Below are 56,982 nucleotides of genomic sequence, written 5' to 3'. Positions count from 1 at the left end.
CGACGAGCGCACTCACTTCGTCACGCATTCTATGGGTGGAATCCTTCTGCGAGCATGGCTTGAGGATAATCGTCCAAAGAACATGGGACGCGCGGTGATGCTCGGACCGCCCAATCATGGTTCAGAACTGGTGGATGTTTTTGGCGATCTTGGTCCATTTCGATGGCTGAACGGGCCTGCTGGATTAGCGCTTGGAACAGATAGCAACAGCGCGCCGAACCGACTGGGATTACCACGTTTCGAAGTCGGCGTGATTGCGGGCAATCAGTCCTTGAATCCAGTCTATTCTTACCTAATTGAAGGCCCCGATGATGGAAAAGTGTCCGTTGAGTCCACACATCTAAGTAGTTTGGCGGATCACATTGTGCTTCCGGTGACACATACATTCATGATGAATGATCCGTTGGTAATTCGACAGACGCTGGAATTTTTAGAGACAGGCGCCTTTGATCCGTCAATTAGGATTATCGATCTGTTTCAGGAGATAATTCAATAATCTGTCTGACTTCAGCTTTGGTGTGAAGTTGCATATCTGAAAACTACGAAAGCGAAAGAACTTTGCATAATCCATTACTACCCAAGAGACTTGCGGAAATATTCGTCGACGGAGCGGACCCTCAGACGGCTCGGTTTCCGCAAACAGAAATTTTCAACGAAGGCTGGATGCTGCGACTGGTACTCGATGCATTCAGGCAACTTGAAATAAGTGACGGGCCATTTGGCTTTTTGCCCAACGCAGACTGGCACTCAGAAGCCCGACTAGCTTCACCCTTCAAGCCGAGGCGAAAATCGGACTCATTGGGTGAGGGCTTCACACATGCCGACGGAGTAGTTGGTGTCTGAAGTCAGCGCCTATGGGTCCAATTAGGTTAATTTGATAAGAGAGAGTTGTTGGCTCATCGTAACCACTGAGGAGTGGGACATGAGACAGACAACTGGAACTCGCAGGAGCCCCGGCGAGAAGATCGTCAAAGAGATCAAACGGGCGACGCGCAAACAGTATTCGTCAGAAGAGAAGATCCGGATCGTGCTGGATGGCTTGCGTGGCGAAGACAGCATTGCTGAGTTGTGCCGTCGTGAGGGAATATCTCAAGGTATCTACTACAAATGGTCCAAGGACTTCATGGAAGCTGGCAAACGGCGGCTTGCTGGAGATACGGCGCGTGCGGCTACGACCGACGAAGTCAAGGACCTGCGCCGCGAAGCCCGAGACCTGAAGGAGGTCGTTGCCGAGCAAACACTGGAACTGCGTCTTCTCAAAAAAAGCATGACCGGCGGTGGGGGCGACCAAGAATGAGGTATGCTGCATCTGAGAAGTTGGAGATCATCCGGCTTGTTGAGGGGTCGCATTTGTCTGCTCGTCGAACATTGGCAAAGCTGGGCATCCCCCGCACCACATTTTACCGTTGGTATGATCGGTATCGGCAGCGCGGCGACGCTGGCCTTGTGGATCAAGCGCCTAAGCCCAGACATGTCTGGAACCGCATCCCCGACGAAGTCCGGCGCAAGGTCGTCAAGCTGGCGCTGCAGGAGACGGAGCTGTCGCCGCGCGAACTGGCAGTGACGTTCACGGATCGGGAGCGCTACTTCGTCTCGGAATCTTCAGTCTATCGGGCCCTGAAGGCCCACGATCTGATCACCAGCCCGGCCTTTATCGTGCTCAAGGCGGCAAACGAGTTCAAAGACAAGACCACTGCGATCAACCAGCTTTGGCAAACCGACTTCACCTATCTCAAAGTGCTTGGCTGGGGCTGGTTCTATCTCAGCACAATCCTGGACGACTACAGCCGCTACATCATCTCGTGGAAACTCTGCACGAACATGCGGGCAGAGGACGTGACGGACACCCTGGATTTGGCGCTACAAGCATCAGGGTGCGATCAGGTTCACGTCATCCACAAACCCCGCCTCCTCAGCGACAACGGGTCCAGTTACGTCTCTGGCGATCTGGCTGAATGGCTGCAGGACAAAGGCATGAAGCATTCTCGGGGCGCACCATATCATCCCCAGACACAGGGCAAGATCGAGAGGTGGCATCAAACCCTGAAGAACCGCATCCTATTGGAGAACTACTTCCTTCCGGGAGACCTCGAAACCCAGATCGAAGCCTTCGTCGATCACTACAATCACAAGCGCTACCACGAGAGCCTGAACAACGTCACACCCGCCGACGTCTACTTCGGGCGTGACAAAGCCATTCTAAGACAACGGGAAAGGATCAAACGAAAGACGCTCGAAGCGCGGCGCTTGCATCACAGACAGCGCGCCGCATAATAACATCAACCAGACGAGCCAAACTCTTTACTTGTTTAAGCAACTCTTGGTTCCCAAAACCCTGACGACGGACCACGATGAGCCAACAACTCTCTCTTATCAAATTAACCTAATTGGACCCATAGGCGCTGACTTCAGACAGGGGCAGCGGTGTGGGAAATGTCGGGATGAAACCATCATAGTCAAACTTGGGCGTTCCGCCGACGGCATTTAAAATATTGGCTGCCAGAGCCATGTGCAGCATCTCTTCCAGAAATACGCTTTTGATAACTTCGGCGGATTCAACGTTTGTGCCATCCTTGATGGAATACAAGGCCGTCAGATATGGTGCCAAAGTGGCATGCTCCAACTCGATCGCCCACTGTAAATGCGATCGCAAGCTGTCCAATGAAGTTATGGCCATGTTCATCCCCCGAATTAATGTTCGCCTTGCTATTCATGAATTTCGGGCGAATTTGATTTTCGACACTAGTGCATCGAAAATGTTAGGTCCAGTTGCGCAAATGTCCGATTTCACTGCGTGCGCGGTGCGGACAGTTGCAACACTACGCCCACTATGTTGCGGGATGACTTTCCGGCGAATTCGTTAGACTTCTATATTGTCGCGCCATCGGCATTCGGTTCACGGATTTACTCCCGAAGGTCAATGGAAATTTCGGAAAGGCGACAACCGCCTGTCGAGCAAACCTAGTTCGGCTTTTGGAACTGACGACACTATGTCGAAGTAAACGCACTCGTATTACTGTGTGCCGTTGCGCTTTAATTTGGCACCGAAATCTGCACCAACTATTTGAACGCAACGCCCCTGACTGACAATCGAATAGAATCCCATTTCCGCGAAAACAATCCTGATGCAAATGCGCCCATCGTCTGCTCAAAGCGAACCCAGGCCTGGTCACAATTCCATAGTCGCGGCCACACCCAATCGATTTTCATCGATTGCCGTGATACGTTCTGAAACAGAGAAGTGTGACTGATTACTCCTCGCGTTGACAAGATTTTGGTGCGGTCGAGAAGACTCGAACTTCCACGGGTGTTACCCCACAGCGACCTCAACGCTGCGCGTCTACCAATTCCGCCACGACCGCACGTCTAGGCTTGGTGCCGCGTCTCTTAGCCGGGGTCGCGCGTCTTGTGAAGAGGCAAATGTGCCGATGTTAACTTTGACGACCGCTTCGCCAACTACTAACCGCTCTTAACCCAAGGGCGGCCAGTCCAATCGCGATCACAAATAAACCTACGACTTCCCGCTCTCCAAACAGCATCCCGTTGATCCGTCGCCCGGGCAAAAGGGTCAATAATCCGGCAACTCCGAACGCCCACCAGTATATGGCGCGCATGGTCGCAGAATGGGCATGAATGCGCCCTGCCCGGATGTGGCTAACGCCCTGCCACATCCCCCACAAAGCCCAAAGCGACAAAATGTGAATGGGCGAAAAAGGCCCAATAATGCCAATGCCCGAAATCAGAAACGAACTCAGCGCCGTCACCGCTACCGCGCCAACCCAAATATAGCCCAAGACCTTATGGGCAATATCACGAGAGCGCCGATAAAGATTAATCGGCCCCAAAGTCAGCGCAATGATTGCAGCGATCAGATGAACCTGCACCTGCACAGGCGCAACAATAAGAGGTTCAAGAAACATATGGGCCTCGGCCAAGTCATCGTTTAACACGTCTCAAGCCTTGCCCGCCAACGATCGGGCCCTGCAACGTGAACTTCGTAAGTGATGGTGTGCCAGTCGTGAACGATATCCCGATCAAATTCGCGCTTCGTGAAATGACGGCTCTGATGCGTTCTAAAAAGGTCTGGGCAGGTCTTGGGGCAGCCACGGTGATCCTCGGGTTGTCCGGCCCTTTCGACACTATCGACGTCATGCCTTTACTTGAGCGCCTCACCTATTGGGGTTTGATCGTCGTCACGACGTTCTTTTCCGGTGGAATGGTTGCGGATCTTGTTCTGTCAACACGCGCCATGAAGAGGGTCAACAAACCAATCCGCATCGCGATTGCGGGCCTCGTCATTGGCATCGCCGTTACATTGATTGTCCTGGCGCTCAACTGGATATCCATGGGACTTTCCCCGTTTGTCGCGCATTATGCATTTTATCTCATGCTCAATTGCATCGTCATCGCAACCGTCATCGCCGCTGCAATGACCTGGGCACAAGCGCCGTCAGACCCCGCAGGCCCGGCACCTATTCTGCAACGTCTCGATCTGGAAAAACGCGGTCCGCTGCTTTCCCTGACCCAACGCGATCACTATGTCGAAGTAACAACTACTGCTGGTGAAAGTCTGATTTTGATGCGCCTCTCTGACGCCATTGCCGAAACAACCGGAACTGACGGGATGCAAATTCACCGATCCCATTGGATCGCCACCCATGCCGTGACCGTAGCCCGCCGCGATGGCGCACGCGCGGTCGTTACACTGCAAGATGGTCGCGAACTGCCGGTCAGCCGCACTTATCTGAAAGACCTCACCGCAGCAGGGCTATTGCCGAAAAAGGGCAGCCAGAATGGTTGAGTGGAAGATCTCTGACAGTCTCATCGACTATCAGGAGGCCCTGACGTTGATGGAAACGCGCGCTGCGGAAATCCGTGCCGGTACCGCTCCCGAGCTTATCTGGCTTCTGGAACATCCCCCGCTCTATACCGCTGGCACCAGTTCCAATCCCGCAGACCTGACAGATCCGGACCGCTTTCCCGTCTATGAAGCCCGCCGGGGCGGCCAATACACTTATCACGGCCCCGGTCAGCGTGTGGCCTACGTTATGCTAGATGTCGCAGCCCGCGGTCAGGACGTGCGCAAATTCGTCGCCCAGCTGGAAGACTGGATCATCGCCACCCTGTCCGAGTTCAACGTGACAGGCGAACGTCGCAAAGGCCGCGTCGGCGTCTGGGTCACCCGCCCGGAAAGGCCCGCCATGCCAGACGGAACACCCCCGGAAGACAAAATCGCCGCCCTCGGCATCCGCCTTCGCAAATGGGTCAGCTTCCACGGCATCTCAATCAACGTTGAACCCGATCTCGACCACTTCACCGGCATTGTCCCATGCGGCATCAGCGATCACGGCGTGACGTCGTTGGTTGATCTAGGGTTGCCAGTGACGCTGCAAGATGTGGATGTGGCATTGGAAAAGACGTTCAGTGAGGTTTTCGGGGCGGGGGAATAATGTGGCGAATGACGGCTTTGAGCCCAAAGTGCAAATGTTTGCATTCGTAGATATTTGTCCAATTGGACGGCCTGCCGACAGCGACATCGTTCACTGAAAAGAGCGTCGCGAAACATTCGCGACGCTCTTTTCTGTCAGGGGTCAAGTTTGCGCGTCCGATGCGCGATAGCCGTCAGCCGCCAATCACCTCCAGCCCAGCCATCGCACAATTTTCATCAAGGTGCGCACCAGGTGCGCCGGCAACTCCAATGCCTCCCACATGAGCATCGCCAATGACAATTGGTAGACCACCGCCGAGAATTACCATTCTCGAGTCCGTGTCGCGAAGACCCGCAAGAGTTGCATCATTCATAATCATCTCGGCAAAGAAGGTAGTTGGTGCCCCGATACTTGCCGAGGTGAACGCTTTACCGATGCTTCCGCCAATAATATGAGGTCCAGTTCCGTCTGCCTTGATCATGAGCTTTAGGTTGCCGCCTCGATCAACAATTGCGACGGCAACTTGGAAGCCGTCCGCAGCGCATTGCGCCAATGCAGCATCGGCTGCCTCTTGAGCCATTGATAGTGGCAGGTAGGGGGCGGTGGGTAGGCTTTGGGCAATGGCAGGCGAATACGGCAATGTCGCTACCGCGCTTGCAACTGCAAAAACCTTGGCTGTTTTTAACATATCATTTTCCAATCTTAGTTATTTGTCTTCACGGATGAAGATTGTTGTGTTTCAGATGCTTTGCTGCGTTGGCACCTGATGTTTGTAAGACATCCCTGATTTCGGTGCCGTTCGATCTAGCTTGCCGCCGAAACCCAAAACGATACCCTCAAACCGAACCGAATCCGGTCTGTGAGTAGCTCTGCTATAAAACAAAACTGTATCGCTATGCAACAAAACTGTACTATACAGGTAATGAGATGACTTTAAGAGAAGACCCACGACTTGCCGCGACGCGCACGCGCGCGCTTGAAGCAGCCCTTGACGAGCTTCAAGAGCAAGGCGTAATCGCTGTCACTCATGCATCTGTCGGCGCACGTTCAGGCATCTCCAGAAGCACGCTTTATCGCCACTGGCCGACGCTCGACGAACTTCTGGACAGCACATTCCGACATGCCATCACAGCACAGGTTATTCCTCCGCAGACAAATGGTCCCCTTCGCACAGATCTCTATTGGTTGCTCGGTCCATTGCGCACTGCGTTGACAGAAACCCGCTGGGGCAAGATCGCGCCACAGGTCGTTGCGGCTGCGTCTTCGGACGACCGGGCAAAACGGTTGATCAACACGTTCGTCATTGCGCGATACAAAGTTGTCCGAGGCGTCTTCGAAGCTGCCAGATCACGCGGCGAGGTTTCCGAGGCCGCCAACATAGAATCGCTTATCGAACTTACAATCGCCGCCCCATACTTCCGAATGCTTATCGCCGGACAGCCTCTTGACGATGAATGGCTTGAAAGTCACGTCGAACAGATTCTTCGCTTGGCAACAGCTGAATAGATGTTTTGGCCTGACGGCCTGAACAAGACTGAGGCAAGAGATTGCTCACGCTTCTCAATCAAGCCTGCAAGCCATCGACACGCCGACAGGCTCTGAAACTGTCGCACCAAAAATCCGTAACGTTTGGCAAAAACTATGAAGAGCTTTGAAATGGACAGCGAAATCGCAAGGTATGATCGCGATAGAGGGCACTTGATATTACCGAAGGTCAGCAATGCGGGTTTCGACCAAGCAACGCCAAAAGCCGACTGACGGCAGCTCTGGACTGTGAGCCACTCTTGACACTGCAACGGTTAATGGCTGGTCTGTCCGCAGAACAGTCATTCCCCATTAGGCACCCAAAACCTCTCAGCCCCGTCAAAACTCCCGCGGAAACTGCGACATCATCGCCTGCATTCCGAACTCGCCTTCCACCGCACCTGCATTCTCACACATCATCCGGTTCAAAAACTCGCGCCGTTGGTGAATGCAATCCGCGTCCATGCCGTTTGACGTTCCTGAGTGCCCTCGCCCGGGCAAGCGCAGCTTGCTCAGATCAGGCCACTCGATCAGGCTTAGAAAGTTGAAAGTCAGTGTCATGTCGTAATCCCTGTTGTCGTTGACCTGACCCTAGGCGGCACACAATGCTTCTGGTATCCGCTCCGGCGTTGTGCTGTTCTACAAAAATGAAGAGCCAATTTCGTAACTGGTCCGACATCCGCGTCTTTCTGGCCGTTTACCGCGCCGGGTCAACGCTTGCCGCGTCGAAGGAACTTGGCATCGCCCAACCCACGGTCGCCCGCCGGATCGAGGCGCTGGAACATGAACTAAAGCTCACATTGTTCGAACGCGACACGCGCGGCTTTCGCCCCACTACCGAAGGCAATGACCTGTTCGTCACCGCCACAGAAGTCGAAACCGCAGTCAATGCGTTTTCAAGCAAAGCCATCGGGTTAAAAAACCTAGAAGCCAAGGTCATTCGCATCACCAGTGTCCCAGAGGTCTTCTCGGAAAACTTCGCCGCCATCATTGCCGAGTTTTCCGACGCCCACCCGGATGTCAGTTTCGAATTTCTCGCAACCCCCGCCAACATTGACCTTTCGAAAGGCGAGGCCGATGTCGCCATCCGTTACGCAAATGAGATCGAGGACAAGACGCTCATTTGCCGAAAAGTCTCCGAGGCAGAAGGCACTCTTTATGCCTCCAAGTCTTACGCCGCGAAACACGGATTACCGGCCTCGGAAGATGACCTGGCCGGTCACAAGTTTCTGGCGTTGAACACGACTGTTATGGCGCGCTTCACAGAATGGCAGAACAAACACTTAACGCCCGATCAGATTGTTATGGAATGCAGTGACTTCAACGGCTTGATGGCCGCGATCCATAGTGGATTTGGGATCGGGCCGATGGGTGTCGGAATTGGCGATTCCAATCCTTCGCTTGTGCGGTGCTTTCCGCCACTCAAAGAGTTCACAGTTCCGACCTGGCTTCTAACATCGGCAGCAGCGCACCGTAGGCCAGAAGTGCGCGCGTTCACCAAATTCTTCGCACCGCAATATTCGAAAATGCTGGCAATCCAACGTCAAGAACGCGAAGCAGAGCTCGCCCGGAACGCATCCGCTACTTAAGCCGATACCGAAGCCCGCTGCACTGCCGCCGCTTCATCGACCAAACTCACCCGCACACCGGCCTTCACCACATCAGGATCATATGCCTTGCGCGCAAACACCTCCCGCACCATCGGCGCGAAGAAATTCAGCGGCAGATTATCATACTCGGGATCAAAACTGGATTGATCCCAACGCTCGCAAAACACCGAGCAATCCTCAAAATACGGATGCCCTTTATAGGCTTCACGCTTCTTCGGGTCCGCACCAATATGCTCGCCATAATACACCATCTGAAAATCACCGTGCTTCTCAACAACCCAGGTGCATTGTTCGCGCACAAAGGGCCTGAGGATCGCGGCAGCGTATTCGTCGTGATTATAGGGAGGAAAGATGTCACCGATGTCATGCAAAACGGTCGACACCACCCAATCCACATCCGCCCCATCCCGCCAGGCCCGCGTCGCCGACTGCAACGAATGCTCTAACCGCGTGACCTGGTACCCCGACAGGCTTTCATCCAACGCCTCTAACGCGTGCAGCAACCGATCCGCCGTGCCTTTTGCGTATTCGGTCTCATGCTCGGTCAGAAAGTCATAATCTTCCTTGTCACCGTCCTTCATAGCTGTGAATTTGACCTGGTCCATTACGCATAAATCTCCGTCGACTTGCTCGCGCCGCGCATCATCACTTTTGCCTGCGCAGTTCTGATTTCTTCATACAATGCAAGTGCTTCCGATGAAAAGTTCGCCTTTGGTACCGGCACATGCACAAAGTTGTTGAACCTGTCCTCACCCCGCGCCACCATTGCGAAATCCCGCTCGCCCACTTCCTGCTTCATATCCGGACGAATGTAGCGCACCACTAACCCGATCCGACGATCATCCGACGTGTTCGGCCCCGAGCCATGGATTGTCAGCCCGTGGTGCAGGCTCATCTGACCGGGCGCCAGCTCGATGGCGGTTTTATCTGCCTCTGCGATATCGACTTTCACCTCTTGTCCCCGACTTAATAGGTTATCTTCGGCAAAAGTATCTTCATGAGGCAGTATCGGGTTCTTGTGGCTACCGGTGACAAAATCCATGCATCCGGAAGCGACGCTTGCCTCGGACAATGCAATCCACGCCGTCACAAGTCCGTCAATGGCTCCCAATCCCCAATATGTCAGATCCTGATGCATCGAAACTGTCGCGCGCGTTTTCGGCTCTTTCACGAACAGTTCCACCGAAAAGACCAGTATATCCGGGCCTATCAAACCCTCGACTACGTCAAGAACCCCAGCGTCTAGAGCTATGTCACATACAAATGGCATCACCACATGGGCGTTCACCCGTTTGTAGCTGTTCAATGGCAGCGGCAATCCCGCATCCAACCACTCACGTTCAATGGCTTCGAGTTCGGCCCGCGCGTGCAACGCTCCGGTGTTGGACATAACTTGAACTGGAAAAAGAAAACCATCCCGCCAATAGTCTTCGACCGCTTTCTCGGGCAGTCGCCCTTCGCTCAGTGACACACCATTCCCCATCGCACGACCCTCCCTTTCAACCAGCCTGATCGATAATTTACGCCCTGCTATTATTTTTTCGACGCACCACGTCGCAAATGAACCAACCCCTGAGACAATTTATCCGCGTGCAACAGCAACTTCGCCCATTGCCCCCTGCCCGCCAGCCCTTTAGAACTTGCCCAAAGGCATCGGGAAGAATCCCGGCGCAATAATTTGGGACTCTAGGAGGCACTCTATGGTCGACGCCGCCGCTCATGGGCACGACGAACGCGGATTCTTTACCCGCTGGTTCATGTCCACGAACCACAAAGACATCGGTATTCTATACCTGTTTACTTCAGGTTTCGTCGGCTTCATCGCCGTCGCATTTACCATCTACATGCGGCTGGAACTAAAAGACCCGGGCGTCCAATACATGTGTATGGAAGGCCCGCGCTTCATCGCTGACAGCGCTGCAACCTGCACACCGAACGGTCACCTCTGGAACGTTCTGATCACTGGCCACGGCATCCTGATGATGTTCTTTGTGGTGATCCCGGCGCTCTTCGGCGGATTTGGCAACTATTTCATGCCCTTGCACATCGGTGCACCGGACATGGCCTTCCCGCGGATGAACAACCTCAGCTACTGGCTCTACGTTGCAGGCACCTCGCTGGCAGTCGCTTCTGTCATTAGCCCCGGTGGTAACGGCCAACTTGGTTCGGGCGTTGGCTGGGTTCTCTACCCGCCGCTGTCCACCTCCGAAGGTGGCTGGTCTATGGACCTCGCTATCTTTGCCGTTCACCTTTCAGGTGCCTCGTCGATCCTTGGCGCGATCAATATGATCACCACGTTCCTGAATATGCGCGCACCAGGCATGACCCTGTTCAAAGTGCCTCTGTTTGCATGGTCAATCTTCGTCACAGCATGGCTGATCCTTCTGGCCCTGCCGGTGCTCGCAGGTGCAATCACCATGCTCCTGACCGACCGAAACTTCGGAACAACCTTCTTTGATCCGGCTGGCGGCGGGGATCCGATCCTTTATCAGCACATCCTTTGGTTCTTCGGACACCCTGAAGTTTACATCATCGTGCTGCCAGGTTTCGGCATCATCAGCCACATCATCGCAACCTTCAGCCGCAAGCCCGTCTTCGGTTACATGCCCATGGTCTGGGCCCTGATCGCTATCGGAGCACTGGGCTTCGTTGTCTGGGCACACCACATGTATACCGTCGGCATGTCCCTGACCCAGCAGACCTACTTCATGCTGGCCACCATGGTCATCGCGGTGCCGACCGGCGTCAAAATCTTCTCGTGGATTGCCACGATGTGGGGCGGCTCGATCGAGTTCAAAACACCGATGCTCTACGCCTTCGGCTTCCTGTTCCTCTTCACACTGGGCGGCGTCACCGGCATCGTTTTGTCGCAGGCTGGCGTCGACCGCGCCTATCACGACACTTACTACGTGGTCGCACACTTCCACTACGTGATGAGTTTGGGGGCGGTGTTCTGTATCTTTGCGGGCACCTACTACTGGATCGGCAAAATGTCGGGACGGCAGTATAACGAACGCCTTGGCCAAATTCAGTTCTGGATGATGTTCATCGGTGCCAACATTACCTTCTTCCCCCAACACTTCCTGGGTCGCCAAGGTATGCCACGTCGCTACATCGACTATCCGGAAGCCTTCGCTACCTGGAACGAAGTCTCGACCTGGGGCGCATTCCTGGCCTTCGCATCCTTCATCCTGTTCATCTTCATTGTTTTCCAGACGATCATCTCCGGTCGCCGCATCGAAGAAAACAACTACTGGAACGAACATGCCGACACGCTGGAATGGACCCTTCCATCGCCACCGCCTGAGCATACCTTTGAAATCCTGCCAAAACAGGAAGATTGGGACAAAGGCGACGCCCATTAGCGCGGCACGCTGAATTCAAGATAAAAAGGGCCTCGGATCATCCGGGGCCCTTTTTCATTGGCAGTCTATCCCTCAGCACCACGCGCCCTTAAGATTGCCGCATGAACCCGCAATCCAGCTTTCACGATACCTACTATGTCGTTTCCAACATTAACTGGATCGCTATGCTGGTGCTGGCTTCACTTGTGGTATCCTTCACAGCTGCCGCCGCGCTACGCCTGAACACGTCGGATGTAACCCGTCGCTTGCGGCGTTATGCGTTGGGATTCTGGGCAACCGGGCTCATAAGCACCTTCGCCGCTATGCTGGCCGCCCGTGGCCTGGCACCAGACGCCTTCATTCAGTCTCCGGCGATCCTGACGGCCATCAATGGCGCCGCCGCCGCCGGTGGGTTCTTGATGCTCACGGCGCTTTGCCTGACCCTGGTCTTAATCCTAACCGCCCTCTGGCGCAGGGTCTATCGCCACCCCTAATACTCGGTCTCACCTTCGCCGCAATATCGTGCATTTATTCGTTCATTGTAAAATACCATGTTAAAAATACGCGATAAAATATACGACCTTCTGGACACCTTACTGGGCTGGCTCCTGGTCAGTCTCTTGGCGGCTTTCATCGCGCTGGGGACACTGCTGATATTCCCGTTCGCGATGCTCCACTCGATGTTCAAAAGAGCCGATCCTATCCAACAGGAGATCGTTGATCATTTCTACGAAATCTATGGGGCCATGACCGACGGGAACTTGGATGCCCTCAAAGCCGAAAAAGCCCGCGATCCCGACTTTCCCGTCACGAGCGACAACTTCATCGGTCGATCCTGGGTTATTAACGCCGTGGATTGCGGCAACCAGGCAACCCTCGCCTGGGTTCTGGAGCATGACCTCGACCTCAACCACCATGACGATGACGGCCGCTCGCCTCTCCACGCGGCCATCGAGGAAGATAACGCCGAAGCGACCAGGATGCTCATAGACAAGGGCGCAGATGTAAACGCCAAAGGAACCCTGGATGTCACGCCCCTCCACGTGGCAGCCTCCCTTGCCGGCCCGGCAGTTATCTCGCATTTGCTGCTCTGTGGCGCCGACCCCACAGCGCTTGATACGGACTATGTCCCTGAGACGCCGCTGGATCGCGCGCACCTGCGCAACGAGCCCGAGATTATCGCTCTCCTCACGGCAAACCTGCCTGTATCAAAACCGAAGCCTGACCCGCTTCAGACTTGAGACATCACAGCTAAAAGCTATTCTAACACCATGCCCTACCGTTGGTCCGATACCACTGCCGCAACCTCAGTCACGCTCTGGCCGCACCAATCCATGACCGGGCGCGGATTTGCCTGGTTTATCGGCGGCACCGCAGTGATGCTTTCTCTGCCCTTGCTGGCCGTTCTGGGCTCGCCAGTGGCCTGGGTCCTATTGATCTTCTTTGTCGCCGCACTCGCCGGTATCTGGCGTGCCATCATGACAAATCGTCAACAGCGGTCGCTCCGCGAAGAATTGACTCTGGACTCCAGCAATCTCCACCTCACCCATTGTCCTCCAAAGGGCCAACGCATCGAGTGGCAGGCAAACCCGCATTGGGTCACCGTAAACCTGCGCAAGGATGGGCCGGTCGAAAATTACCTAACCCTCAGTGCTTCAGGCCGCGAGATCGAACTCGGTCGCTTCCTCAGCCCTGACGAGCGCCAATCATTGTATCATGAATTGAACGAAGCCCTCAGCCGCTGAAACAACGTTCAGGCCGCCGCCCACAGGCGACGAAAGCTGCCCCCATTATCGGCCCAAATATATCCTCGCCGAAGGCACGCGGGCGCCCGCCCGCGCAACGGATTTCGCGTCGAAATCCGTTATCCAGTCGTTAACAAAACCCAAACCCACCGTTCGGGTCCACCGACGTAATACCGACGTGATACCGACAGGCAGTTTTTTGGCGATGACGGGCCTAACCCAGCTTGGACTTCACCAAGGGCCCAACGCGGCTGAAATCCATCTGGCCCATGTATTTGCCCTTCAGAACACCCATCACCTTGCCCATGTCCCGGATTGATCCGGCTTTGGTTGCCGCGATGGCCTTTTCAATCGCCAAGGCGGTCTCATCTTCGCTCATCTGTTTAGGCAAAAACGTTTCAATTACAGTGATTTCGGCCAGTTCTTTCTCGGCCAGTTCTAGGCGTCCACCCTCTTCATAGGCGCGTGCACTTTCCTGGCGCTGCTTTACCATTTTGCCAAGGATAGTCAGGATATCAGCCTCGCCAACTCCCTCATCATCCGCGCCCGCTTCCGAGCGATGCGCAATATCTCGATCCTTGATGGCAGCGTTAATCAATCGAAGGGTCGACAACCGGTCGACATCCTTCTCTTTCATCGCTTCCTTCAACCCAGTATTGATCCGGCTGCGTAAATCCATCTCTGCCTCATCCCCATGTTTCAGAGAACTTCGACCTTACCCAAACCCGCGCCTATCATCAACAGCCGACAAAATCTGCAACCGATTGATTTTATTGCAAAAGAGAAATTGGTCCTTCCCTTGACCGCCGCTCACATCCGACGTAAACCCCAGACCGTTTACGGAAAAGCGAGGACAGCCCGATGCCGGATGCCACCCAAAGACCGACTGCGTGTCTTGCCTTGGCCGATGGCACAATTTTCTACGGAAAAGGCTTCGGCGCCACGGGCCAAAAAGTCGCCGAACTGTGCTTCAATACTGCCATGACTGGCTATCAAGAGATCATGACTGATCCCTCTTACGCCGGTCAGATCGTGACCTTCACCTTCCCGCACATCGGCAATACCGGCGTCAATCCCGAAGACGATGAAACCGCCGATCCCGTCGCCGAAGGCCTTGTTGTTAAATGGGATCCAACGGAACCATCAAACTGGCGCTCTGCTGAAGAATTGTCCACCTGGCTTGCCCGACGTGGCCGTATCGGCATTGGAAACCTCGACACTCGGCGCCTGACCCGCGCGATCCGCCAGCAGGGCGCGCCGCATGTGGCCTTGGCCCACGATCCCGACGGAAACTTCGATATCGAAGCATTGGTCGCAGCAGCCCGCGCGTTCTCTGGTCTCGTCGGCCTCGATCTGGCCAAAGACGTCACCTGCGCCCAGTCCTATCGATGGGATGAAATGCGGTGGGCTTGGCCCGAAGGTTACAAACCTCAAAACGCTCCAAAACATCGTGTCGTAGCAATTGATTACGGCGCCAAACGCAATATTCTCAGATGCCTGGCAAGCGCCGGTTGCGAAGTTACTGTTCTGCCAGCAACGGCCACGACCGAAGACGTTTTGGCCCTTAATCCCGACGGGGTTTTCCTGTCCAACGGTCCCGGCGACCCGGCGGCAACCGGCGAATATGCTGTGCCAATGATCAAAGGCGTTCTTGATCAAACAGAAATCCCGGTCTTTGGTATTTGCCTTGGCCACCAGATGCTTGCTCTGGCCTTGGGTGCAACGACGGTTAAGATGAACCACGGCCACCACGGGGCAAATCACCCGGTTAAGGACCTGGAAACCGGCAAAGTTGAAATCACCTCGATGAACCACGGCTTCACTGTTGACAGCCAAACCCTGCCCGACGGCGTGAAAGAAACCCATGTTTCGCTGTTCGATGGCTCCAACTGCGGCATCAGGATGACGGAACGCCCGGTATTCTCAGTGCAATACCACCCCGAAGCCAGTCCGGGACCGATGGACAGCTATTATCTGTTCGAACGTTTCACGGCGGCCATGGACGAACGCGCCAAAGAGCAAACGCACGCTTAACCGGCAATTAACTCTGTTTGGGCTACCACTGGCGACATGACGTCGACGGCCCTTTACCGATGAAACATTCAAGATTGCACTTCGCGTCCACTGCCGAGTCCAAATGCAGCCCACTAATCCTAAATCCCCAGCACTGCGACGCCCGCTTATTGGATGACATTTCTACCGAATATGCGCTGCGCAACGGCATCGTTCCGTTGGGACGCAAAGGCTCGATTACTTTGGTCGGCGCAGAATCATTTGAAAATTTTCAACAGGCACATCCAAAACTGGAAGCAACATTTGGATCTGTCGCATTCGTTGAGATGAACAGAGAACAAGTGCGCAGTTTGATTGAGGACCCACGCAGCATGTCGATGGCGCACAGGGCCACCCTCCGCACTTCAGCGCGTGAAAGTTGCCGCAGCTTAAACTCGATCTCGCTGGCAAGCTGGGGGGCTTTGGTGATCACCGTCTTGGCACTGATCGTACTGGCTGATCCTGGCCTGGCGCTTTTGGTGGTTGTTTTTTGGGCGACAATCACATTGACCGCAGTCACGGCCCTACGGACGCTCGGTGCCATCGTGCAATTACGTACTGCCCGACGTCTCGGTCTGACCTGGTTCAGTCGCCGCAATTTTGGACCCGGCTCCGTTCGCCTTCCGACCATTTCCCTGCTCGTGCCCTTATACGAAGAACAGAATATCGCCGCGCATCTGGTCGAACGGCTTTGTAAACTCGACTATCCAAAAGCCAAAGTTGACTGCCTGCTGATCTTGGAACAGTCCGATTCCGTCACGGAAAGGGCATTGGCAGCCATCATTTTACCGAACTGGATCTCCATCATCCGCGTGCCGACAGGCACTTTGAAAACAAAGCCCCGCGCGATGAACTACGCCTTGGACTACGCGCGCGGCCAGATCGTTGGCATTTTTGATGCCGAAGATGCCCCTGCTCCGGATCAACTGCGCAGGGTGGCCGACGCCTTTGAACGCGCGCCGGAAAACGTTGCCTGTCTTCAAGGCGTCCTGGATTTCTATAATTCCCGACAAAGTTGGCTGACGCGGTGCTTTACGATCGACTACGCGTCCTGGTTTCGTCTGGTGTTGCCCGGTCTGGTCCGTCTTGGCTTTTCCATACCTTTAGGCGGCACAACGGTGTTCTTTCGCCGTGACATACTCGAGCGTATTGGCCGCTGGGACGCCCACAACGTCACTGAAGACGCAGATTTGGGTATAAGGCTCGCCCGACGCGGGTATCGAACTGAATTCATTCCGTCCGTCACACTGGAAGAGGCAACAGCAACCGTGCCGACCTGGGTTAGACAACGCTCGCGCTGGATCAAAGGCTACGCCATCACTTGGGCGGTGCATATGCGCCAACCCGTCCGATTGTGGCGCGAACTCGGGCCCTGGCGTTTCTTTGGCTTTCACGCCCTCTTTCTGGGAACCCTATCTCAGTTCGTCCTTGCCCCGGTGCTATGGTCCTTCTGGCTAATTCCACTGGGTCTGCCACACCCAATTACCGATGTTGCACCATGGGGCATCATCGTCACCCTCGCGATTCTGTTCTTCATTTCCGAGGTGGCAACCTTATTGGTAGCAGCACTGGCCGTCTCAACACCAAAACATCGCGGTCTCATTTGGTGGGTTCCGCTCATGCATCTTTACTTCCCGCTCAGTGCTATCGCTTGCTGGAAGGGTTTGGCAGAGTTGATTTTTAAACCGTTTTACTGGGACAAAACCACCCATGGCCTTACGGCAAATCAGCCGATCTTGCATCAGCGTCCTGCTTGAGTCTTGCCTCATAAGCTCTTGAAATGTGGCCTTTAAGTTGCCTGTAAGCGGCATCTCCGTCGTTTTGGGAAATGGCATCAACAATGTCCTGATGTTCTTGCAATGCTGCTGCGCTCCGTCCCTTTGCCGCCAGTGATGTCGTGGTCATCAACGCCATGGAACGATAGACCAAATCCAATTGCTGAACCAAATAGCGATTGTGCGACGCCAGATGGACCTGACGGTGAAACCTGCGGTTCGTCCTACTCAATGCGGATGGGTCATCAACACGCTCCATATCCTCCGAGACAAGCGTGTTAAGCAGGCGCACTTCTTCTTCCGTTGCATGGCGCGCCGCAAGTCGGGCAGCAAGCCCTTCCAACTCTGAGCGCACCACATAAAGTTCGGCCATTTGATTGTGATCCAGCGATGCAACGATCAGCGAACGCCCATCGCGTGACAACAAGGATTGAGTCTCAAGCCGTTGTAATGCTTCCCGAATTGGCGTTCTTGAAACACCAAATTGCTCCGCCAACTCGCTTTCAACCAATCGATCTCCGGGTCGAAATTTCCCGTGGTCTATCGCTCGCAAAATCAGCTGGTATGCATCCTTCTGGCCGCTTCGTGGATCTGCCATGATATCGTCCTGCTCGTAAGATATTCCAACGAGGTTATGGTGGTCGCGGGGGCAGAATCAAGCGCAACCCCGTTGAATCGCCCAGTTCATCCAGCTAAGCCGCTGTCATGCCATTTGATAATTTCTCTCACGTAACTTCCTGGGTGTTCGATCTGGACAATACCCTTTATCCGCCGGAAGCGCGTTTATTCGATCAGATCGAAGTGCGCATGACCGATTGGGTGGCGCGAGTTGCTGGCGTTGACCGCACCGTAGCCGACCGGCTGCGCAAACACTATTGGGAATCATACGGCACAACATTGGCAGGTCTCATGGCCGAGCACGACGCTGATCCGGAACCCTATCTCATTGATGTGCATGAGATATCTATGGATCATCTTGAAAAAGATGCCGACCTTGCTACTCGGATCACCGACTTGCCAGGCCGACGAATAGTCTACACCAATGGCTCAGCACCCTATGCGCAGCGCGTTCTGGATGCGCGGGAGTTAGGAAATGTTTTCGATGCCGTGTACGGTGTGGAACACGCAGATTTTCGCCCAAAACCCCAGCGCGCTGCATTCGAAATCATACTACAACGTGACGGGATCCAGGCGAGTTCAGCGGCTATGTTCGAAGACGATGCCCGCAATCTGCTCGCTCCGTTTCAGATGGGAATGCAGACAGTTCACGTCACACCCATCACAGAGCACCACGAATTCATTCATCATTCCACTCAAGATCTAACGGGCTTCCTGTCTCAGATTGCACAAGATGCCTTTGCTCACCCCTCACCTGCCCCTGGTGTTGGTTGAATGGAGCGAACGCAAGCTGATATTTTCATTTCAGGCGGCGGAATTGCCGGACTGATTGCGGCGGCCGCCTTTGCGAACCAAGGTCTGAAAGTCGTTCTTGCAGAGCCTTCACCGCCACCAAACGACGCGTCCAGTACAAGTTCTGATTTGCGCTCCACAGCCTTCTTAGAACCCGCGCGCGGATTACTGGAAGACATCGGTCTATGGTCAAAACTAGCAGACCACGCAACCCCGCTGGAAACACTTCGCGTTGTGGACTGTATCGGCCACCCTCCTCAAATTCGCACCGAAAGAGCATTTAAATCCAGCGACTTAGATGCGGCTGCCTTCGGCTGGAACCTGCCAAATTGGCTTACAAGAAAGCTTCTGACCGACATCCTATTGGACAGCAAGCAGGTGGATGTGCGTTTAGGCACTGGGTTCAAATCCATCCTAACCAGACAGTCCGAGGCCTTTGTCACACTCACCGACAATACTCAGCTCCGGACGCGCCTTGCCGTAGCTGCAGACGGACGTTCAAGCCCCCTTCGGGAAGCCTGTGGCATCGATTACTCGACAACCAGATATGGTCAAAAGGCTCTGGCCTTCGTTGTTTCCCACGACCTACCCCACGAGAATGTCTCGACAGAGCTGTATCTGAGCGGCGGTGCATTCACTCAAGTCCCATTACCTGACGCCAACGGGCGGCACCATTCCGCGATTGTATGGATGAATGACGGGAACGAGGCCGCAAGGCTGATGTCTTTAAGCTCAGAAGAGTTCGCGCAGGCTGCGACCGTAAGAAGTTGCCAGCTGCTGGGCAACATGGCGCTATCTTCTCAAAGGCGTGCGTTCCCAGTGGTCACACAGACGGCCAACACTTTGACTAGCGAGCGTGTCGCTCTGATTGCCGAAGCCGCACACGTCTTGCCGCCAATTGGAGCACAGGGCCTGAACACATCTCTGCACGATGTAGCGACGTTGATCGAACTTGCTCGAAATAATCCAGATGACTTGGGTTCTGCCGCGTTCTTAGAGGCTTACGATGCGGCCCGCGCGACTGACATTCAACTGCGAAGCAAGACAATCGATATGTACAATCGACTTTGCCGCTCGGACGATCCCCCACTTCAAGCGCTGCGAAGTCTCGGCCTTAAGGCCGTATTCGACATCGCGCCACTAAGGCGCAGGATCATGCGCGCCGGTCTTGGTGGCTAATCCAGCTCCCAAAGGTCCAGGGCGACGTTCTTCACTTAACAACACGTTCGACTCAATCTCTCCAACGCCCGGCAATGTCATAATCCTACGTCGCAACACACGTTCAAAATCTGCCAGATCACGCGCGACAACCCGTAAGCGATAGTCATAAAGACCCAACACGTGATGCGCAGACTGGACTTCCGGAATTGCGGATATTGACCGCTCGAAATCTTCTATACTCGTGCGACCCTTGATGGCCAGTTTCACCCCAAGAAACACAGTCACATTAAAGCCAACCTTTTCTAAATCCAGAGAAATGTATTGCCCGGCCAATATGCCCGCTTCTGTTAGGCGGTTGATCCGTCGCCAGGCGGCAGGCTGGCTCAAACTTATGCGTCGACCAACTTCGCCGGCGGACAGGGTCACGTCAGCCTGCAATTCAGCCAATATAGCCCTGTCGGATTGATCTAGCTCAATCATAACGGCAGACCCACATCAGTTTTGACAGTGGCCACTGTCATTAACGCCTCAATATCAGCGATATGTGGAAGCGGCAGTATGCGCTGCCGGTAGATGATCTGATAGTGAGGCATATCTCGCGCCAGAATCGCTAGCCGCACATCCACACGTCCCAGAAATGTCTGAAGCTCATGAATCTCTGGTACTTCGCGGGCTGCCGCCATGAATTCATCGAAAGCCCGCGGGTTACTTTTTTCGAGCGTGACCCGAAGACTGACCTCGACCTCATAGCCAAGCGCTTTCCAATCGATTACAGCGTGGCGACCCTGAATAACGCCGCTTGCAGTCAACTTTTCAAGCCGCCGCCAACAAGACGTCGTCGTCAGCCCCGCACGGTCGGCAAGGTCCGCAGTCGCCAAGTCAGGCTCGACTAGAAGATGACGCAGCAATCGGCTATCTATTTCGTCAAGCATGATTTTTCCGATAATAATAAATATAGCGAATTAATCTTACCGTAAAATCGGCATATTACGCAATATTGAAACGACTTTCGGAACGAGCCGTGTAAGTTCAAAAGCAGAAAATTCAAACTCTGCGAGGACACTATGCGCGTTTACTACGACCGCGATTGCGACATCAATCTCATCAAAGACAAGAAAGTGGCCATCCTGGGCTACGGTAGCCAGGGCCACGCCCATGCGCTGAACCTGCGCGACAGCGGTGCCAAGAACCTGGCAGTCGCCCTGCGCGAAGGCAGTGCCAGCGCCCAGAAGGCTGAGGCCGAGGGCCTTCAGGTCATGGGTATCGCCGAAGCAGCCGCTTGGTGTGACGTCATCATGTTCACCATGCCCGACGAACTTCAGGCCGAGACTTATAAGAAATACGTTCACGACAACCTAAAAGAGGGTTCGGCGATCGCATTCGCACACGGTCTGAATGTTCACTTCGGTCTGATCGAGCCAAAGCCAGGTGTTGACGTCATCATGATGGCACCCAAAGGCCCAGGCCACACCGTGCGCGGCGAATACGCAAAAGGCGGCGGTGTACCGTGCTTGGTTGCGGTAAACAACGACGCTTCAGGTAAGGCGCTGGAAATTGGTCTTTCTTATTGCTCGGCAATCGGTGGCGGCCGCTCAGGCATCATCGAAACCAACTTCCGCGAAGAATGTGAAACGGACCTCTTCGGCGAACAGGCCGTTCTCTGCGGCGGTCTGGTCGAGTTGATCCGCATGGGCTTTGAAACGCTGACAGAAGCTGGCTACGCACCCGAGATGGCCTATTTCGAATGTCTGCACGAAGTGAAGCTGATCGTTGATCTTATCTACGAAGGCGGTATCGCGAACATGAACTATTCGATTTCGAATACAGCCGAATATGGTGAATACGTCTCTGGTCCACGCATCCTGCCATACGACGAAACCAAAGCCCGTATGAAGGGCGTCCTGGACGACATTCAGTCTGGTAAATTCGTGCGTGACTTTATGCTCGAAAACGCCGTCGGACAGCCAAGCTTCAAGTCGACGCGCCGCAACAACGACGCGCATCAGATTGAAGAAGTTGGAGAAAAGCTACGTGGCATGATGCCATGGATCTCTGCTGGGAAGCTTGTGGACCAAGCGAAGAACTAAGCTGATATCCAGTAAGAAACGTCAAGCCCCGGCAGTCGCGCCGGGGCTTGTTGTTTACTAGGGCAAAGCCATGCAACCAGACATCACTCTCAAAAGCTGGCTTTCAGTTGCCACTCTTGGATTTGTATGGGGCGCATCCTTCCTGTTCATAGAACTGGGACTTGCCGCTGAAATGACGCCATTCTGGCTGGCGGCGCATCGGATCCTGCTCGCAGCGATTCTGACAACAGCATTTTGGCAAATGCGCGGCGGAAAATTGTATCTGACTGATCAACGCGCGAGCCATAACACGCTTTTCTGGATTGCCACGATGAGCACCGCTCTACCGTTCATGGCAATCACATGGGGTCAACTCACAGTGACAGCTGGTTTCGCTGGCGTCTCGATGGCGGCAGTGGCTTTGATCGTCCTTCCCCTTGCTCATGTCTTAATACCCGGCGAAGAAATGAACCGGCGAAAGTTACTAGGCTTCGTGATTGGATTTGCGGGCGTCGTTGTTCTCATCGGCCCTGACGCGTTTGCATCTACTGGATTGGACGGCGAGTTGATTGGACGTTTGGCTTGTCTTTTTGGCGCGTCTTGCTATGCGATTTCGTCGATCACCTTAAGGCGATTGCCGCCAATTGATCCTATCGGGTTATCGGCAATGACCCTCATCATCGGCGGGGCATTTAGCATTTTGTTGGCGTTGTTCTTCGAAGGATTGCCAGGCTGGCCGTCCAGACAAGCTCTTGTTGTCATAGTCATCTTGGGACTTGTTCAAACTGCGATGGCGAACCTTTTACGAATTGTGGTTGTCCGAAGTGCTGGCCCTACGTTCATGTCGCTCACAAACTACCAGGTGCCCGTTTGGTCAGTAATCCTTGGCATCTTAATCCTAGGCGAAGAGTTGAATCCGTCGTTGTTCATTGCAATGACGCTGATCCTGATTGGCGTCGCCTTAAGCCAGTGGAATGCGCTTCGTCGAATATTCAATTCCTAAACTGCGGCAGCGACTTCATCAGCAATACTAGCTACGACTTCCCTGAGTTCGACCTCATCTTCGCATTCGGCCATTACGCGGATCAATGGTTCGGTTCCCGACTTTCGGATCAGCAACCGTCCACGACCGTTCAGTCGCGCTTCGGCTGTTTTGATGGCGTCACGCACCGCGACAGTCGCCATTGGGTCACTACCAGCGCCGTAGCGGACGTTCTGCAAAAGTTGAGGCACCGCCTCAAACACGTTACAAAGCTCGCTTGCCGATCTTTCGGTTCTTCGCATTTCGGCAAGAAACTGTAGCCCGGCCAGTAGCCCGTCGCCTGTTGTCGCATAGTCCGTCATCACAATATGACCCGACTGTTCGCCACCAAGATTGAACCCTTGGGCGCGCATCGCTTCGACGACATAACGGTCGCCGACCGAAGTTCGATGTAAAATCAGACTCTTGGACTTAAGAAACCTTTCCAACCCAAGGTTGGACATCACAGTTGCAACCAAAGTCCCGCCGGATAACCGATCTTCTTCTGCCCACCTTGCAGCAAACAACGCCATGATCTGGTCGCCGTCAGCAACGTGCCCTTTTTCATCCAGGATCATCACACGATCAGCGTCACCATCCAGGCAAATGCCAACATCTGCCCCGTGAGCAATAACCGCTTCAGCCGCTCGTGTGGTGTCTGTCGAACCGCAACCCGAGTTTATGTTTGTGCCATCAGGCGACACCCCAACCGGAATGACCTCTGCTCCCAACTCCCAAAGTACATTTGGAGCAGCTTTATAGGCTGCGCCATTTGCACAATCGACAACAACTTTTAAGCCGTCCAGCTTCAGATCTGCCGGGAATGTTGACTTGACCCGCTCAACGTAGCGAAACAGACCATCATCGATGCGTTTTGCCCTGCCAATGTTGGCAGCAGCGGCTGGTTCAATTTCTCCTGCCAGAATTTCTTCGATTGAGGATTCAGCACTGTCACTGAGTTTAAATCCATCAGGACCAAAGAATTTTATGCCATTATCATGGTGGGGATTGTGACTGGCCGAAATCATCACGCCCACATCAGCCCTCATAGACTGAACCATCATTCCAACTGCAGGTGTTGGGACCGGCCCCAAAAGCAGGACATTCATCCCTGTAGAAGTGAAGCCCGCCGTTATCGCGTTCTCAAACATATAGCCGGATAAACGCGTATCTTTTCCGATGACTACGCGATGCGCCGGAGAACCGTCGCGCCGAAAATACCGCCCCGCTGCGGCCCCCAGCCTGAGTGCCATGTCTGCGGTCATCGGATGCGCATTAGCGCGGCCCCTGACGCCATCAGTGCCAAATAGTTTGCGTGTCATTGCCTGTTCCCGGCTTTCCTGCTCAGGCAAAGACCTAGCACACCTTCGCCGCCACTCACAGTGTCGCCAACACAAGGAAAGGCGAATGAGTGCCGAAAAGTCTTACAGATTGAAACAGCGAGTTAGTTACGCGCGATGCGGTCTTCTTCGCGGTAAAAGTGGTGGTAACCAATCGTTGCCGTGCGCTCAAATACACGCGACCAACGCGGCGACACAGATTTGGTGTGATAATGCGTTGCACCATCGGTCAAAATCCGTGGCGCACCATCCATCATCATCCGGGCAACTCGCCCAACACGTTCATAGGCTTTTTGCTCGCCGATCGTTTCGGGACGTCCGTCGCAAGTGTAGGAAAACTGGCAACGATGACGCTCCCCAGTTCCTTGGTTAACAACCGCGCAAATGGTATCGGGATAGCGGGAACCGTCGGTGCGATTCAGAATAACTTCCGCAACACCGATGACGCCTTCCAGCTTTTCACCACGCGCTTCAAAATACAGCGCTTCGGTCAGGCACGACCAGTTTTTACCACCACTCGCAACCGGCGACGCAGCCAACTGCGCTTCTGATGGAACCTTCGTTTTTCCCGGGATCGCAGTTGGGACGCGGATCAACCGATCAAGGTCATCCGAACCAAACGAGGTCAGTACTGCACGTTCAGCACCGAACAAGGCACCAAGTCTTTCATTCAACGTAACAGTGGGATTGTTGGACGCACTAAGGGTAACATCGGCCAGGGCAGGCATGCCCAAAGCCAACGCAGTTAATACCGCTGTTGCCCGTTTGACGGGTTTCAACATCTGGTAGCCCCTTACAGCTTCGCATCAAATTCAGCCCCAATGACCAAGATGCGTGCTGCCCGATACCGAATGAAACAGCTTGCGTCTACCCCCGGGCGTGGGAACAGAGTGATGACGAATTCACACACAATCGAATCTTGCAAAAAGTCAATATTGTTTCGTTTAGATAGTGGACTGATTCTTATGCGGAATTCGTGTCGACTTTATCATTTAACGCCAGATGTGCGGCAGCTAGTCGCGCCACCGGGACACGGAAGGGTGAACAGCTCACATAGTCGAAATTCGCGGCCCGACAGAAAGCAATAGAATCAGGGTCGCCGCCATGCTCTCCGCAAATAGATAGCGTCAAATCAGGCGAAGCACGTCTTCCGCGTTCGGCGCCAATAGTCAGCAGTTCGCCGACACCCTCAACGTCCAGGCGATGAAAGGGATCTTCAGGGTATACACCTTGGTTGACGTACGCGCTCATGAAACGTCCCGCATCATCACGGCTCAGACCATATGTCATCTGTGTAAGATCATTTGTACCGAAACTAAGGAACGCACTATGTTGCGCGATTTCATCGGCGCGCAGGGCAGCACGAGGAGTTTCGACCATCACGCCCAGCCGATACTCGAACGTTGCGCCGGTTTCTGTGCGCACCTCCGCGGCAATGGCATCGACGCGATTGCGGACCAATTCGACTTCGCGCATCGCCGATACCAGTGGGATCATAATCTCGGGCACGACGGACTGACCGTCTTTGCTGGCCGCAATCGTGGCTAAAAAAATTGCCCTGGCCTGTGCCTCGTAAATCTCTGGCAGAGTTACACCCAAGCGAACACCACGAAGGCCCAGCATTGGGTTCACTTCCTTCAGGGCATCAACGCGATTTGTGACTTTCGACAAGGGCAAATGCAGGGCATCCGCCAAGTCCCGAAGTGCCTCGCGGCCGGATGGTAGGAACTCGTGCAATGGTGGGTCGAACAGACGGATGCAAACTGGCTGACCAACCATTATGCGGAAAAGATCTGTGAAATCCGCGACTTGCATAGGCACAAGACGGTCCAAAGACGACGCCCGCCCTTCGGGTGTCTCGGCGAAGATCATCTCGCGCATAACGGTCATACGGTCGCCTTCGAAGAACATATGTTCAGTGCGGCACAGGCCGATGCCCTCGGCGTCAAAAGCACGGGCGACACGGGCCTCGGCGGGGGTGTCGGCATTGGCACGCACGCCGATGTCACGGGCATCATCCGCCCAGCCGAGAAGCGTGCGGAAAGCATCGTCAAGGGCCGGTTCCATCAGGGCAACTTCGCCCGCCAAAACATCACCTGAGCTGCCATCAACGGTGATTATATCGCCTTCGGAAAACACTCTATCACTTGGAAAAGTAAGCGTCTTTTCCCGTCTATCAATCAAGATCTCGGACGCTCCAACAACACCGGGCAACCCAAGCCCTCGCGCAATCACAGCCGCGTGGCTGGACATGCCGCCACGCTCGGTCAGGACAGCTTGGGCGGAGTGCATTCCGCGGATATCTTCGGTGGAAGTTTCGCGGCGGACCAGGATGTAGGCTTCTCCGCGGGCGGCGCTGGCCTGGGCGGCGGCGGAGTTGAAAACGATGCGGCCTGTTGCCGCGCCCGGGCTTGCGGCGAAACCTGTGGTTAACACATCGCGCGGTGCAGTGGGGTCGATTTGGCGGTGCAGCAATTCCGACAGGGCGCGGGGCGCGACGCGTAACACGGCCTCGTCCGGGGTGATCACGCCGTCCTCGGCCAGCGTTACGGCGATGCGCACATTGGCGCGTTCGCTGCGTGGAATGCGCACGGCGTCCAACACGCTGAGCTTGCCACCATCCAACGTGAATTGAACCTGCATTTCTTCCCGCAGATTTTTGCGACAGGTCGCGCCGAATTCCAGTAGCGTTTCAAAGGCTTCCGGGGCCAGTTCCTCCAGCGACTGACCACGCTCATCGCGGGTCAGATAAACGGCGGCAGCGTCTTTCAAGGCATCACGGCCCTGACTTTGGCTGAGGTAACGACCCTTGATCTGGGGCAGACCTGTTTCAGATGACACAAACTGGATCACACCAGAGCCGGATTCCGGCGGCCCCACGCCGGGGGCCATTTGCTGGACAACCAGACCCAATCCAGCCTCGGCCGGGGCACCGCGTGCCTGACGCAAAAGACGGGCTGTTGTGCCTTCCCAGGCGCGCGCCATCGAGCGCAGAACATCTGACAATTGGTGGGCTGGATCCTGCGGAAACGGCTCGTCCGCCTCGTCTTCATAGGCGTCCAGCATGGCCTTCAACGTGTCAATCGAGACCTCGCCCGAGTGATGAAACAGGTCGGGATCAAGATGCGCGACCTGCACCGAATACATCTGAATAAAGCGTGCATACAAACGGTTAGCGGCATCTTCGCCCAACAGATTGGCATAGTCGGTGTGGCGCGCGTGGTTCATGCCGACGTTCAGAACGGCACCGGGACCGCCCCAATCGGGGTCCTCGGATGACGGGCGGACCGAGACCAGCGGGCGGTCGCCAAAATTGGCGAGGATCGCGGCGGTATCGGTCAGGGCGCCAGAGGCAATGTGGCGGACCGTGGTGAACGGCAAAGCGACGGTTTTGGGAACCGGCAGATCAAGACGGATCAGACGCTGAAGACATTTGGCACGACCACCATGGGCGGTGGTCGTGAGGGGGGCCGTTTGGTCAACGACAACAAAGTCTTCTATTTCAATGTGTTTCTGCACTGCGGAGATTCCTTCGCGGGGCAGAATACGCGTGTGGCCGGACCAATCAAGCGTTTACGCTGCGATGCGGCAATTAACATGTCAGTCGTGGCGGATGGGGCGCGACCATCATGGCTAACGAAATCTTGTGGGGGCGTACGGGTCCACCGACGTTAGTTTTGCCGAAATTGGGCGAATCACCATTAATAATTGGGGTTTTGGGGCAATTTCGGCTGTCGGTATCACGTCGGTATTGCGTCGGTGCAGGAATGGCGGATCTGTATTCGTTAACAGGGCGCACGGTGGTTTGCTCGCGCTAACCCCATTTTAACCAAAGCGCGTTAGAACGGTGCCTAGAAGGAAATCGGCGCTCCTACCCTTCTATTTGCGTCAGGTCAGCCACCGACAGGCAGGTGGCGCTGATGCGGTGCAACAGGTTCAGACGGTTGCGGCGCAGGATCTGGCTGTCTGCGTTGACCTGAACCGCCTCAAAAAAGGCGTCGATGGGCGCGCGCAAGGATGCCATGGCCTGCATGGCGGTGGCGAAGTCTTCGGATTGCATGGCGGGTGTGATCTGGGATTCCGCCGCATCAAGGGCCGCGAACAGGGCCTTTTCTTCGTCGGTCTCGGCCAGCTTGGGGTCGGGTCCGAAGGAATATTCGACGCCGTCTTTGTCCTCGGCCTGTCTGAGGATGTTGTGGGCGCGCTTGAACCCCTGGAGCAGGTTCTCGCCGTCATCGGTTTTGAGGAAAGCAGATAAGGCCTCGGCGCGTTTGAAGAGGAGGGTCAGATCGTCGGAGTTGGGCATGGCGAGGGAGGCGTCGATGACATCGTGACGGATACCGCGGTCGCGGAGGTAGACCTTTAGGCGGTCGTGGATGAAGGTGAGGAGGTTCAAAGCTAGTCGGATTTGGGGTTTGAATGAGAGCCAATCCGTTTCTTCAGGACCGCTGAGTTCCGTCTCGCTTTCGTGTTCCATTTCGCCTTGGATGCTAGCAATGCCGCGAATAAAAGACTCTGTTTCGGTGGCCAAGTCATGCAAGATATTTGCGATTTCTTTTTGGTGCGCGATCATCTCTCTTTCAGTCATAGCCGAGCTATTCTGGAGAATTGCATAGGTCAACAGCATGCTAAACGGTGCTTTTGGGCGAAAATTCCTCTCCAGCACTAGCCGAATGAGTCCCAAGGCCGCCCGTCTCAACGCGAACGGATCCTTCGATCCCGTCGGCTTTTCATCAATCGCCCAGAACCCGGTCAGCGTGTCGATCTTGTCAGCAAGTGCAACAGCCACCGAAAGCGGATTGGTCGGCACATCATCCGAAGGGCCAAGCGGCTGGTAGTGCTCGCGGGCGACGGCGGCGACATCGTCACCCTGCCCAGCTTCGCGGGCATAGTATTCGCCCATGATCCCCTGAAGCTCGGGGAATTCGTAGACCATTTCGGATGAGAGATCCGCCTTGGCCAACCGCGCGGCGGTTTCGGCTTTGTCGGGGTCGGCTCCGACAACCGGCGCTATCTCGCGCGCCAGGGCCGCGATGCGGTCGATGCGTTCGGCTTGAGACCCTAGTTTGTTGTGGAAGGTGACGTTTTGCAGCGCATCCAGCCAAGGCTGCATGCCCTCGTTCGCGATGCGCAGGTCGTTTTCCCAGAAGAATTTGGCATCCGAAAGGCGGGCGGACAGAACCTTTTGATTGCCTGCCAGAATGGTGGCACCGTTGTCTGCCGTCTCGCGATTGGCAACGGTGACGAAATGGGTGATTTTGCTAGTCTTGTCTTTGACGCTGAAGAACTTCTGGTGTTCCTTCATCGAGGTTTGCAGGACCTCGGGCGGCAGGGCCAGGAAATCGGCCCCAATCGCGCCCATGAGGACGACAGGGTATTCGAGAAGGCCCGCGACCTCGGCCAGTAACCCTTTGTCTTCAACAACTTCCAGGCCTTGGGCGAATGCCATTTGGGTGGCGTCGTGCCAGATGCGGCTTGCGCGGTCTTCGGCGTCCAGGATGACGTGGGCGCGGGAAAGTTTGGCGGCGTAGTCTTCAAAACCGGTGACGGCGAAAGTTTCGGGGGCCATGAAGCGGTGGCCCTGGGTGGTGTCGCCGGATTGGATGCCGTCGATGTCGAGGGGAACCACGGTGGCCTCGCCAGCGTCATCGGTCAGGATGCAGAGGATGGAATGCAGCGGTCGGACCCAGCGCAGGGACCCGGTGCCCCAGCGCATGGATTTCGGCCAGGGAAAGTTGCGGATGGTGGTTTCAAGTGTTTCGGCAACGATGTCGGTGGCGGGGCGGCCAGGTTTTTCGATTGCAGCGAACCAGACCTGGCCCTTTTTGTCGTCGCGGGCTTCGAGTTGGTCTTTGGTGAGGCCGGTGGAGCGCAGGAAGCCTTCCAGCGCCTTTTCGGGCGCGTCGGTGCGCGGGCCTTTGCGTTCCTCGCGCGTGGCGGGGCTGTCGGCGAGAAGGCTTTCGACAGTCAGGGCAAGACGGCGGGGCGTCGAGAAGGCGGCGGCGCTGGCGTAGGTCAGGCCGGCCTCGACCAGCGCATCGGTGACGAGGCGTTTCAGGTCGTTCGCCGCGCGGGTTTGCATGCGGGCGGGGATTTCCTCGGAAAAGAGCTCGATCAGAAGATCAGGCATCAGTTGGTCCTTTCGGGGGCTGGTGGACAGCCTTCGGGGGCGGGTTTGCCGTCAAAGACGGTTTCGCCGCATTCGTTGATCTGGTGCCAGGCGAAGCCGCGCCCGTCGGTGGTGACGGCGACGATGCGGTCGATGCCGTAGAGGACGTTGGCAGTGCCCAGGAACGCGATGGCATCGCCGGATGCGAGGGCACCGCCGATGGCGGTGGCGTCGAAACAGTCGAACCAGCCGGGGGCGTTTGTGGGTATGGCGTCGTCGTAAATCTCGTAGGTTTCAGTCATCATGGCCAGCGATTGGGGCGTGGTGAAGCAGGCGCGGTAGCGGATGGGTGAACTGCCGGCATCGATGGCCTGGAAGTTGTCATAAAGAATGGCTTCGGCGGTGCCGGTAGCGAATGTCGTCATCTGCACATCGGCGGTGCCGGTTGCCTGAACCTCTTCATAAAAACCGTATTCCTGAAGGTAATACATGCCTCCGCCGCCGAAAATGGCGACCAATATCAAGAACATGGCGACGACCTTTCCGCTCATGGGGTGTCCATCCCGAAGCAGAGGCGGTTGCCATCGGGATCTGTTACGACGATCTCGCGCATACCGTAGACGGCGTTGGTAGGGCCTTCCATGGCGGTTTTGCCAGCCAGTTCGGCGGCCAGTGCATCGACGTCATCGCTGTGGAAATAGGCGCGCCAGGCGGGGCTGGGATCGGTGTCTGCGCCGTGCCAAGCGTCAACAAAAACGGTGGCCTCGCCCCGGTGGAAAATGCCGAAGCGTGCAGGATCTCCGCCTTCTTCGCCGACAGTGAAGCCCAAAGCATCGGTCCAGAACGCGCGGGCGCGCAGGTAGTCGGCGGCGCGCAGGACGGGGATTGAGGAGGTCAGGCTCATAATTGCACTCGTCATTGCCAGTGTAAGTTTATGTCGCAAGTTCGCACACTATCCGCGAGTTTCCGGAATCTTAGAACGTCATCAATGCGGTTTGTGTCCAGATGTTCGTGAGTTTCCACGTACAGAGCACGAAGATTGTCCCAACTGTTTGCCTCAAACAATCTATCCAGAATATCCCACTCCGCTCCTTCGATATCCATTTTAACAAGCTGAAGCGGCTTGCCAAAGCTCTCTATCAGCTCGAAAAAGTCTACAACCTCGACTTCTCCGTACTCATGAATATCAGTTCGGACATTTCCAAGAGCCACTGTCGTAGCCACTGAATAGTGCTCGGGATTTTTATCAAAATCCTTATGACGAAATAGCTTTAGAGTTCCGCCACTCGCGCCCACCGCTTTGTTGTGAGGGATCACATTCTTGAACTTATTAACATTCGAGCACAATATTTTGTATGCGTAAGGATCCGGCTCAAATGCGTGAATTTCTGCGCCTTTTTCAGCAAGCAACGTCGAAAATTTCCCTACGTTCGCGCCCAAGTCGAGGCATATATCGCCGGGTTTTAGTGCGTCTGCCGCCATTCGAAAATCAGCTTCGGCGCGTTTCGCATAGTGCCGCCGGAGTTTCCGCCAAGCGGAGCGGGAAATTGGATTAGAACGGCCTTTTATTGCCTCAAGAATTGCCTGAAACGGGTTTTCGGCTTTGTAACTTGTCATGCCGCTGCCCCGCCTGCTTCGGTCGTCACAAAGGCGTCGGCGCAGGCTTTGGCCAAAGCGCGGACGCGGCCGATGTAGGCCTGGCGTTCGGTGACGGAAATCACGCCGCGGGCATCGAGAAGGTTAAAGACGTGGGACGCCTTGATGCACTGGTCGTAGGCCGGATGGGCCATGATGATGCGGTTGCCGGTTTTGGGATCAACTTCGTCAACCGCCAGGATACGGGCGCACTCGGCTTCGGCATCTTCGAAGTGCTTCAGCAGCGTTTCCGTGTCGGCAACGTCGAAGTTCCAGCGGGAATATTCCTGCTCGGTCTGTTTGAAGATATCGCCGTATTTCAAGGCAATCGGGGCATCGGGGTCGTTGAACGGCATATCCATCACGTGATCGATGCCGAGCACATACATTGCCAGACGCTCCAGCCCATAGGTCAATTCGCCCGAAACGGGTCGGCAATCGTGACCGCCGACCTGCTGGAAATAGGTGAACTGGCTTACTTCCATGCCGTCGCACCAAACTTCCCACCCGAGGCCCCATGCGCCCAAGGTCGGGCTTTCCCAATCGTCTTCGACGAAGCGGATATCGTGCATGTCCATATCGATGCCGATGGCTTCGAGCGAACCAAGGTAGAGCGCCTGCAAATCGGGTGGCGATGGTTTGATCAGCACCTGAAACTGATAGTAGTGCTGAAGCCGGTTCGGGTTTTCACCATAGCGGCCATCTGTCGGGCGACGCGAGGGTTGCACGTAGGCCGCAGCCCAGGGTTTTGAACCAAGCGCGCGCAGGGTGGTTGCCGGGTGAAACGTCCCTGCCCCAACCTCCATGTCGTAGGGTTGCAGCACAGCGCAGCCTTTGGACGCCCAATAGGTCTGGAGGCGCAGGATAATTTCCTGAAAACTTCTGGGGCGATCTGGGGCGGACATGGCTTACCTTGAGGTTCGAAAATCGCGTTCTCAATAGGCAACAGGCCGGTGGCGGTCAATGAAGGGTCGTTCGTTTTGACGTGCATATGGCTTTGGCCTAGTTACAAACGGTGAAACCGCTCAAAAACGGGCGATTTGGTGGACAGATTGACGATGAAAATTTTTGCAAGGGTGATGGTAGCGGCGTGCCTGGTGATTTGGACCGGTATTGCTGCTGCGCAAGAGTCGAGTTGGGTACAGATTGAGGCGCGCCCAAGTGAGGCCATAGCAAGGGAACGAGCCGAGATTTACGCTGGTCGATTGGACAATGTCACTGGGTTTCGTCTTGGTTCTGGATGGTATGCCGTGGTCCTGGGCCCATTCAGCGAAAGCGACGCCGAATTTGAGCTAAGTCGTCTTCGTCGACAAGGTGCGATCCCCGGAGATAGTTTTCTGTCCGATGGGGCGAATTTCAGCAACCGTTTCTTCGGATCAGAGGATGAAGTTGCTGCCATTTCGGAGCCTGCAGAGCCATTGCCGCCTTTGGTAGCCGGGGAAGAGACCCTTTCAGATGCCCGCGCAAGCGAGCGGTTACTGGACCGCGACGGCCGCGCCTTGTTGCAGACGGCCCTGAAGTGGGAGGGCTTTTATACCTCGACCATTGATGCGTCTTTCGGTCCGGGAACCCGGCGGGCGATGTCGGCATGGCAGGAAGATCGGCGGTATGAGCCGACCGGCGTGTTGACCACATTGCAGCGTCGTGAGTTGGTTGGTGCTTATCAGGACGCACTGGCGGCATTGGACATGCGTCAGGTTGCAGATGCCCTCGCAGGGGTCGACATCTCGCTTCCCGTCGGATTGGTGGGATTTGACCGATACGAACCACCATTCGCCCATTACGAGCCTGTTGGAGACAGTGGCGTCAAGGTTTTGCTGATATCCTAGGAAGGTGATCGCGGCACATTGCGCGCGCTTTACGAGGTTATGGAGACGCTTGAGGTTGTGCCGTTGGATGGTACGCGGGCATTGCGGCGCAATGATTTCACCCTGACTGGTCAGAGCAGTGAAATATCCTCGCATACATACGCACGTCTTGAGGGAGAGCGGATCAAAGGGTTTACGCTGATCTGGCCTGCAGATGATGAGAAGCGTCAACGGTTAGCTTTGACCGAAATGCAAGCGAGTTTTCGCGCCGTTGATGGCGTGCTTCCAGAGTCGCTGGGTGGTCAACAAAGTATTGATCTGGTTGCCGGGCTGGAGATCAGGCGCGCAGATGAAACGCGTTCGGGTTTCTATATCGATGCAGCGGGCAGTGTCTTGACGGCCGCAGCGGGTGTCGACTCGTGTGCGCGTATTACCCTGGGGGACGATCTGGAAGCGAAGGTGGTCGCAATCGAACCCTCTTTGGGTCTTGCTGTATTACAGCCTTTGCAGGCTGTCTCTCCTATCGGATTTGCTGCGTTGACTGCCCAGGAGCCGCGCTTGCAATCAGAAGTCGCCGTATCGGGTTTCAGCTATGGCGGCTTGTTGTCGGCGCCGTCGCTGACCTATGGGAAGTTTGCGGATGTGAAAGGTCTGGACGGGAATATGCAGGTTCAGCGATTGGATGTTGCAGCTGAACCCGGGGATGCCGGGGGTCCGGTGTTCGACGGTGGCGGCTCTGTGATGGGTATGCTGCTGGACGCACCAGAGGGCGCACGGCAGCTGCCGGCGGGCGTGTCATTTGCGGCGGACGCACCGGTATTGGCGGCGTTCCTTGCCAGAAACGGTGTGACGGCCATTGAGCAGGTGACCGAAAGCCCGATGGAGCCGGAAGATCTGGCGATCATGGCAGCGGATATTACGGTTTTGGTGAGCTGCTGGAACTAGGCGGGCTTTGACGCAGAGATCGAAGTGGAAACTCACCAAATTTCCGGCTGCGACAGTCAGGTCTGGGTGTCGGGACCTTTTACAAACCGTTTGGGTTCGTGATTTCCGGGGTTACCCGGATTAGCGTCGGTTTGTCCGCTTTGAAGGCCCCATGGATCGACTCACTCAGTTGGATCAATGATGCAGGTTGGGCAAACTCACACTCATAGGCCTTTGCCAACAAAGACCAATCTGGATTCTTGGCCTGGACGGCGGTGGGGGCGATCTGGCTTTCAACCATGGCGTCGTGGATCGCGGCCAGACCACTATTGTCCCACAGTAGGATCGGAAGATTCAGCCCCAGCTCTGCTGCGGTGCCAAGTTCCTGAAGAGTATACTGGAAACCATAATCACCTGCGATGGCCAGTGTCGGCGCGCCCTTTCGGGCAATGATGCCTCCTATGGCGGCGGGCAGAGCGTAGCCAAGAGTGCCAAATCCCGAAGGATGGTGCCAATGGCCGGGGCGGCGCATCTGCCAGATTTCGTTGGCCGTATAGGCGAACTGGGTCATGTCCGAGTAGATCATTATCTCATCAGGCAAGGATTGGCTGAGAGCATCACAGATCGAGACGATGGCAGGCTGGGAAGCCGCAAGTTCACGACGCCATCGCGCCCGCGCATCGGCCACGTCCTGCCTGGACCAGTCGGTGTCCGGATTGCCCAATTGATCGATCAACGCGCTTAGAAAGTCTGCGCTTTCGGATTTGATGCGAACTGAGGCTTGATAGACATCTGCCAATACCTCCGGATCGACATCGACGCGCACCAAAGGGCAATCATGCCCCAAAGTCTCGCGGTAGAAGTCAACTGCCGCCAATTCGGTGCCGACAGCAATCAAAAGATCGGCTTTTTGCAGTACATCGATTGCGTCGATCTGGGCCAGATGGGCACCAAAGCTCATGGGGGTGTCCGGGGCCAGAATGCCGCGACCGGCAAAGGTGGTGAAGGCCGTTGCCCTCGACTTTTGCATTGCCTCGGCTGGCAGTCCGGGGTTGTTCGGGCATTTGGCACCACCACCAAAAATGAACATCGGACGCCGAGATTGGCGGATTAGCCGTGCGACCTCGGCAACATCCGGCGGTCTTGGCGAACTGGATTGCTGCGACATGAAAGCTGGAAACAACGATGCCTCGTTGCCCAATGCATTGATCGGAACGTGCATGACTTTGGGGCGCGAGCGGCCCTGCGAAAAACTGGCCAGCGCGCTGTCAATCATCGCGAACGCCTGATCATCGTCTTCGGCTGTTTCGCTCCATTCAGCGGCGGCGCGCGCCGCACCCGCCTGATCGCGCATCTGGTGCAATTGGCCACGATAGGTTTCGGTATCGTCGAGGCAACTGGCAATGACCAGAACTGGCACGCTGTCAGAATACGCCTGCCCCAGTGGCGTCATTATATTTGTCAGGCCCGGACCACTGATGACGTAGGCTACGCCTGGCCTCCCCGAGGCACGGGCATAGCCGTCGGCCATGAAACCTGCACCTTGTTCATGTCGGGCAAGCACATGAGCAAGGCCGGCCTCTTCAATACCGCGATAGAGTTCAACGTTATGGACGCCCGGGATGCCAAAGATCGTATCAACACCGCGACTTGCAAGCATCGCGGAAATTTCTACACCCAATCGGGCCATCAGCCGCGCCAAAACCGAAGGGTGAAGATGACCAGAACTGCCAAAAGCTCCAGCCGCCCGATTAACATACCCGCCGACAGCATCCATTTTGCCGGATCGTTCAGGTCAGCAAAATTGCCAGTTGGACCAATCTCGGGACCAAGACCTGGCCCGACGTTGGCAATTGCAGTCGCTGCACCACTAAGGGACGTGACGAAATCCAGACCGGTCGCACCGAGCATCACTGACAGAATGCCGATCGAGACAATAAATACGGTAAAGAACGCCATGACGGACGAAATGACATCCTCGGAAACGGTGCGGCCTTCGTATTTGACCTGAAAAATTCCGTGGGGCGAGTGAATGCGGCGTATCTGCGCAAATATCGCTGTGAACAGCAGTTGATAGCGAAACACCTTCACGGAACAGCATGTTGAACCAGCACAACCACCGACAAGCCCCGCGAAGAAAATCACGATCATCGGAAATCCTCCCCAAAGTTGATAATCGGTGCTGGCGTATCCGGTTCCAGTCATGATCGACGTGACGTTGAACAGGCTTTCACGCAGGTTCGGCTCTATGCCGCCCGCATTACCGGCCAGCATGCGAAAGCCTGCAACAAGCGCGACGATTAGAAAAAGAGCCGCCAGAAACGCCCTGATCTGACTGTCACGCCAAAGAGGTTGTGAGGTTCCGGCAAGTAACTGGACGTATCGCACGAACGGAAGGCTTGCCAGGATCATAAATATGATTGCGACATAGGAGGCAGCGCCAGTGAAGGCTGCAAATGACGAGTCAAATGTGGAAAATCCGCCAGTCGCAATGGTCGTCATCGCATGGTTAACGGCGTCGAAAAGCTGCAATCCGACAGCCATATAACCCGCCGTACAAAAGGCCGTCAGTAACGCGTAGACAATAGAAATCCGCGAGGCGATTTCTGCCGCGCGAGGCAGAACCTTGCCGCCAGCGTCAAAAGCCTCGGAGCGGAATATTTGCATTCCACCGACGCGAAGCTCTGGCAAAAACACCATGGCAACCACGATAATTCCGATCCCACCGAACCATTGCAGCATAGAGCGCCACAGGAGCAGTCCGCGCGGCATGGACTCCAGCCTAGAAAATACGGTCGATCCGGTGGTCGTCAAACCTGACATCGCTTCGAAAACGGCGTCAGTAACGCTTGCGCTGATTGGGGCTTGAAGGAACGGAATTGCCCCAAAGATCGGCAGTGCCAGCCAAACACCCGATGTCAAAAGGAACGTTTGCTGGATCGTCAGCCGCCCCCCGGCCCCATTGGCGCATGCCAATGCAATCAGACCACCGACGACGACAGTAATTATAGCTGATCCAAGGAATGCGTTGCCGTGGCCGTTGGCGTCTTGAATGTCGACCAGCATCGGCACCAGCATCGTAGCGCCCAGCGCGGCCACCAAAAGGCCGATAACATATCCCACAGGGCGAATGTCGATCATGTGTGCGAGCCTTGTCCTGACCGTTGGGTCAAGTCAACTGGTTGTCTTCGGTAGGATAGATGCGGGCGCGTTCTTCGGCAGTGGGGCTGCGGATGTCGCTTGATGGTTTGCCGTCGGGGTTGAAGAAGGGCGAGGTTCGGTATTTGCCGGTTATGCGGGAAGTCAGGCCGCGCCGAATGACGCTTAAGATTGTGCGTGGAAGGCTGCCTTTGGGCTGCGTGACGCGTTGGGTTGCCTCTTTGCGGTTGGTGCGCAGTCTCACGGGCCCGAATTTGGATTGATCCTTGAAGCCGCGGGTGGTGAGCGAGGCGTAGGGAAGTTTGGGATTGCCGAGGACATTGGACATCGGTGCGCCACAGCAGGCGGTATACCAGCGGATCGGGCCTTTGTCGGATAGGCGCAGGCATCTCAGGTTCTCGTCGCCCTTTGTGATGGTGACGGCGCCGGGAGTGGTCAGGATCAGGTCAGAGCCACCTGCCGCATCGAGGCTGCGGCCATCGGCGGCGAGAAGTGCGAAAGCCTGACAATCGCGGCAATAGCAGACGGCGCGGCCAGTGCCTTTGGTAGGGATCGTTGCGGATGTTTCGCCGCAATCACAGGTCCAGGTTGCTGACATGGTGGTCCTTTCGCCCGAGGTTATAAGGTTCCCGGGTCGGGCACGGAAGGGTCGCGTTAGCTGTAGCGAGTGATAAACCGTTGTAGGATGGTTTTGGGGATTTCGACGTCGGCTTCGGCGCAAAGTTGGGTCAGGGCGTCGGCTTCTTCGGGTGGGAAATAGCCCCGGTCGCGGTAAATACGGATACGGTCGGCGAAGACCTCGCCGTCGGCTTCGGGGTGGAATTGCGTGGCGTAGACGTTTTGGCCGTAGCGCAACATCTGGAACGGGCAAGGGCCGGAAGACATGAGGTGGGTTGCGCCGGGGGGAAGCACCTGAACCGCCTCTTTGTGGCCAACGAAGGTGTTAAAGGTTGTCGGCAGGTCGGCGAGGAGTGGGTCGGTTGTGCCTTCGGGCGTGACATCACAGGAAACCGGGCCGACGTCTTCGCCGTATTGAGCCTTGGACACGTCGCCGCCAAGATGGTGGGCAAGGATGCCAATGCCGTAGCAGCAACCCATGAACGGCATGTCGCGGGCGGTGATCTTGGGCATCAGCGACATGATAGCGGCTTCGGCGCGGGCTTCGTCGCGTGATTTCTGGTCGGGCGCATCGCTGACACAACCGGGGCCACCGCCGACGATGATGCCAGCATAGTCGTCGAGATTGAGGTCGCCTGGCAGCGGATCGCGTTCCAAACGGATGCGTTTCGTGCGTGCCTCGTCCAGCTTTCCTTTTTCGAGGAATGCGCGGAACTCTCCGTCGGAGGCCTCGTCTTCGGGGCGCAATTGCAGGATCAGGAAGGGCTTCATGTTGCTATACCCGCGACCAGTGCCTTCTCCATCTGCCAGTTCTGAAGGGTCACACCACTTCGTTCAGCGATTCGCGACCCCAAGATGCGCCATCCGTGCCGCAGGAAGAATGGTTTGGCGAGGTGGCTGGCGTCACTGGTCATGCGCTTTAGACCTGCGGTACGGGCCTGGTTCTCAAGCACTATGTAAAGTGCATCAGATACGCCTTGCCCCTGTGCCTCTGCCAAGATGAACGCGAGATCGAGGTGGCCGGTTTTCAGATGGAGTGTCATGAAACCGACGACGCGCCTGTCAATCTCAGCGACGACCGTAGATTGATCGGACAGTCGGGCATTCCACTTTGGGCCCGATGGGGCCTCATAGGCCCACGCCGCCCTTTGTTCTTCGGAATAGGCCCGCGCCGCGCCGTCGCGCACCGCGTGATAAAACACCTTGCCCAGCGCATCGCCTTCGTCCGGCTCCATTGGCCGGATCACGACGTCGGCTTTATTGTCGTGCGCGACCTTCCGGGAGGATTCACGCGCACTATGGCGTATCCCGGTTTGGTCTGGCGAACCCAGCGGCTGCCGAAGGCATACGGTTATGCCCATTAGCCCGCTTCCAATGCCTGCATGATGTCGGCGATCAGGTCTTCAGGGTCTTCGATGCCCACGCTGAGACGCACGAGGCCGGGGGTTATCCCAAGTTCGGCACGCTGTTCGTCGGTCAGACGCTGGTGCGTGGTGGTTGTGGGGTGGGTGATGATCGACTTGGCGTCGCCGAGGTTGTTCGAAATCACGATGATCTGGAGCGCATTCAGGAACTTGAACGCCGCCGCCTGCCCGCCTTTGATTTCCAGCGCGATGACGGTACCGCCGCGTTCGAGCTGCTCTTTCGCGATGTCGTATTGCGCGTGGGATTTCAGGCCGGGATAGACGACGCGGCTGAGGCGGTCGTCATGTTCCAATGCTTCGGCCAGAGCCATTGCGCCGTCGGCTTGCGCCCGCACGCGGAGGTCGAGGGTTTCGAGGCCCTTGACCAGAAGCCATGCCGTAAACGGGCTCATCGCGCCACCGGTGTGCTTTAAGTAGGGCTCGACAGTTTTGCGAATAAACTCCTTGGTGCCGAGGATGACCCCGCCAAGCACCCTGCCCTGACCGTCGATGTGTTTGGTCGCCGAATAGACCACGACATCGGCGCCAAGGTCCAACGCGCGGCTGAAAACGGGGGTGGCAAAGACATTGTCGACAACGACGGTCGCGCCAACGGAATGCGCGATCTCGGCGACGGACTTAAGATCAATCACTTCGAGCGTCGGGTTCGACATGGTTTCCAGGAACACCGCTTTGGTGTCCGGGCGCATGGCCGCGCGCCATTCGTCCAAGTTGGTGCCATCAACGAAAGTGACGTCGACGCCGTAGCGGGTCAGCACATCTTCGAGGATGTAAAGACAGGAGCCGAACAATGCGCGCGCCGAGACGACGTGGTCGCCCGCTTTCAGTATAGAAGTGAGCGCCGCATTGACGGCAGCCATGCCGCTGGCAGTCGCAAAGGCGTCCTCAGCCCCTTCAAGCGCGGCAATACGTTCTTCGAACATGCGCACCGTTGGGTTGCCGTAGCGCGCATAGATAAATTCGTCCTCGCCCGGTGTATCAAACCGCTGTGCGGCCTGTTCGGCGCTGTCATAGACAAAGCCCTGGGTCAGAAAGATGGGTTCAGCGACTTCGCCGTATTGGCTGCGCCGGATACCCTCGTGAACCATACGGGTCCGTGTTTTCCAATTCTCAGACATGGGGACGCCTCCTTTCCAAATAAAAAGCCCCCACCGCGGAGCGCCGGGGGCGTTGGATACGTCCCTGACCTCTTTAGCGGTTTATTTAACGTGGCCCGCAATCCGGTGAACAAATCGCCACGATGAGGGGGTGGCTACATCCAGTCAGGAGAAGCGTCAAGGGTTTGGGTTGCCTCAACGGCCACAATTACAACCCTTGTAGTCCCCCATGGCACTGTGCATGGATCGGTTAACTGCTGTTACAAAACGGAGTTTCCTTGCGAAGTTCGAAAACGATTCACGTCGTTTCCTGTCACGCCGAAGGCGAGGTGGGTGACGTTATTGTCGATGGTGTTGAACCGCCGCCGGGCGAAACCCTGTGGGACCAACGTAGTTGGATCGCACGCGACGCTGTGTTGCGGAATTTCATGCTGAACGAACCGCGCGGAGGGGTCTTTCGCCACGTGAACCTTTTAGTGCCGCCGAAACACCCCGATGCAGATATGGGCTTTATCATTATGGAGCCCGAGGACACACCGCCAATGTCCGGGTCAAACTCGATCTGCGTTGCCACTGTATTGCTAGATGCCGGGATCATTGCCATGGCTGAACCGGTGACCGAGATGGTGTTGGAAGCCCCAGGTGGTTTGGTGCGTGTGCGCGCCGATTGTCGCGGCGGCAAAGCCGAACGGATCACGGTCCAGAACCTGCCGTCGTTCGCAGGCGAAATTGGTGTCGGGCTGGACGTGGCGGGCCTGGGCGATCTGGTTGTCGATACCGCCTTTTGGGGTGACAGTTTTGTGGTTGTCGATGCCGATACGTTGGGACTGTCCCTGGATCAGATAGAGGCCCGTTCGCTGGCAGATTTGGGTGTACGGATTACCAATGCCGCCAATTCGCAGCTAACATTTCATCATCCAACCAACCCGGATTGGCGCCACTTCTCGTTCTGTCTGTTTGCAGGTTCTGTGACCCGTAACGGCAGTAGTTTGGCCGCAACGCAGGCTGTCGCCATTCAGCCAGGTAAGATTGATCGCTCGCCCACTGGCACCGCCGTATCCGCGCACATGGCGCTAATGCATGCCAAAGGAAAGATGGCAGTAGGCGACAGCTTTACGGCACGGTCAATCATCGGGTCCGAGTTTCAGGGCCGGATCGCAGATGTCACCACCGTTGGCGATCTGCCCGCTATCATCCCGGAAATCAGCGGGCGCGGCTGGATTACTGGCACCCATCAGCACATGCTGGACCCCGATGATCCTTGGCCCGAGGGCTATCGGCTGAGCGATACCTGGCCAGACCCGCAGCGTTGACGACCCATCAGGCGCAGTCTAGCGTTTTGCCCATGGTGAAAGATTACTCCCTGACCGGCGAGACAGGCCAACAGGCAGTTGAGGCCGGGCTCGCGAACCCAGCCTGGTTTCGCCCCAAAGTTGACCCGGCGACAATTCGCGCCCTCAGCCAGAAATCCGACGCTATCGCCCTGCGGGACACGCTTTTGTGGCTTGGCACAATGGTAGTGTCGGCAGCGGTCGCCATTGCGCTTTGGCCATCGTGGTGGTCCGCCCCGTTCTGGGCGATTTACGGGGTTCTTTATGGTTCGGCCTCGGATTCCCGCTGGCACGAATGCGGGCACAAGACCGCGTTCAAAACATCTTGGATGAACTCGGTCGTTTATCACATTGCCAGCTTCATGCTGATGCGCGCACCAACCGTCTGGCGCGCCAGCCACGTGCGACATCATACCGATACCATTATCGTTGGCCGCGACCCCGAGATTGTGGCCATGCGCCCGCCCGACCTGGGGCGTGTGGCGTTGAACCTATTCGGGGTAATCGATGTCTGGACACTTGGCGCGCGGATGTTCCGGCATGCGGCCGGATATATTGATCCCCAAGAAGCGACATATATTCGCAGCCAGGATCATGGCCGGGTGTTTCTGGTCGCCCGCATTTGGTTGGTAATCTATGCGTCCGTGATTGGCACCGCGATCTGGTGGGGCAGCATTCTGCCCTTGATGCTGGTCGGTTTACCCCGCCTTTATGGTGCATGGCATCACGTCATGACCGGGCTGCTGCAACACCTTGGACTGGCCGAGAATGTCACGGATCACCGGTTGAACACGCGCACGGTTCTGATGAACCCGATCAGTCGGTTCATTTACCTGAATATGAATTATCACATCGAGCACCACATGTTCACGATGGTACCCTACTATCACCTGCCCGCATTGCATGAGCATCTAAAAGCAGAATTGCCGCCGCCCGATCCATCGATATTTGCCGCGTTTCGACGGCTGTTGCCAGTTCTCTGGAAGCAGTTGAAATATGAAGACGCCGTGATCATTCCGCCCCTACCAGAAGGTGCGACGCCTTACCGCGACGAGGTCAGCCGCCTTAAACCCTTTGCGGTCTAATCGGTTTCTTCGATCAGATACTTTTGCAGGGCCATTATCTGCGACCACAAGAATACGAACATCAGGGCCGGAAATCCAAAAGTCTCGATCTTGACCCAGGCATCCGTGGACATCGTGCGCCAGACAATTTCGTTGGCGAACGCAAGACCGGCAAAAAACAGGGTCAGTCGCCAGGTCAGGATCATCCAGCCCTCATCCTTCATCGGCAAAAACTCGGACATGACCCAGGCCAGATAGGACCGCCCCTGCGCCAGACCGATGCCAAGGATCACTGCAAACAGCCCATAAACCAAAGTGGTTTTCAGCTTGAAAAACCGCTCGTCGTTGAACCACACTGTCAGCCCGCCAAAGACAACGACCATGACGGCTGTGAACACCTGCATGCGGCTCAACTTACCGGTCAGCTTCCACAAAACCGCTATACTGCAAAGCAGGATCGGAACAAATACCCCGGCTGCGACGATGAACCCATCATATTCTGTGCCCCCGATGACATAGGTCTGATCGCGCATCATCAGATAGGCGGCAAAGAACATCAGGGGCGGGCCAAGTTCCAGCACCTGTTTGACGATCGGGTTCAGGGTCTTTTCTTCCATCCCGGTCACCTAACGACCAGAGCGCGGTCATTCAATGTCGATCTGTTCATTATTGGCCCAAAAATATCCCGGGGAAGACGCCAAAGGCGGCTGGGGCAGAGCCCCGCCTATCCACCCATCTCGACCAACACGGCACCCGCTGCAATCAGTGCCATCAGTGAAAGCCGACGAGGTCCGACTTTCTCGCCCCAAAACAAATAAGCAATCAGGGCCGCAAAAATCACAGAAGTTTCCCGCAACACTGCGGCTTCGCCAACTTTGTCCAACCGGGTGGCCAGCATAATGCCGCCAAAAGACAGAATGGCGATAACCGCGCCAAAGACACCCAAACGCAATAATGGCGCAATCGGGCGCGGAACCTGCCCCTTGTTCCACGCCAGATAAGCAATGGGAAAGGCCAGCCCATCCAAAAAGAAGAACCAGGCGATGAACGTCAGCGGATCAGCGGTGGCCCGGATAACGAAGGCGTCCCAGGTGGTATAAAGGGCGACAACACCGCCCGTCATCACTGCCAGCCCCAAGGCCATTGGCAACCTTGCGCGGTCGTCGGTGATGTGTCGCAGGTTGTAGACAGCCAGCCTCAGAATACCGGCGGCCAGCGCCGAAACCCCAAGCCACTGAAGGCCCGAAAAAACCTCACCAAACAAAATCCCTGCACCGATAACGGTAAACACCGGCCCGGTGCCGCGCACGACCGGGTAAACGACGGTATAGGCACCATAGGTATAGGCGGTGGCCTGCAACACTTTGTAGGCGACGTGGATGGCCCAGGCGACGGCAAAGAGATGCCAGATATCCGGCTCGGGCCAGGGCACAACGAAAATAGCAAACGGCAGCGCCATGAGTGCATACGAACCATCAATCGCCGTTCTGGTGGTGAAGGGATCGTAGCGCCCCTTCTGGAGCGCGCCTAAAAGCGCATGCAGAAAAGCCGCCGACAAAGCCAGCATCAAGGCCACTTGCTTACCGGCCTCGGTGCCCTCCAGCGATATCAGCCATTCACTCACTCGGGATCCGGAAGGGCATCAAATGTAACTTTAACTTTTGTGCCTTGAAATGCCTGTTCTATAGCCTCTGGCGCGGTCGGATCGTGCGACATGGCCAGCCCGAAAAGATTGTCTGAACCGATGCCGCCCGGCGCCTTAAGTTCCATCTTCAATGTGCCCCACGGAACTGGCGCATCCGCGATCAATGCCAACAATGCCGTGACGCTTGCTTCATCAACAAATGACTTAGGCAGTGCTCTGACCACGGAAGACACTTCTTCCTTCGTGGCCTCAACAACTGTTTCGGGTGCGCCCGGCACGCCAGAAAATCGCCCAACGGCCATGCCAAGGATCAGCCCGTCTGCAAACCCGGTATTGGTTACCTCCAGTGACAGCTCGTGCAGCGTAATGAGCGCAAGCGAAGCCATGTTGCCAGACAGTAGGTCCGCGGTCATGCCTTTGGTCAGCGATGACATCGAGAAATGATTTTCGCCGGGCAAATCAACATCGAGGGCGTTCAGATTGAATGTACCGGCCGCAAGGTCCCAGGACAGATCCAAGTCAGCGTCGATCAGGTTTCGGCGGTTTTGCTGGTTCAGCATGTAATTGACCCATGGATCAGACACATTTGGGATCAACCGCGCGTTTTCGACAGCAAGTGTCAGAGCCAGAGTGCCATTTCCGGTGGTGAATGCCTCTTGCCCTGATAAAGTCCAGGCAATCTCTTCTACATCAATGAGCAGAGATGTTTGTTCCAGAACCAGTCTGGTCAGATGACAACCACCATTGTCTTCGCTCAAAGCACCTTCAGAAACGATGCCGTAGCCCGACCGTTCGATAGTTTGAAGCGCCAGGGTGCTTTCTGACAGGCAGTCGGCGCTGGCGACGCCGGGGCAAGCAATGCAAGCAATGGCGAAAAGGTGCTTCACACCTCGGCCCCGGTTAATGCAGCGGCAAACTCGGCAGGATCAAATGCCTGCAAATCATCGATTTGTTCGCCGACCCCGATGGCGTGAATTGGCAGGCCGAACTTATCCGCCAGTGCCACCAGCACGCCGCCTTTTGCGGTGCCGTCAAGTTTGGTCATTACCAAACCTGAAACATCGGCAATCTGTTTAAAAATATCGACTTGATTCAAAGCGTTCTGGCCCGTTGTTGCATCAAGAACCAGCAGGGTGTTATGCGGCGCGTCGGGGTCTTTCTTGCGGATCACACGAACGATTTTGGCCAATTCTTCCATCAAATCAGCGCGATTTTGCAGCCGACCGGCAGTATCGATCATCAACAGATCCGCGCCATCGGCTTCGGCCCGCGTCATGGCGTCAAATGCCAGACTAGCCGGGTCCGAGCCTTCGGGCGCGGTCATCACGGGCACGCCAGCGCGTTCACCCCAGACCTGCAGTTGCTCGACAGCAGCGGCGCGGAATGTATCGCCTGCGGCAATCACAACGGATTTTCCAGCGGCCTTGAACTGACTCGCGAGCTTGCCGATGGTCGTTGTTTTGCCCGAGCCGTTCACACCCACGACCAGCACCACCTGCGGGCGTTTCTGGTAAATCGGCATCGGCTTTGCGACGGGCTCCATGATGCGGGCGACTTCGCTGGCCATGATCTCTTTCAACTCATCCGTTGAGAATTTCCGCCCAAAGCGTCCCTCGGCCATGTTGGCGGCGACGCGCATTGAGGTTTCGACGCCAATATCGGCGCTGATCAGCAGTTCTTCGATCCGTTCCAGCATATCGTCGTCTAGCTCGCGCCGGACCACGGTTTTGGCCTCGCCCCGTCCAAGAAGACGGCCAATCAGGCCCGGCTTTGGCGCAGCCTGTGTCGGTGCAACGGCAGGAGGTCCCGGCTCGGGGGCCGGGACGGGTTCAGCCCGCTGCGCATGCAATTCCTCAACTTGCGGTTCCAAGCCCTGCGGTTCCCGGACCTGATCCGGGACTGGCTCTGGCTCTGGCTCTGGCTCTGGCTCTGGCTCTGGCTCTGGCTCTGGCTCTGGCTCTGGCTCTGGCTCTGGCTCTGGCTCTGGCTCTGGCTCTGGCTCTGGCTCTGGCTCTGGCTCTGGCTCTGGCTCTGGCTCTGGCTCTGGGAGGATTTCGGCTTGCGGCGGTGTGTCAACCGCAGGTTCCTCTGCCGGCTGGCTTTCCTCAGTCGGCGATGTGTCGGCAACAGCCTTTTCTTCAACACCTCCGTCCTCGACTATTGCATCCAGGCCTTCGTCGATCTTTGACGAGGATTTGAACAACCGGTCTTTAAGTTTTTGGAAGAATGCCATGACGCTGCCTTTAAGCTTCGCTACGATTTAGGGTGAAAAATTGGCAGATGGAAGCACCACAGGCTGAATTAGGTCCTGAAAGGTGAAATTGAGAGGGTGTTACCGTGACGATCAAACCCCTGAGCGGGCAATCCAGCGACCTTTTGAAGATCGTTCTGCCTGCGGCGGCAACCGGTAAAACCGATGCTCTCAGGGTCTATATTGAGGCCAAGCCTGGGTTTCTGAGTGCAATCGGGCCCCACGGTCGCACTGTTTTGTGGGAGGCCGCGCACAAAGGTAAACTGGACACGCTGGAGTATCTGATTGGTGCAGGTGCCGATCTGGAAGCCCGCGGTGGATACTATCGGGACACCAAAGTCGAGGTGACGCCGCTCTGTATTGCGATGCATCACGGTCGTGACAAGGCGGCCGCCATGCTGCGCGCTGCCGGCGCAAAGATGAGCTTTGATACCGCCTGTTTCCTGGGCGACATGGCCTATCTGGGCCCTGCGATTGTGAATAAACCGCGTGTCGTGAATATCGCTTTCTACCCGCCCGAAGGCTATAGGCCGCTGCATTATGCAGTTGCCGGGGGCCAGGCCGAGGTCGCCGAGTTTCTTCTGAACCACGGCGCGGATGCGGTCACCGATGGCGGACGCCTGATGTATATGAGCTTTGATCTGGAAAGCGATGCTATTGCCCGGATGTTGTTCAAAGCCGGTGCACGCCCGCGCCCTGGCGACGCCAATGATGTTGCGCGCGATCCGAAATGGGCGCCCTTTTTGAAAGAATACGGCTTTACGACAGACATCAACGCCGCTGACCGCCATGGATTTCCGCCCATCGTCGAGATGTGCCGCGGCAATCACAATGCCACTGACAATGCAGAGGCAGTGCGCGATCTGCTGGCACAGGGAGCCGAAGTGAATATCCGCGACCACAAGGGCAAAACCGCGCTTCATCGCGCGGCACAGGCTGGATTTCTGTCCACGATTGCGGTGTTGATTGAAACCGGAGCCAATCTTGAAGCCACCGACGTGAAAGGTGAAACGCCATTATTCGATGCGATCCGGGCCGGGCGGGCCTTGGTTGTGGAAAATCTGCTATATCGCGGTGCCAACGCCGCCCATGAAAACAACCTGGGTCAGTGCCCCGGCAAAATTGCCCTAAGAATGTGCAAACCTGACAGTGGACGGATCAAATCACTGCTTAAAGAGTAAAAGGCGACGCAAATTTACGTCGCCCTTACAACTGGCAGAATTCAAAGTGCGCGGTAGCGCGTCTTTGGATCAAACTTCGTCCGGGAAGTGCTTTATCGTCAGTCGGATAGGGTTCGGTGCCGCCTGCCCCAGTCCGCAGATCGAGGCATCGCCCATAGCCACGCAGAGATCTTCCAGCAAATCCTGATCCCATGTCTCGGCCTGCATCAGTTTCACCGCTTTCTCGCAGCCCACGCGGCAAGGTGTGCACTGCCCGCAGCTTTCGTCTTCGAAGAACCGAAGCATGTTCAACGCCGCATCTTTGGCACTGTCTTGATCCGACAGGATCACAACCGCCGCCGAACCGATAAAGGTTCCAAGCGGTTGCAATGTGTCAAAATCCATCGGAACGTCGTTGATCGACGCTGGCAAAAGTCCGGCGGATGGTCCGCCCGGTTGGTAAGCCTTAAACACATGACCTTCCGCCATGCCGCCCGACGCCTCGATCAGATCGGTGATCGTCGATCCGGCAGGCAAAAGGTAAACGCCCGGGTTGGTCACGCGACCCGAAATCGAATAGCTGCGCAGACCCTTGCGCCCGTTCTTTTCGACTCCGCTCAGAATTTCAGGGCCTTCGCGCAGAACCCGGGCGATCCAGTGCAGGGTCTCGACGTTGTGAACCAGCGTCGGGCGGCCAAAGATGCCGTTTTCAGCAACATAGGGTGGGCGATGGCGCGGAAGACCGCGTTTACCTTCGATGCTTTCGATCATCGCGCTTTCTTCGCCGCAGATATAAGCACCTGCACCGCGACGAAGTTCGATGAAGCCCGGCGCTGCAAGCCCGGCGGCTTCCAATGCTGCAATCTCTTTAGCAAGGATATGCAGAACAGCAGGGTATTCATCGCGCATGTAGATGTAGACCCGTTCGGCCTCAACGGCCCATGCGGCGATGAGCATGCCTTCCAGCATCAAATGCGGGGTGCGTTCCAAATAGTAGCGGTCCTTGAAGGTGCCGGGTTCACCCTCGTCTCCATTGACGGCCATCAAACGCGGTCCTTCGTAGGACCGCACAAAGCCCCATTTTCGGCCCGATGGGAAACCGGCACCGCCCAATCCGCGCAATCCGCTTTCGGCGACTTTCGATTGCACGGCTTCCCAGTCACCATTTGCCCGCAAGTCAGCCAGCACTTGATAACCACCGGCTGCCTGATAGGCCGCCAGATCTTCATTGTCCGGGATGACAGCGTGGGTATCCTTGGCAGCGACAGCAGCCAACACGCTCTCTGGCGTGGCGTGATCTACGTGCTTGTGGCCAAGTTCAATGACCGGCGCCGTGTCACACCGCCCCATGCAGGGTGCCCGAACGACGCGAACCTCAGCCGGATCAGTTCCCGCTTCCAGCGCTGATTGCAGCGCCTGGGCGCCCGCCAATTCGCATGACAGACTATCGCAAACCCGAATGGTCAGTGCGGGCGGAGGTGTCTCATCCTCTTTGACCACGTCGAAATGGGCATAAAAGGTTGCGACCTCATAGACTTCTGCCTGGCTCATCCGCATCTGCTCAGCCAAAGCGCGCAAATGAGCAGCGCTCAGATGGCCGTATTTGTCCTGAATAAGATGCAGAAATTCGATCAGCAAATCACTGCGCCGGGGGGCATTTCCCAAAAGTGCCTGAATATCTGACAGCGCTTCATCGGTGACCTGACGACCCTTAGGCGTTTTGCGCCCCCGTCCCTTTCCCGATTTCCAAACACCTTTTTTGTCGTCCAGCGCCATGCCCGCCACCTTTGCTTAGTTGCGCGCATCCTAAACGGACGGACAGCAAGAAACAGGCGAAAACCGACCAAAAAGCGCGAATTTTCGCATCACCCATTGGTCATTTTCCTGTGGCATGGCAATGTCTTTCCGATGCGAAACTTCTGTCTTCTCCTGATTGCACTGGCCCAACCCGTCGGGGCACAGGACCGTGCCCTGTCCCCTGAGGAATTCGAGGCCATCGTCACCGGGCAAACCCTGTTATATTCGTCAATGGGACGTACCTTTGGAGCAGAAAAATATCTGCCGAACCGCCAAGTGCGCTGGTCTTTTCTTGATGGGATCTGCGAAGACGGCGAATGGTATGTCTCAGGCGATCTGATCTGCTTTATCTACGAAACCATCGAAGGCCCGCAGTGCTGGTCCTTCTTTCTGAATGACGGAAGGATCATGGCTCGATTTGAGAATGATCCGGGTGCAACTGAACTCTACGAAACAGATCGCCAAAGCGAGCCTTTGTATTGTCTCGGTCCCGAGATCGGGGTCTGACTTCTTCTGTCTGAAAATACTTTGGGGGTCCCGGGGGCAACGCCCCCGGCGGATCGCCTCCGAAGGAGGGGAACCAAGAAACTCTGAAGCCTAAAGAAGTGTTCCCTGCTCGGGTGGTTTTGTCGATTTCTGCGCGGGTTTTTTCGACTGATCACCGATCCTGACGCGACCATCCCTGAATTCCAGTTCCAACGCGGCCGCTGATCCAGCCTGTGTTGCCGAAGTCACAATCGCTTCACCATCGCGCACAACCGCATATCCGCGCTTCAATGTCTCGACGTAACCGACACTGCGGCGCACACGTTCCAACGCCTCGACACGATCGCCTTTGGACTTCAACCCTTGCGCCATCGCGCTGTTCAAACGCGGGGCCAGCACCGTAAGCGCCTCGCGCTGGCGTTTGACGCGCTCGCCGTTCAATGACACGACCCGCGACAAAGCCGGGGTCAAGCGACCCGACAGTGTTTCCAACCGCAGACGCTCTGCGGCCAAGCGATTGCGCAATGCCGCCGGGCGGATTGCGCCGGAAAGCCTCGTAAGTTCACTGGATTTTCGTTCAACCATCCGCTGAAGAGCGCGCGGCAGGGCGTCATCCATTCGATCCAGTCGCTGGCGTGGATCAAACAGCAACGCTTCGGCCTTCGGCAGAACCCGGGCCAGGTCACGCAGGCGTTCGCGTCGTCGCTGAACGCCTTGGGACACAGCCCGGCTAAGGCGGGCATCCTGTCCGTCCACCCACACCAGCAGGTCCAGACGAACGGGCACTGCCAATTCTGCGGCAGCAGTCGGAGTCGGCGCACGGTGGTCCGAGACAAAATCAATCAGCGTCGTATCTGTTTCGTGGCCGACCGCCGAAATTAGAGGGATCGCACTTTCAGCGGCAGCGCGCGCGACGATTTCTTCGTTGAAACCCCAAAGGTCCTCGATCGATCCGCCGCCGCGCGCGACGATCAGCAAATCCGGGCGTGGCAGGGCTCCGCCGGGGGTCAGCGCGTTAAACCCCCGGATCGCAGCGGCAACTTCGGGTGCGCTGCGCTCACCCTGAACAGCAACCGGCCAGACCAGAACTTTACGCGGAAACCGCTCGCGCAGCCGGTGCAGGATATCGCGAATAACGGCACCCTGCGGCGATGTGACGACGCCAATAATCTCAGGCAGATAGGGTAATTTTCGTTTGCGGGCGGGGTCAAAAAGCCCTTCGGCCTCAAGCTTTTTTTTGCGCTTTTCCAGCATGGCCATCAGCGCGCCCTCGCCCGCCACGGCCATTTCATCGACGTTCATGTTATATTTCGACTGCGCGCCGAAGGCCGAGAGCTTGCCGGTGACGACAACTTCCAGGCCTTCTTCCGGCACCACGCTGAGGCCCGAAATCTGGCCCTTCCATGTGGTGCAGCCAAGTACGTTCCGGTCGTCCTTGACGTCATAATACAAGTGCCCCGAGCGAGCTTTGAACACGCGTCCGACTTCACCGCGCACGCGGATGCGGCCAAACTCGCCCTCGATCACCTTCTTCACGGCGCTGGAAATCTCCGAAACGGTGAATTCTGGCGCGTTGTCGCCGGCGGTGTCTTCGAACAGGTCCATGCGCGTTTGCCTTGTGCTTGGTCGGGGGCAACCTTAGAACGCGCGGCAACGAAGGTGAAGCAGGCGGGGCGCAATGAATATCCTGATTTTGGGCGGCGGCGGACGGGAACATGCACTGGCCTGGGCAGCCTTGCAAAACCCCAAGTGTGATTTGCTGATCGTGGCGCCCGGAAATGCCGGGATCGCCGAGCTTGCGACTTGCGCTGAATTGGATATCGAAGACGGCGCAGCAGTGGTTGCCTTTGCCGAAGAACACGCCATCGACTTCGTGATCGTCGGGCCGGAAGCGCCCTTGGCGATGGGTATTGCCGATGATTTGCGCAGTGCTGGTTTTCTTGTCTTTGGTCCGTCGAAAGCGGCGGCTCAATTAGAAGCGTCGAAGGCCTTCACCAAGGAAGTCTGTGATGCGGCCAATGCCCCGACCGCCGCGTGGGCCCGGTTTACCGAAGAAAAAGGCGCGCGGGACTATGTGCGGTCTCAGGGCGCGCCGATTGTGGTCAAAGCCGACGGGCTGGCAGCGGGCAAGGGCGTGGTTGTCGCCATGACCGAGGCCGAGGCTATTGCCGCGATTGACGATATGTTCGGTGGAGAATTTGGTGCCGCAGGCGCTGAAGTGGTGATTGAAGAATTCATGGATGGCGAGGAAGCCTCGTTCTTCGTTTTGTGCGACGGCGAGACCGCCCTGCCCTTTGGCACCGCACAGGATCACAAGCGCGTTGGCGAAGGCGACACAGGCCCCAACACTGGCGGCATGGGGGCGTATTCGCCCGCGCCAGTGATGAGCGACGCCGTAACCCAGCGGGTGATGGATGAGATCGTGCAACCGTCGCTAGACGAAATGGCGCGGCGTGGCACGCCATTTCAGGGGGTTTTGTTCGTCGGATTGATGATCAAGGACGGCGCACCGCGCTTAGTGGAATACAACGTTCGGTTTGGCGATCCTGAGTGTCAGGTTTTGATGATGCGCCTGGGCGCACAGGCCTTTGATTTACTGCATGCCGCCGCCGAAGGGCGTTTGGCCGACGCGAATGTGAATTGGGCCGATGACCATGCCATGACCATTGTCATGGCGGCAGACGGATATCCTGGCGCATATGTAAAAGGCACCGAGATCAAGGGGCTGTCTGAAATTGGCGACGACAGCAGCGCAATGGTCTTCCATGCAGGAACGTCGCGCGACAGTGGCCGTTATCTGGCAACGGGCGGACGCGTTTTAGCGGTGACCGCGCGAGGAGAAAGTCTTAGCCAGGCGCGAGACGCTGCCTATTCCATGGTCGACCGGATCGATTGGCCCGAGGGATTCGTGCGGCGCGATATAGGTTGGCGTGCATTGAACTAAATTCGCAGACAATGCGCAGGTATTGCAGCCCGGCATCCATCGACTATGGTCGGCGAGACTGACCAATTCGGGGTTTGAAATGCCTGAAATCACAGCTTTTCCGCGTAACGAAGACGGCATTGAAACCGTCCTTGGCATCTTGAAGCAACAATTGGGCGAACGATTTCGGACCGGGGCCACCGTGCGAGAGCAGCACGGACATACGACGACCTGGCTGGAAAACCAGCCGCCAGATGGCGTGGCATTTCCAATATCGACAGACGAAGTTTCAAACATCGTTAGAGTTTGTGCGACACATAAGGTGCCCGTAATTGCTTTTGGCACTGGTACTTCGCTGGAAGGGCATGTGAATGCAGCCGCTGGTGGGATCTGTATCGATTTAATGAATATGAACGCCGTTTTGGCTGTGCACCCGGAGGATCTGGATTGCGTGGTACAACCGGGCGTCGTGCGAACTCAACTCAATGAATATTTGCGGGACCAGGGCCTGTTCTTCCCGATTGATCCCGGTGCTGATGCGTCCCTTGGTGGAATGGCAGCAACCCGCGCCAGTGGCACCAACGCAGTGCGCTACGGAACGATGAAAAATAACGTCCTTTCCCTGAAGGTCGTGTTGCCAGATGGGCGGGTTATTCGCACGGGTCAGCGCGCCAAGAAATCCTCGGCCGGATACGACCTGACCCGACTGTTTATTGGGTCCGAAGGCACGTTAGGAATTATTACCGAGATTACACTGAAACTGCATGGGATACCCGAGGCGATGTCCTCAGCGACCTGTTCATTTCCGTCTATCGAGTCGGCGTGCCGGGCGGTAATTTCGACTATTCAGATGGGCATTCCGGTTGCGCGGATAGAGCTGTTGGATGCGATGTTCGTCAAGGCGCTGAATTCCTATTCAAAGACGGCGTTGCCCGAGTCCCCGCTATTGCTGCTGGAGTTTCATGGATCAGAAAACGCAGTTGCCGAACAGGCAAATCAATTCGGTGACATTGCTCAGGATGAAGGTGGAACCGACTTTGTCTGGACCGCCTCGACCGAAGAGCGCAACAAACTCTGGCAGGCGCGGCACGATGCCTATTGGGCTGGTTTGGCTTTAAAACCAGGGTGTCAGGGTATCACGACAGATGTTTGTGTCCCGATTTCGCGCCTAGCAGATTGCGTTTCGCAATGTCAAACCAAACTGGATGAATTGCGGCTGATAGCACCGATTATCGGGCATGTCGGAGACGGAAATTTCCACACAACCATTTTGGTGGATATGGACGACGCCGAAGAGTTGGAGAAAGCTGATTTCTTCATCAGCTGGCTGGGAGAACTTGCGATTTCCATGGACGGTACATGTACCGGTGAACATGGTATTGGTCAGGGGAAACGCCAGTACCTTGGCAAGGAACTTGGCGAAGCGACCGATGTGATGCAGGCGATCAAGGCCGCAATCGATCCTGATAACATCATGAACCCCGGTAAGATTGTTTAACGCACGCGGGTACTGGGCAAACCACTGACCAGGCTTGAAACGGCAAAGATCAGAGCTGCGACACAAACAATGGTCGGCCCTGCGGGGGTGTCCAATATGAACGCAGATCTCAGACCGACAACGACCGAGAGCGCACCGATTAGGGCAGCAATTGCGGCCATCCGTTCGGGTGTTTTGGACAGGGGCCGCGCTGCGGCGGCGGGTATGATCAGCATCGCCGCAATTAAAAGTGCGCCGACGATCTTGATTGCAATTGCAACGACCAACGCCAGAGCAATGGTCAGAACCAACTGTTCGCGGCGCGGATCAATGCCACTGGCATAAGCAAGGTCCGGATTCAGTGTTGCCGTTAACAAAGATGACCAACGCCACGTCAACAATGCCACAACCAGAACTGCGCCCCCCCAAATCACTGCGATATCAAATCGCCCCACAGCCAGAATGTCGCCAAACAGGAACGCCATCAAATCCACTCGAATGCCTTGCAGGAAAGACACCGCAACCAGCCCGAACGCCAGAGCCGAATGAGCCATAACGCCCAATAGCGTGTCGGTCGCCAATCCGCGCCCGCTGAGCGACGACACTATGACTGCCATGGCCAACGCGACGGCCAGAGCCCCGACAAAAACTGACGTCGAAAATGTGAAAGCTAATGCGACACCCAGGATTGAAGCGTGTGCGGTGGCATCGCCAAAATAGGCCATTCGGCGCCATACAACGAAACATCCCAGCGGTGCTGCAGCGATTGCGGCACCAACACCGGCCAGGGCTGCGCGGAACATGAAGTCGTCAAATGGGTTCATGATGCAGACTCGTGATGGTCGTGATTGTGGTCATGGCCATGCGAGTGATCGTGACTGTGATTGTGCTCGTGCCGATAAAGAGCCAGTGCTCCGTGGGTTCCGGTCCCAAACAATGCGCGATACTCGGGCGCCGAGGCGACGTGTTCCGGCGCGCCTTCGCAGCAGACATGGCCATTCAGACAGATGACCCGGTCGGACGCTGCCATAACGACGTGCAATTCGTGGCTGACCATCAGGATCGCGCAACCGGTGGACTTCCTAACTGTTTCAATACGTTGATAGAAAGCCGCCGAACCCGGTTGATCCAGTCCTTGTGTTGCCTCGTCTAGAATCAGGATGTCCGGTTTGTTCAACAGCGCACGCGCCAAAAGCACACGTTGGAATTGACCACCAGACAGTCCGGACATCTGCGAATTTTCCAGTCCAGTCGCACCAGCTTGTCCAAGAGCCTCTGCCGCAACTTCATCGTCAATAGCCCGCGGAAGATCAAGAAACCGCCGTACGTTCAGCGGCAAAGTTTGGTCGATATACAAACGTTGCGGGACATAGCCGATTTTCAGACCGCGCTGACGGGTCACCACACCCGAACTGGCACGCTGTGCGCCAACAAGTGTGCGCAAAAGAGTTGATTTGCCAGAACCATTTGGACCGACAACCGTTACAATCTCGCCTGGCTCGATGCCGAAATCTACGTGAGCGAGCACCGTCTTGCCGCCAAGTTTGACAGAAACACCTTTTGCTGAGATCAGCATGATGCCGCCTCGACCAACGCA

At 56.2% G+C, this 56,982-nt stretch carries 55 protein-coding genes, 1 tRNA gene, 1 pseudogene and 1 riboswitch (2 of these 58 only partly in view); of the genes and pseudogenes, 23 read left to right on the top strand and 34 right to left on the bottom strand.

The annotated features are described in order from the left end of the window. Both GKR98_17030 and GKR98_17025 read left to right on the top strand, forming a co-directional pair. Positions 1-496, top strand: partial view of an alpha/beta hydrolase gene (locus tag GKR98_17030; GenBank protein ID QMU59730.1) — the 3' portion only. 230 nt of this gene lie to the left of the window's left edge; 496 of the gene's 726 nt are visible here — the last part of the coding sequence; its start codon lies beyond the left edge, outside the window; it ends in the stop codon at positions 494-496. Between the two features lie 426 nt (positions 497-922). Then, a protein-coding gene (locus GKR98_17025) for an IS3 family transposase (GenBank protein ID QMU59729.1) occupies positions 923-2,274 on the top strand; the annotation gives its coding sequence in 2 pieces (ribosomal slippage) (positions 923-1,258 and positions 1,261-2,274; 1,350 coding nt in all). 109 nt (positions 2,275-2,383) lie between these two features. Here GKR98_17025 and GKR98_17020 read toward each other — a convergent pair. The 3 genes from GKR98_17020 to GKR98_17010 all read right to left on the bottom strand — a co-directional run bounded on the left by GKR98_17020 (position 2,384) and on the right by GKR98_17010 (position 3,920). Then, entirely contained in the window at positions 2,384-2,683 is a 300-nt protein-coding gene (locus tag GKR98_17020; protein QMU59728.1) for a hypothetical protein, read from the bottom strand. 592 nt (positions 2,684-3,275) lie between these two features. Beyond that, positions 3,276-3,362, bottom strand: a tRNA-Leu gene (locus GKR98_17015). 69 nt (positions 3,363-3,431) lie between these two features. After that, complete coding sequence (locus GKR98_17010; GenBank protein QMU60153.1) at positions 3,432-3,920, bottom strand: DUF2306 domain-containing protein; 489 nt, start codon at positions 3,918-3,920, stop codon at positions 3,432-3,434. 68 nt (positions 3,921-3,988) lie between these two features. Here GKR98_17010 and GKR98_17005 point away from each other — a divergent pair, with 68 nt between their 5' ends. Continuing rightward, positions 3,989-4,801, top strand: coding sequence for a hypothetical protein (locus GKR98_17005; GenBank protein QMU59727.1), 813 nt, complete (start codon positions 3,989-3,991; stop codon positions 4,799-4,801). Next, complete coding sequence (lipB, locus tag GKR98_17000) at positions 4,794-5,450, top strand: lipoyl(octanoyl) transferase LipB (GenBank protein ID QMU59726.1); 657 nt, start codon at positions 4,794-4,796, stop codon at positions 5,448-5,450. The genes GKR98_17005 and lipB overlap by 8 nt, the downstream gene beginning before the upstream one ends. Before the next feature lie 172 nt (positions 5,451-5,622). Here the strand turns inward: lipB and GKR98_16995 are convergent, their stop codons facing one another. Beyond that, positions 5,623-6,117: a heme-binding protein gene (locus GKR98_16995; GenBank protein ID QMU59725.1), complete on the bottom strand. Its 495-nt coding sequence runs from the start codon at positions 6,115-6,117 to the stop codon at positions 5,623-5,625. Between the two features lie 239 nt (positions 6,118-6,356). Between GKR98_16995 and GKR98_16990 the strand changes: the two genes are divergently transcribed. Continuing rightward, positions 6,357-6,935 carry a TetR family transcriptional regulator gene (locus tag GKR98_16990; protein QMU59724.1) on the top strand — a complete coding sequence of 193 codons (579 nt, stop codon included), beginning with the start codon at positions 6,357-6,359 and terminating at the stop codon, positions 6,933-6,935. A 357-nt stretch (positions 6,936-7,292) separates the two neighbouring features. Here GKR98_16990 and GKR98_16985 read toward each other — a convergent pair whose 3' ends face one another. Continuing rightward, positions 7,293-7,514 (bottom strand): hypothetical protein, encoded by a 222-nt coding sequence (locus tag GKR98_16985; GenBank protein QMU59723.1) that lies wholly within the window; start codon positions 7,512-7,514, stop codon positions 7,293-7,295. Between the two features lie 44 nt (positions 7,515-7,558). Between GKR98_16985 and GKR98_16980 the strand changes: the two genes are divergently transcribed. Beyond that, entirely contained in the window at positions 7,559-8,542 is a 984-nt protein-coding gene (locus GKR98_16980; GenBank protein ID QMU59722.1) for a LysR family transcriptional regulator, read from the top strand. Here the strand turns inward: GKR98_16980 and GKR98_16975 are convergent. Together GKR98_16975 and GKR98_16970 are read right to left on the bottom strand one after the other, a co-directional pair. Next, entirely contained in the window at positions 8,539-9,168 is a 630-nt protein-coding gene (locus GKR98_16975; GenBank protein QMU59721.1) for a peptidase, read from the bottom strand. The genes GKR98_16980 and GKR98_16975 overlap by 4 nt on opposite strands. Continuing rightward, positions 9,168-10,046, bottom strand: coding sequence for a phytanoyl-CoA dioxygenase family protein (locus GKR98_16970; GenBank protein QMU59720.1), 879 nt, complete (start codon positions 10,044-10,046; stop codon positions 9,168-9,170). The genes GKR98_16975 and GKR98_16970 overlap by 1 nt, the downstream gene beginning before the upstream one ends. A gap of 217 nt (positions 10,047-10,263) precedes the next feature. Between GKR98_16970 and ctaD the strand changes: the two genes are divergently transcribed. The 4 genes from ctaD (at position 10,264) to GKR98_16950 (ending at position 13,652) form a co-directional block, all read left to right on the top strand. Further along, entirely contained in the window at positions 10,264-11,928 is a 1,665-nt protein-coding gene (ctaD, locus tag GKR98_16965; protein ID QMU59719.1) for a cytochrome c oxidase subunit I, read from the top strand. Positions 11,929-12,029: 101 nt separating this feature from the next. Next, complete coding sequence (locus tag GKR98_16960; GenBank protein QMU59718.1) at positions 12,030-12,401, top strand: hypothetical protein; 372 nt, start codon at positions 12,030-12,032, stop codon at positions 12,399-12,401. A gap of 57 nt (positions 12,402-12,458) precedes the next feature. After that, positions 12,459-13,148 carry a hypothetical protein gene (locus GKR98_16955; protein ID QMU59717.1) on the top strand — a complete coding sequence of 230 codons (690 nt, stop codon included), beginning with the start codon at positions 12,459-12,461 and terminating at the stop codon, positions 13,146-13,148. A 30-nt stretch (positions 13,149-13,178) separates the two neighbouring features. Further along, positions 13,179-13,652 (top strand): DUF2244 domain-containing protein, encoded by a 474-nt coding sequence (locus tag GKR98_16950; GenBank protein QMU59716.1) that lies wholly within the window; start codon positions 13,179-13,181, stop codon positions 13,650-13,652. Positions 13,653-13,866: 214 nt separating this feature from the next. On the opposite strand, the gene GKR98_16945 is transcribed toward GKR98_16950, so the two are convergent. Further along, positions 13,867-14,331, bottom strand: a complete 465-nt coding sequence (locus GKR98_16945; protein ID QMU59715.1) for a GatB/YqeY domain-containing protein — start codon at positions 14,329-14,331, stop codon at positions 13,867-13,869. Between the two features lie 182 nt (positions 14,332-14,513). Between GKR98_16945 and carA the strand changes: the two genes are divergently transcribed. Continuing rightward, positions 14,514-15,686, top strand: coding sequence for a glutamine-hydrolyzing carbamoyl-phosphate synthase small subunit (carA, locus tag GKR98_16940; GenBank protein ID QMU59714.1), 1,173 nt, complete (start codon positions 14,514-14,516; stop codon positions 15,684-15,686). Between the two features lie 59 nt (positions 15,687-15,745). Next, positions 15,746-17,461, top strand: a complete 1,716-nt coding sequence (locus GKR98_16935) for a glycosyltransferase (protein QMU59713.1) — start codon at positions 15,746-15,748, stop codon at positions 17,459-17,461. Here GKR98_16935 and GKR98_16930 read toward each other — a convergent pair. Further along, the gene (locus GKR98_16930; protein QMU59712.1) at positions 17,421-18,077 is read right to left on the bottom strand and encodes an FCD domain-containing protein; all 657 of its coding nucleotides are present in this window, start codon (positions 18,075-18,077) and stop codon (positions 17,421-17,423) included. The genes GKR98_16935 and GKR98_16930 overlap by 41 nt on opposite strands. Positions 18,078-18,184: 107 nt before the next feature. Between GKR98_16930 and GKR98_16925 the strand changes: the two genes are divergently transcribed. Together GKR98_16925 and GKR98_16920 are read left to right on the top strand one after the other, a co-directional pair. Then, positions 18,185-18,871, top strand: coding sequence for a pyrimidine 5'-nucleotidase (locus GKR98_16925; protein QMU59711.1), 687 nt, complete (start codon positions 18,185-18,187; stop codon positions 18,869-18,871). Further along, positions 18,872-20,068: a UbiH/UbiF family hydroxylase gene (locus tag GKR98_16920; protein QMU59710.1), complete on the top strand. Its 1,197-nt coding sequence runs from the start codon at positions 18,872-18,874 to the stop codon at positions 20,066-20,068. It begins immediately after the preceding gene. On the opposite strand, the gene GKR98_16915 is transcribed toward GKR98_16920, so the two are convergent. Beyond that, positions 20,030-20,530, bottom strand: a complete 501-nt coding sequence (locus GKR98_16915; GenBank protein ID QMU59709.1) for an AsnC family transcriptional regulator — start codon at positions 20,528-20,530, stop codon at positions 20,030-20,032. The two genes, GKR98_16920 and GKR98_16915, sit on opposite strands and share 39 nt — an antisense overlap. After that, the gene (locus GKR98_16910) at positions 20,527-20,982 is read right to left on the bottom strand and encodes a winged helix-turn-helix transcriptional regulator (protein QMU59708.1); all 456 of its coding nucleotides are present in this window, start codon (positions 20,980-20,982) and stop codon (positions 20,527-20,529) included. Before GKR98_16910 ends, GKR98_16915 begins: the two co-directional genes overlap by 4 nt. Positions 20,983-21,114: 132 nt before the next feature. Between GKR98_16910 and ilvC the strand changes: the two genes are divergently transcribed. Both ilvC and GKR98_16900 read left to right on the top strand, forming a co-directional pair. Next, positions 21,115-22,137, top strand: a complete 1,023-nt coding sequence (ilvC, locus tag GKR98_16905) for a ketol-acid reductoisomerase (protein QMU59707.1) — start codon at positions 21,115-21,117, stop codon at positions 22,135-22,137. 70 nt (positions 22,138-22,207) lie between these two features. Then, a complete protein-coding gene (locus GKR98_16900; protein ID QMU59706.1) occupies positions 22,208-23,119 on the top strand; it encodes an EamA family transporter in 912 nt (303 codons plus the stop codon). Here GKR98_16900 and GKR98_16895 read toward each other — a convergent pair. The 8 genes from GKR98_16895 to GKR98_16860 all read right to left on the bottom strand — a co-directional run bounded on the left by GKR98_16895 (position 23,116) and on the right by GKR98_16860 (position 33,126). Beyond that, positions 23,116-24,459, bottom strand: a complete 1,344-nt coding sequence (locus tag GKR98_16895) for a phosphoglucosamine mutase (GenBank protein QMU59705.1) — start codon at positions 24,457-24,459, stop codon at positions 23,116-23,118. The two genes, GKR98_16900 and GKR98_16895, sit on opposite strands and share 4 nt — an antisense overlap. A gap of 122 nt (positions 24,460-24,581) precedes the next feature. Further along, entirely contained in the window at positions 24,582-25,205 is a 624-nt protein-coding gene (locus GKR98_16890; GenBank protein QMU60152.1) for a cell wall hydrolase, read from the bottom strand. A 235-nt stretch (positions 25,206-25,440) separates the two neighbouring features. Beyond that, the gene (locus tag GKR98_16885) at positions 25,441-27,996 is read right to left on the bottom strand and encodes a pyruvate, phosphate dikinase (protein ID QMU59704.1); all 2,556 of its coding nucleotides are present in this window, start codon (positions 27,994-27,996) and stop codon (positions 25,441-25,443) included. Positions 27,997-28,348: 352 nt separating this feature from the next. Next, on the bottom strand, positions 28,349-30,607 hold the full coding sequence (locus tag GKR98_16880; protein ID QMU59703.1) for a glycine--tRNA ligase subunit beta: 2,259 nt from the start codon (positions 30,605-30,607) through the stop codon (positions 28,349-28,351). Next, positions 30,607-31,137, bottom strand: coding sequence for a histidine kinase (locus GKR98_16875; protein QMU59702.1), 531 nt, complete (start codon positions 31,135-31,137; stop codon positions 30,607-30,609). Before GKR98_16875 ends, GKR98_16880 begins: the two co-directional genes overlap by 1 nt. After that, positions 31,134-31,505 (bottom strand): hypothetical protein, encoded by a 372-nt coding sequence (locus GKR98_16870; protein ID QMU59701.1) that lies wholly within the window; start codon positions 31,503-31,505, stop codon positions 31,134-31,136. The genes GKR98_16875 and GKR98_16870 overlap by 4 nt, the downstream gene beginning before the upstream one ends. Then, positions 31,502-32,203 (bottom strand): FkbM family methyltransferase, encoded by a 702-nt coding sequence (locus tag GKR98_16865; protein ID QMU59700.1) that lies wholly within the window; start codon positions 32,201-32,203, stop codon positions 31,502-31,504. The genes GKR98_16870 and GKR98_16865 overlap by 4 nt, the downstream gene beginning before the upstream one ends. Further along, entirely contained in the window at positions 32,200-33,126 is a 927-nt protein-coding gene (locus tag GKR98_16860) for a glycine--tRNA ligase subunit alpha (GenBank protein ID QMU59699.1), read from the bottom strand. Before GKR98_16860 ends, GKR98_16865 begins: the two co-directional genes overlap by 4 nt. A gap of 174 nt (positions 33,127-33,300) precedes the next feature. Between GKR98_16860 and GKR98_16855 the strand changes: the two are divergent. Beyond that, a pseudogene (locus tag GKR98_16855) lies at positions 33,301-34,974 on the top strand (peptidoglycan-binding protein). 79 nt (positions 34,975-35,053) lie between these two features. On the opposite strand, the gene GKR98_16850 reads toward GKR98_16855, so the two are convergent. Genes GKR98_16850 through metZ form a run of 6 tightly spaced genes read right to left on the bottom strand, consistent with a single transcriptional unit; the run spans position 35,054 to position 41,272 of the window. Further along, complete coding sequence (locus GKR98_16850; GenBank protein QMU60151.1) at positions 35,054-36,613, bottom strand: acetolactate synthase isozyme1 large subunit; 1,560 nt, start codon at positions 36,611-36,613, stop codon at positions 35,054-35,056. Positions 36,614-36,642: 29 nt separating this feature from the next. Then, entirely contained in the window at positions 36,643-38,094 is a 1,452-nt protein-coding gene (locus GKR98_16845; protein ID QMU59698.1) for a potassium transporter TrkH, read from the bottom strand. Positions 38,095-38,122: 28 nt separating this feature from the next. Beyond that, entirely contained in the window at positions 38,123-38,710 is a 588-nt protein-coding gene (locus tag GKR98_16840; protein ID QMU59697.1) for a hypothetical protein, read from the bottom strand. Between the two features lie 56 nt (positions 38,711-38,766). After that, complete coding sequence (locus GKR98_16835) at positions 38,767-39,501, bottom strand: glutamine amidotransferase (protein QMU59696.1); 735 nt, start codon at positions 39,499-39,501, stop codon at positions 38,767-38,769. Next, complete coding sequence (locus GKR98_16830) at positions 39,498-40,091, bottom strand: GNAT family N-acetyltransferase (protein ID QMU59695.1); 594 nt, start codon at positions 40,089-40,091, stop codon at positions 39,498-39,500. The genes GKR98_16835 and GKR98_16830 overlap by 4 nt, the downstream gene beginning before the upstream one ends. Beyond that, positions 40,091-41,272: an O-succinylhomoserine sulfhydrylase gene (metZ, locus tag GKR98_16825; protein QMU59694.1), complete on the bottom strand. Its 1,182-nt coding sequence runs from the start codon at positions 41,270-41,272 to the stop codon at positions 40,091-40,093. The genes GKR98_16830 and metZ overlap by 1 nt, the downstream gene beginning before the upstream one ends. 52 nt (positions 41,273-41,324) lie before the next feature. Further along, positions 41,325-41,403, bottom strand: a riboswitch (SAM riboswitch). A 126-nt stretch (positions 41,404-41,529) separates the two neighbouring features. On the opposite strand from metZ, the gene GKR98_16820 reads away from it, so the two are divergent. Next, the gene (locus GKR98_16820; protein QMU59693.1) at positions 41,530-42,564 is read left to right on the top strand and encodes a hypothetical protein; all 1,035 of its coding nucleotides are present in this window, start codon (positions 41,530-41,532) and stop codon (positions 42,562-42,564) included. A gap of 32 nt (positions 42,565-42,596) precedes the next feature. Further along, positions 42,597-43,667, top strand: a complete 1,071-nt coding sequence (locus GKR98_16815) for a hydrocarbon oxygenase (GenBank protein QMU60150.1) — start codon at positions 42,597-42,599, stop codon at positions 43,665-43,667. Here GKR98_16815 and GKR98_16810 read toward each other — a convergent pair. The 4 genes from GKR98_16810 to ftsY all read right to left on the bottom strand — a co-directional run bounded on the left by GKR98_16810 (position 43,664) and on the right by ftsY (position 47,524). Beyond that, a complete protein-coding gene (locus GKR98_16810; GenBank protein QMU59692.1) occupies positions 43,664-44,263 on the bottom strand; it encodes a septation protein A in 600 nt (199 codons plus the stop codon). The two genes, GKR98_16815 and GKR98_16810, sit on opposite strands and share 4 nt — an antisense overlap. Positions 44,264-44,370: 107 nt before the next feature. Continuing rightward, complete coding sequence (locus GKR98_16805) at positions 44,371-45,270, bottom strand: EamA family transporter (protein QMU59691.1); 900 nt, start codon at positions 45,268-45,270, stop codon at positions 44,371-44,373. After that, positions 45,267-46,178 carry a hypothetical protein gene (locus tag GKR98_16800; protein QMU59690.1) on the bottom strand — a complete coding sequence of 304 codons (912 nt, stop codon included), beginning with the start codon at positions 46,176-46,178 and terminating at the stop codon, positions 45,267-45,269. The genes GKR98_16805 and GKR98_16800 overlap by 4 nt, the downstream gene beginning before the upstream one ends. Further along, positions 46,175-47,524 carry a signal recognition particle-docking protein FtsY gene (ftsY, locus tag GKR98_16795; protein QMU59689.1) on the bottom strand — a complete coding sequence of 450 codons (1,350 nt, stop codon included), beginning with the start codon at positions 47,522-47,524 and terminating at the stop codon, positions 46,175-46,177. Before ftsY ends, GKR98_16800 begins: the two co-directional genes overlap by 4 nt. A 104-nt stretch (positions 47,525-47,628) precedes the next feature. Between ftsY and GKR98_16790 the strand changes: the two genes are divergently transcribed. Then, positions 47,629-48,723, top strand: coding sequence for a hypothetical protein (locus tag GKR98_16790; GenBank protein QMU59688.1), 1,095 nt, complete (start codon positions 47,629-47,631; stop codon positions 48,721-48,723). A 69-nt stretch (positions 48,724-48,792) separates the two neighbouring features. Here GKR98_16790 and GKR98_16785 read toward each other — a convergent pair whose 3' ends face one another. Beyond that, positions 48,793-50,478, bottom strand: a complete 1,686-nt coding sequence (locus GKR98_16785; protein QMU59687.1) for an NADH-quinone oxidoreductase subunit F — start codon at positions 50,476-50,478, stop codon at positions 48,793-48,795. A gap of 132 nt (positions 50,479-50,610) precedes the next feature. Here GKR98_16785 and GKR98_16780 point away from each other — a divergent pair, with 132 nt between their 5' ends. Further along, positions 50,611-51,006 carry a hypothetical protein gene (locus GKR98_16780; GenBank protein ID QMU60149.1) on the top strand — a complete coding sequence of 132 codons (396 nt, stop codon included), beginning with the start codon at positions 50,611-50,613 and terminating at the stop codon, positions 51,004-51,006. 90 nt (positions 51,007-51,096) lie between these two features. On the opposite strand, the gene GKR98_16775 is transcribed toward GKR98_16780, so the two are convergent. Further along, positions 51,097-52,590 (bottom strand): exodeoxyribonuclease VII large subunit, encoded by a 1,494-nt coding sequence (locus GKR98_16775; protein ID QMU59686.1) that lies wholly within the window; start codon positions 52,588-52,590, stop codon positions 51,097-51,099. A gap of 73 nt (positions 52,591-52,663) precedes the next feature. Between GKR98_16775 and purD the strand changes: the two genes are divergently transcribed. Next, positions 52,664-53,929 carry a phosphoribosylamine--glycine ligase gene (purD, locus tag GKR98_16770; GenBank protein ID QMU59685.1) on the top strand — a complete coding sequence of 422 codons (1,266 nt, stop codon included), beginning with the start codon at positions 52,664-52,666 and terminating at the stop codon, positions 53,927-53,929. 79 nt (positions 53,930-54,008) lie between these two features. Next, positions 54,009-55,406 (top strand): FAD-binding protein, encoded by a 1,398-nt coding sequence (locus GKR98_16765; protein ID QMU59684.1) that lies wholly within the window; start codon positions 54,009-54,011, stop codon positions 55,404-55,406. Here the strand turns inward: GKR98_16765 and GKR98_16760 are convergent. The 3 genes in view from GKR98_16760 to GKR98_16750 are tightly spaced (each overlapping or abutting the next) and all read right to left on the bottom strand, a layout consistent with a single transcriptional unit that may run on beyond the window. Then, positions 55,403-56,209, bottom strand: coding sequence for a hypothetical protein (locus GKR98_16760; GenBank protein ID QMU59683.1), 807 nt, complete (start codon positions 56,207-56,209; stop codon positions 55,403-55,405). The genes GKR98_16765 and GKR98_16760 overlap by 4 nt on opposite strands. Further along, the gene (locus GKR98_16755) at positions 56,206-56,961 is read right to left on the bottom strand and encodes an ATP-binding cassette domain-containing protein (protein ID QMU59682.1); all 756 of its coding nucleotides are present in this window, start codon (positions 56,959-56,961) and stop codon (positions 56,206-56,208) included. Before GKR98_16755 ends, GKR98_16760 begins: the two co-directional genes overlap by 4 nt. After that, on the bottom strand, positions 56,955-56,982 hold the 3' portion of the coding sequence (locus GKR98_16750; protein ID QMU59681.1) for a transcriptional repressor. 461 nt of this gene lie beyond the right edge of the window; 28 of the gene's 489 nt are visible here — the last part of the coding sequence; the start codon falls outside the window, past its right edge; it ends in the stop codon at positions 56,955-56,957. The genes GKR98_16755 and GKR98_16750 overlap by 7 nt, the downstream gene beginning before the upstream one ends.

Source organism: Boseongicola sp. (genome assembly GCA_014075275.1).
Lineage (GTDB): Bacteria > Pseudomonadota > Alphaproteobacteria > Rhodobacterales > Rhodobacteraceae.
The sequence above is the reverse complement of the archived record's forward strand: the minus strand, read 5'-3'. Positions and strand labels throughout refer to the sequence as shown.

Excerpts from the sequence above, each read along its gene's own strand:
- GKR98_17020 (QMU59728.1), bottom strand. The coding sequence starts at position 2,683 with ATGAACATGGCCATAACTTCATTGGACAGCTTGCGATCGCATTTACAG.
- GKR98_17010 (QMU60153.1), bottom strand. The coding sequence starts at position 3,920 with ATGTTTCTTGAACCTCTTATTGTTGCGCCTGTGCAGGTGCAGGTTCAT.
- lipB (QMU59726.1), top strand. The coding sequence starts at position 4,794 with ATGGTTGAGTGGAAGATCTCTGACAGTCTCATCGACTATCAGGAGGCC.
- GKR98_16995 (QMU59725.1), bottom strand. The coding sequence starts at position 6,117 with ATGTTAAAAACAGCCAAGGTTTTTGCAGTTGCAAGCGCGGTAGCGACA.
- GKR98_16990 (QMU59724.1), top strand. The coding sequence starts at position 6,357 with ATGACTTTAAGAGAAGACCCACGACTTGCCGCGACGCGCACGCGCGCG.
- GKR98_16985 (QMU59723.1), bottom strand. The coding sequence starts at position 7,514 with ATGACACTGACTTTCAACTTTCTAAGCCTGATCGAGTGGCCTGATCTG.
- GKR98_16980 (QMU59722.1), top strand. The coding sequence starts at position 7,559 with ATGCTTCTGGTATCCGCTCCGGCGTTGTGCTGTTCTACAAAAATGAAG.
- GKR98_16975 (QMU59721.1), bottom strand. The coding sequence starts at position 9,168 with ATGGACCAGGTCAAATTCACAGCTATGAAGGACGGTGACAAGGAAGAT.
- GKR98_16970 (QMU59720.1), bottom strand. The coding sequence starts at position 10,046 with ATGGGGAATGGTGTGTCACTGAGCGAAGGGCGACTGCCCGAGAAAGCG.
- ctaD (QMU59719.1), top strand. The coding sequence starts at position 10,264 with ATGGTCGACGCCGCCGCTCATGGGCACGACGAACGCGGATTCTTTACC.
- GKR98_16960 (QMU59718.1), top strand. The coding sequence starts at position 12,030 with ATGAACCCGCAATCCAGCTTTCACGATACCTACTATGTCGTTTCCAAC.
- GKR98_16955 (QMU59717.1), top strand. The coding sequence starts at position 12,459 with ATGTTAAAAATACGCGATAAAATATACGACCTTCTGGACACCTTACTG.
- GKR98_16950 (QMU59716.1), top strand. The coding sequence starts at position 13,179 with ATGCCCTACCGTTGGTCCGATACCACTGCCGCAACCTCAGTCACGCTC.
- GKR98_16945 (QMU59715.1), bottom strand. The coding sequence starts at position 14,331 with ATGGATTTACGCAGCCGGATCAATACTGGGTTGAAGGAAGCGATGAAA.
- carA (QMU59714.1), top strand. The coding sequence starts at position 14,514 with ATGCCGGATGCCACCCAAAGACCGACTGCGTGTCTTGCCTTGGCCGAT.
- GKR98_16935 (QMU59713.1), top strand. The coding sequence starts at position 15,746 with ATGAAACATTCAAGATTGCACTTCGCGTCCACTGCCGAGTCCAAATGC.
- GKR98_16930 (QMU59712.1), bottom strand. The coding sequence starts at position 18,077 with ATGGCAGATCCACGAAGCGGCCAGAAGGATGCATACCAGCTGATTTTG.
- GKR98_16925 (QMU59711.1), top strand. The coding sequence starts at position 18,185 with ATGCCATTTGATAATTTCTCTCACGTAACTTCCTGGGTGTTCGATCTG.
- GKR98_16920 (QMU59710.1), top strand. The coding sequence starts at position 18,872 with ATGGAGCGAACGCAAGCTGATATTTTCATTTCAGGCGGCGGAATTGCC.
- GKR98_16915 (QMU59709.1), bottom strand. The coding sequence starts at position 20,530 with ATGATTGAGCTAGATCAATCCGACAGGGCTATATTGGCTGAATTGCAG.
- GKR98_16910 (QMU59708.1), bottom strand. The coding sequence starts at position 20,982 with ATGCTTGACGAAATAGATAGCCGATTGCTGCGTCATCTTCTAGTCGAG.
- ilvC (QMU59707.1), top strand. The coding sequence starts at position 21,115 with ATGCGCGTTTACTACGACCGCGATTGCGACATCAATCTCATCAAAGAC.
- GKR98_16900 (QMU59706.1), top strand. The coding sequence starts at position 22,208 with ATGCAACCAGACATCACTCTCAAAAGCTGGCTTTCAGTTGCCACTCTT.
- GKR98_16895 (QMU59705.1), bottom strand. The coding sequence starts at position 24,459 with ATGACACGCAAACTATTTGGCACTGATGGCGTCAGGGGCCGCGCTAAT.
- GKR98_16890 (QMU60152.1), bottom strand. The coding sequence starts at position 25,205 with ATGCCTGCCCTGGCCGATGTTACCCTTAGTGCGTCCAACAATCCCACT.
- GKR98_16880 (QMU59703.1), bottom strand. The coding sequence starts at position 30,607 with ATGCCTGATCTTCTGATCGAGCTCTTTTCCGAGGAAATCCCCGCCCGC.
- GKR98_16875 (QMU59702.1), bottom strand. The coding sequence starts at position 31,137 with ATGAGCGGAAAGGTCGTCGCCATGTTCTTGATATTGGTCGCCATTTTC.
- GKR98_16870 (QMU59701.1), bottom strand. The coding sequence starts at position 31,505 with ATGACGAGTGCAATTATGAGCCTGACCTCCTCAATCCCCGTCCTGCGC.
- GKR98_16865 (QMU59700.1), bottom strand. The coding sequence starts at position 32,203 with ATGACAAGTTACAAAGCCGAAAACCCGTTTCAGGCAATTCTTGAGGCA.
- GKR98_16860 (QMU59699.1), bottom strand. The coding sequence starts at position 33,126 with ATGTCCGCCCCAGATCGCCCCAGAAGTTTTCAGGAAATTATCCTGCGC.
- GKR98_16850 (QMU60151.1), bottom strand. The coding sequence starts at position 36,613 with ATGCTTGCAAGTCGCGGTGTTGATACGATCTTTGGCATCCCGGGCGTC.
- GKR98_16845 (QMU59698.1), bottom strand. The coding sequence starts at position 38,094 with ATGATCGACATTCGCCCTGTGGGATATGTTATCGGCCTTTTGGTGGCC.
- GKR98_16840 (QMU59697.1), bottom strand. The coding sequence starts at position 38,710 with ATGTCAGCAACCTGGACCTGTGATTGCGGCGAAACATCCGCAACGATC.
- GKR98_16835 (QMU59696.1), bottom strand. The coding sequence starts at position 39,501 with ATGAAGCCCTTCCTGATCCTGCAATTGCGCCCCGAAGACGAGGCCTCC.
- GKR98_16830 (QMU59695.1), bottom strand. The coding sequence starts at position 40,091 with ATGGGCATAACCGTATGCCTTCGGCAGCCGCTGGGTTCGCCAGACCAA.
- metZ (QMU59694.1), bottom strand. The coding sequence starts at position 41,272 with ATGTCTGAGAATTGGAAAACACGGACCCGTATGGTTCACGAGGGTATC.
- GKR98_16815 (QMU60150.1), top strand. The coding sequence starts at position 42,597 with ATGGTGAAAGATTACTCCCTGACCGGCGAGACAGGCCAACAGGCAGTT.
- GKR98_16810 (QMU59692.1), bottom strand. The coding sequence starts at position 44,263 with ATGGAAGAAAAGACCCTGAACCCGATCGTCAAACAGGTGCTGGAACTT.
- ftsY (QMU59689.1), bottom strand. The coding sequence starts at position 47,524 with ATGGCATTCTTCCAAAAACTTAAAGACCGGTTGTTCAAATCCTCGTCA.
- GKR98_16785 (QMU59687.1), bottom strand. The coding sequence starts at position 50,478 with ATGGCGCTGGACGACAAAAAAGGTGTTTGGAAATCGGGAAAGGGACGG.
- GKR98_16780 (QMU60149.1), top strand. The coding sequence starts at position 50,611 with ATGCGAAACTTCTGTCTTCTCCTGATTGCACTGGCCCAACCCGTCGGG.
- GKR98_16775 (QMU59686.1), bottom strand. The coding sequence starts at position 52,590 with ATGGACCTGTTCGAAGACACCGCCGGCGACAACGCGCCAGAATTCACC.
- purD (QMU59685.1), top strand. The coding sequence starts at position 52,664 with ATGAATATCCTGATTTTGGGCGGCGGCGGACGGGAACATGCACTGGCC.
- GKR98_16765 (QMU59684.1), top strand. The coding sequence starts at position 54,009 with ATGCCTGAAATCACAGCTTTTCCGCGTAACGAAGACGGCATTGAAACC.
- GKR98_16760 (QMU59683.1), bottom strand. The coding sequence starts at position 56,209 with ATGAACCCATTTGACGACTTCATGTTCCGCGCAGCCCTGGCCGGTGTT.
- GKR98_16755 (QMU59682.1), bottom strand. The coding sequence starts at position 56,961 with ATGCTGATCTCAGCAAAAGGTGTTTCTGTCAAACTTGGCGGCAAGACG.